Source organism: Micrococcus sp. CH7 (assembly GCF_001595485.1).
Lineage (GTDB): Bacteria > Actinomycetota > Actinomycetes > Actinomycetales > Micrococcaceae > Micrococcus > Micrococcus luteus.
In genome coordinates, this window is record NZ_LOSQ01000006.1 from 1 (window position 1) to 42700 (window position 42700).

Below are 42700 nucleotides of genomic sequence, written 5' to 3' on the forward strand. Positions count from 1 at the left end.
ACCATCGGCCTCATACCTCCTGCGGAGACGCTCCTCCGGCCTCACTGGCACCGACCCGAGTCAACAACGTCATGCCCTCCTACATCTAGGCGGCCAGGCGCGCCTCGAGCCCGGCGCGCACCGCGGGCCATTCCTCGCGCACCACGCTGAAGTAGTCGACGTCGGCGATCGTCCCGTCTGCCGCCGGGCGGAAGCGGCGCAGAGTGCCCTCGAACGTCGCCCCCAGGCGGGCGATGGCGGCGTGTGAACGGGCGTTGCGGTGGTCGCAGCGCAGGGCCACCCGCTCCAGTGCCCATTCCTCGAACGCGTGCCCGAACAGCAGCAGCTTGCAGCCGGGGTTCACGGAGGTGCCCCACACCCGACGGGCGTAGACCGTGTGCCCCACCTCCACCCGCAGCCCGGGCACCAGGTCATAGAGGCTCGTGCGCCCCACCAGCTCCCCGCCCTGCTCGACGGCGAAGGCGAAGGTGCCCTCCCGCTCGATCAGCTCGGCGAGGTGCGCGGACATGGCCGCGCCGTCCACCGGCAGGGGCGCGCTGTTCCCCGCCCACATAGCCGCGTCGACGAGCTCGCGCAGGGCGGGGCCGTCGTCGGGGGCAAGGGGGCGCAGGGTGAGGTCCCCGCGGGTGAGGACGATCTCGTGCTTCATGCACCCATCCTGTCAGCGGACTCGGGGTGATCTCCCGGCGCGACGAGACCGAGCGCCACGGACGAGGGCGTCGCCTCCGGCGCCCGGCCGGCTCAGAGCGTGGCGGAACGGCGGGCGGAGGCCCTCATGGCCGCGACCCGCTGCGCCACGGGGGCCGCCAGGGCGCCCGGCTGCAGGGCCGGGGCGAGATCGGCGGCCACCTCTCGGGCGACCCCCTCGAGGGCGGAGGCGTCCTGGGCGACCCAGGCGCGCAGCGTCAGGTGCTCCCGCATCCACGCCGTGAGCGTCTCCTCGGACTCCGGAGTCAGGGCGAAACCCTCCCCCGCCGCACCCGGGCTGGTGCGCTCCACGTCCAGGGCGAGCACGTCCCTGAGCAGCGCGGCCAGGCCCTGGCGCAGCGGGGAGGCGCCGGTGCGGCCGGACTGGAAGGCGACGCGGACGTCGCGGTCGCGCAGGCCGTGCGGCGCCGCCGTCACGGCGAGCAGGCCGGTGTGCTGCGCGGGCAGGCCGAGGGCGGCACGGGCCGCGTCGTCGGCGACGACGGCGACCACACCCGGCAGGCTTGGGGCCTCGGCGAGGAACGTCTCGTAGGACACACCGGGCATCGCGGCCAGCACAGCGGCGGCCTCGGCGGTCAGGGACTGGGTGTCGACGGTGGTGACGGTCATGGATCCAGGGTGAATCGCGATTCACTGAGATGGGGAGCCGCGTCCACATTATGAGATGTGTAGCCACATGGTGAGACTCACGCCTGCCCCGACGTGCAGTACGCTGGCCCCATGCAGATGCACGCGCAGCAGTGGTGGACCGCCTGAGGGCGGCCCCGGTCATGCGCATCTGACACGACGAGCCGCTCGCCTGCCGGGCGGCTCCGTCATGAGCGGCTCCGGCGGGCCCCATCCCAGGAGGACCCCCGATGACCCACCGCAACCCCGAGGACAACGCCCTGAGAGGCGCCCCCGAGCCCCGCACCCTCGCCGAGGCCTGCGACCTCGTCACCACCCCGGACCTGGACGTCTCCGCGGACGGCATGTTCGGCCAGTATGGCGGCGCCCACCTGCCCCCGCAGCTGGCCGGCCCCATGGCCGAGGTCGCCCGCGCGTACGCCGAGGCGCGCCAGGACCCCGAGTTCTACGCCGAATACCGACGCCTGCTGCGCGACGCCGTCGGGCGCCCCTCCCCCCTGACCCCGCTGGACCGCCTCTCCGACGAGCTCGGCGGCGCACGGATCGTGCTCAAGCGCGAGGACCTGAACCACACGGGCGCCCACAAGATCAACCACACGATCGGCGAGGCGCTGCTCGCCAAGCGCATGGGCAAGCGCAGCCTGATCGCGGAGACCGGCGCCGGCCAGCACGGCGTGGCCCTGGCGACGGCGGCCGCGATGGTCGGCCTCGACTGCGAGATCCACATGGGTGCGATCGACGTGGCCAAGCAGCACCCCAACGTGGTGCGCATGCGCCTGCTCGGCACGAAGGTGGTCTCGGTGGAGCGCGAGGGCCGCTCCCTGAAGGAGGCCGTGGACTCGGCGTTCGAGGTGTACGCGGCGGACCCGGAGAAGTACCTGTTCGCGATCGGCTCCGTGGTGGGACCGCACCCGTTCCCCACGATGATCCGCGACTTCCAGTCCGTGGTCGGCCGCGAGGCCCGCGCCCAGTTCCAGGAGCGGTTCGGGGCGCTGCCGAGCGCCGTCGTCGCCGCGGTGGGCGGCGGCTCCAACGCGATCGGCGCGTTCACCGCGTTCCTCGACGACGCCGACGTCGCGCTCGTGGGCGTCGAGCCCGGCGGCCGCTCCGCGACCAAGGGCGAGCACGCGATGACCATGACCCAGGGCCGCGACGGCGTCCTCCACGGCATGGCCACCCTCGTCCTCGCCGACGACGACGGCACCCCGGATCCCGTGCACTCGATCGCCTCGGGCCTGGACTACCCGGGCGTCGGTCCACAGCACGCCCACTTCGCGAGCGTCGGCCGCGTCCGGTACGTGGCCGAGGACGACGCGGCCGTGCTCGACGCGTTCCAGCGGCTCACGCGGCTCGAGGGCGTCATCCCCGCGCTCGAGTCCGCGCACGCCGTGGCGCACGCGATCCGCCTCGCCCCGCAGATGGGCCGGGACGCGCGGATCCTGGTCAACCTCTCCGGCCGCGGAGACAAGGACGTGGACTACGTGGCCGAGAAGCTCGGGCTCACGGGCGAGGCGGACGAGGTCGTGCGGTGAGCTGAGGCGGCGGCCCGGCGTCGCCCCCGGTCAGCGCGTAGCCTGGCTGCCGTGATGACCCTGATGTGGGGCGCGGTCGCCGCGTCCTCCCTGCTCGTGGGCGCCGTCCTGGCGACCCTGCGCCGCTGGCACATGGGCACGATCGGACTCGTGCTCGCCTTCGGCGCCGGCGCCCTGATCGCGTCCGTGTCCTTCGAGCTCGCGGAGGCGGGCGTGCAGGCGGCCGGACCTGCCGCCGTCGGCATCGGGTTGACGCTCGGCGCGGCCGCCTACTTCCTCGGCGACCGTGCGGTGGAGCGCTCCGCCGCGAGGTCCGGGGGCTCGTCCTCGGGTGCGGCGCTGACCGTGGGCGCGCTGCTGGACGGCATCCCGGAACAGCTCGTGCTGGGCATCGGGCTGGTCGCGGGCGAGGGCGTGTCCCTCGCGCTGCTCGTGGCGATCTTCATGTCCAACCTGCCCGAGTCCATCGCCGCCACGGCCGACTCCCTCGACGGCGGCAAGACGCGCCGCCACCTGCTGATCCAGTGGTCGCTCGTGGCGGTGGTCTGCGCCCTGGCGACGTGGGGCGGCGGGCTGATCGCCGACGTCGCCTCCCCTGCCCTGACCGGCGGCATCCAGGGCTTCGCGGCCGGCGCCCTGCTGGTCATGCTGATCGACACGATGATCCCCGAGGCTCGCGAGAAGGGCGGGGAGAAGGCCGGGCTGCTCACCGTGGTCGGCTTCGCGCTCGGCGCGTTCCTGTCCCTGGTGGTGTGACCGCCCAGGGACAGGAACGCCCGGCTCCGGTCACGGGGTGGGCATGCCGCCGGTCACCGGGATGGTCGCGCCCACCACATAGGAGGACTCCGGCGAGGCCAGGAACACGTACGCCGGGGCCAGCTCGGTGGGCTGCCCGGCGCGGCCCAGCGGAGTGGACTGGCCGAACTCCGGCAGGTCCTCCGACTTCTGGCCGCCGGAGGGCTGCAGCGGGGTCCAGATCGGCCCGGGCGCCACGGCGTTCACGCGGATGCCCTTCGGGGCCAGCTGCTGGCCCAGGGCCTTCGTGAAGGTGTTGATGGCGGCCTTGGTGGAGGCGTAGTCCACGAGCTGCGGCGGGGCCATGTAGGTCACCACGGACGTGGTGTTGATGATCGTGGAACCCGGCTTCAGGTGCGGCAGGGCGGCCTTGACCAGGCGGAACTGGGCCAGGATGTTGACGTCGAAGGTGGCCTCGAGCTGCTCGTCGTCGATGTCCTCGATCGAGTCCTGCGCCACCTGCTTGCCGGCGTTGTTCACCAGCACGTCCAGCCCGCCGAGCTTCTCGACCGCCTGGGCCACGAGGTCGGCGCAGAACGTCTTGTCGCGGAGGTCGCCGGGGATCCCGGCGGCGGTGCGCCCCTCCGCCTGCAGGACCCCGAGGACGTGCTGGGCGTCCTTCTCCTCCTCGGGCAGGTAGGTGATCACGACGTCGGCGCCCTCGCGCGCGAACGCGATCGCGGTGGCCGCGCCGATGCCGGAGTCGCCGCCGGTGATGAGTGCCTTGCGGCCCTCGAGACGGCCGGTGCCGCGGTAGGACTTCTCACCCAGGTCGGCCTTCGGCGTCATCTCCGCGTCCAGGCCGGTGCCGGGCAGCGTCTCCTCCGGCGGGCTGATCACGGGGTAGCGCTTCGTGGGGTCCTGCAGGGTGAGCTGGTCGGTGGTGGTGGTGTTCGCGTCGTCGTGCGCCACGGGGTGCTCCTCACGGTCTCGGGGCGACGCGCGGTCTGCGCGCCGTCCTCCGAGCGTAGGGAGCAGCCCCCCGGCGGCGCCACGGCTGATCCCCGGGTCACCGGACGCGCCCCGCCCGCTCCCCCGGACGATGAGCCCTGCGATTTGGCCCCTAACCGGCGGGTTCAGGGGCCAAATCGCAGGGCTCGTCGCGGGGTGCCGGGTGTCGCGGGGTGCCGGTGCCGGGGCCGGGCGTCACAGCCCGCCGTGCACGAACTCCCCGCCCACGGCGGTGGCGACGACGTCGATCGCCGCGATCTGATCGCTCGGCACCGCGCGCGGGTCCTCGCTGAGCACCGTGAAGTCCGCGAGCTGGCCCGCGACGAGCCGTCCCTTGCGGCCGCCCCAGCCGGTCGCCTCCGCGGAGCCGACCGTATAGGCGTGCAGGGCTTCGGCCACCGTGAGCCGCTCCGCGTCCGGGCCGTACTGCTCGCCGGTCTCGGTGCGGCGCAGCACGAAGTCCTGGATGACCTCCAGCGGGCGGCCGCCGGCCACGGGCCGGTCCGAGCTGCCGGGCAGCACCAGGCCCGCGCGCAGCAGCCGCCCGGCCGGGTACGAGAGCGCGGCTCGCTCCGGCCCGATCCGCTCCCGCACCGACCCGCCGAACGCGCTGATGAAGTTCGGCTGGGTGGCCATCACGACCTCCAGCTCGGCCATGCGGGCCACCTGATCGTCGCGGACCACCCCGCCGTGCTCCACGCGGTGCGGCATCACGGGCCGCCCGAACCGGCCCCGCGCCTCGGCGATCACGTCGAGGGCGAAGTCGAGGGCGGCGTCGCCGATCGCGTGCAGGGCCAGGGCCCAGCCGGCGGCCGCCGCACCGAGGCACGCTCGGCGCATCTCCCCCGCGTCCTGCTGTAGGTAGCCGCGGCCGTGGCCGTGGCCGCAGTAGTCCTCGGTCATCGCGGCGGTCTGTCCGAGCATCGACCCGTCCGTGAACACCTTCGCCGGCCCGATCTGCAGCCACTCGTCGCCCACGCCCGTGCGCACGCCGGCGTCGAGGGTGAGGTGCGTGCCGTCGTCGGGATGGCCGTCCACCGGGTGCAGCGCGTCCAGGGTGACCATCGTCTGGAAGCGGGTGCGCAGCAGCCCCGCGTCCCGGGCGCGCTGATACGCGCCGAACTCGAGCGTGCTGTGCCCGATCCACCCGCCGGCCACCCCCGCATCCGTCACCGAGGTGATGCCCTCGGCCGCGTACTCCTGCGAGGCCCGCGCCAGGCACGCGCCGATGTGCTCGTGGGACTCCGGCTGCAGCAGCCGGGTCACCAGGCTCATGGCGGTCTCCTCCAACAGGCCGGTGGGCCGGCCGGCGGCATCCGTGAGGATCCGCCCGCCCTCGGGCTGCTGCAGCACCTGCTCCCCCACGCCGGCCAGGACCAGCACCGCCCCGGACACCGTGACGGCGTGGCCCGTGTTGTGGCGGATGAGCACGGGGCGCCCGGAGGCGGCGGCATCGAGGCTGTCGCGGTCCGGCTGGGGTCCGGTGAGGTGGCCGGGGTCGAAGCCGGTGCACGTCACCCAGGCGCCGGGGTCGAGCTCGGCGGCGCGGGCGCGGACCCGGCGGTGGACCTCCTCCGCGGTGCGCGCGCCCTCGAGGTCCACGTCCAGTCGGGACTGGCCGAACCAGACGCTGTGCGCGTGGGCGTCGTTGAACCCGGCGAGGACGGTGCGCCCCCGCGCGTCGAGGCGTTCGCGCGCTGCGAGGCCGTCCAGCTCCTCGTCCACCCCGACGACGACGCCCCGCCACACCCCCAGCCGCGAGGCCGACGGGCGGGCGGGGTCGCCGGTGATGAGGCGGGCGTTCTCCACGATCAGGTCGAGCTGCATGGGGCGGGGCCTCCTGGGACGGGGCGGCGGGGACTGATTCGCGAGCGTAGCCGGGCCGGGCTCAGGCGGGCAGGGCCGGGCTCAGGCGGGCCCGGCCGCCGCGTCCAGCGCCCGGGTGAGATCGGCGAGCAGCTCCGCCGTCGGCTCGACGCCCACGGACAGACGCACGAAGCCGGCCGGGACGTCGTCGCCCCAGCGGGCGCGGCGCTCCGCCGCGGTGTGGGTGCCGCCGAAGCTCGTCTGCGCCACCACGTACGCGGCCGCCCCGATGAACCGCTCCGCCGCGGCCGCGTCCGCGAACTCCAGCCCGACGACGCCGCCGGCTGCCGTCATCTGGCGCGCGACGATCGCCGCGTCCGGGTGGTCCGGCAGCCCCGGGTAGGCCACCGCGCGCACGGCCGGGTGCCCGGCCGCGAGCTCGGCGACCGCGAGCGCCGACGCGCACATGCGGGCGAAGCGGACCTCGAGGGTCTCCAGGCCGCGGTGGATCAGCCAGGCCTCATGGGTGCCGAGGATCCCGCCGGCCAGGGTGCGCCAGCCGCGCACGCGCGCCATCAGCTCGGGGTCGCGGGACGCGACGTGCCCGCCGAGGGCGTCGGTGTGCCCGTTGAGGGCCTTCGTGTCCGAGGCGACGACGACGTCCGCCCCCAGGCCCAGCGGCCGCTGCCCCAGCGGGGTCAGGGAGGTGTTGTCCACGACGACGAGCGCCCCCTTCCCGTCCCGCCGCCCGTTCGCGTGGGCGCGGGCGGCGACGTCGGCCAGATCCGCGACGCGCAGCCCGGGGTTGGAGGGGGTCTCGACGAACACGAGGTCGTGGGCGGAGAGGTCGGCGTCCGCGAGGCCCGGCGTGGACACGAAGTCCACGTGGACGCCGGCGGGCACGAGGTGCTCGGCGGCGAGGGCGCGGGTGGCGCCATAGCCGTCCGAGGGCAGCAGGGCGCGGTCCCCCGGGTGCAGCAGGGGCAGCAGGACGGCGGCGATCGCGGCCATGCCGGAGGGGACCACGGCGACGTCGGCGTCCTCCAGCGCGCCCAGGGCGGCCTCGAGCGCGGACCAGGTGGGCGTGGCCCAGCGCGCGTACTGGAAAGGCACGTCCGCGCCGGGGGCGGTGGGGGCGCCGTCCGGGTCCGCGCCGGGCAGGTGGAACGCGCTCGCGTGGACCAGCGGCGGGGAGATGGACTCCCCCGGGGCCATCCCGTGGGCGCGGTGGTGCAGGACGGTGCCGAAGGCGGGCGGCGGCGGGGCGGCGGACATGGCCCCGAGCGTAGTCCCGACCCCGGACGCGGCAGCGCGCCCCCTCCCTAGACTGGCGGACATGACCTCCGGCCCTCCCTCCCCCGCCCTGCCCGCCGGGCCCGCCGCCCACCTGCGCGGCGAGCACCTGACCGTCTCGCTCGGCGGGCACCGCGTGCTCACGGACGCCACGGTGCGGATCAACGCCGGCTCGCGGCTCGGGATCGTGGGTGAGAACGGGCGCGGCAAGACCACGCTGCTCCACGTGCTCACGGGCCGGATCACGCCCGACGTCGGCCGCGTGACGCGGGCGGGCACGCTCGCGTTCGTCCCGCAGGCGCTGCGGGCGCGGGCCGACGGGCGCTCCCGCACGGTGGGCGACCTGGTCCGCGACGCCCTCACGGGCCCGCACGCCGCACTCGAGGCCCTGGACGCCGCCGCGGCCGCCCTGGCCGAGGCCCCCGACGACGCCGGCGCCGGACACCGGTACTCCACCGCGCTGGAGCGGGCCCACCTCTACGACGCCTGGGACGCCGGCCGGCGCGTGGACATGGACCTCGAGGGGCTGCACGCGTGCACGGACCGCGAGCGCCCCCTCACATCGCTCTCGGTCGGCCAGCGCCACCGGGTGCGCCTGGCCGTCACCCTCGGCTCCCGGCCGGACCTGCTGCTGCTGGACGAGCCGACCAACCACCTGGACGACGTCGCCCTGGACTTCCTCACCCGCCGGCTGGTGGAGCACCCGGGCGGGGTCGCCGTCGTCAGCCACGACCGCGCCCTGCTGCGCGCCGTGTGCACCGACATCGTGGACCTGGATCCCAGCCAGGACGGGCGGCCGCGGCGGTACTCCGGCGGGTACGCCGGCTGGGCGAAGGGGCGCCGCCGCGCCCGGGCCCCCTGGGAGCAGGAGTACGCCGAGCAGAACGCCGAGCGCGAGCGGCTGGAGCTGGCCGTGGAGGACGCGCGGGAGCAGATGCAGGGCTCGTGGCGGCCCCCGAAGGGCACCGGCAAGCACCAGCGCTCGAGCCGGTCGGCGGGGATCGTGCAGATGTTCAACCGGCGCTTCGACGAGCTGGAGGCGCACCGGATCACCGTGCCCGAGCCGCCCCTGCGCCTGGACTGGCCGTTCGCGGACATGCCCGACGGCGACCCGCGGGACGGCGCGGACGCGGCGGCGGGCACGGCGGGCGGGCCGGGCACGGCGGGCGACGACGTCCTGCTCACCGCGGACGCCGTGCGCGTGGCCGGGCGGCTCGAGCAGCCGATGGGCGCGGCCCTCGTGCCGGGCGGCCGCGTGCTGGTGACGGGCCCGAACGGGGCCGGGAAGTCCACGCTGCTGCGCGTGCTCGCCGGGGACCTGGAGCCCACGAGCGGCTTGGTGACCGTGGGCGCCGACGTGCGCGTGCGCCTCGTGGCGCAGGAGACCCCCGCGTGGGACGAGGAGCGCACCGCCGCCGCCGTGTTCGAGGAGCACGTGCGCCGCGTCGGCGCGGACGAGGCCGGCGTCGACGACCTGGGCCGTCCCCTGCCGGCCCCCACGCTGCCCTCGCTCGGGCTGCTCACCGCCGAGGCCGCGGACACCCCGGTCGGACGCCTGTCCCAGGGGCAGCAGGCCCGTCTGCACCTGGCGATGGTGCTCATCGAGCGCCCCCACGTGCTGCTGCTGGACGAGCCGACGAACCACCTCTCCCCCGCGCTCGTGGACGAGATGACCGAGGCCCTGCAGGTCACGGAGCAGGCCGTCGTCGTGGTGACCCACGACCGGCAGATGCTCGCCGACCTCGCCGACTGGCCGCGCGTCGAGCTGCGGACCGACGCCGCGGCGGTGTGAGGCGGGCGGGGCCCCTGGCCACAGGCCCGGCCCGGCGGTCCGCCCTCAGAGGTGCGCCCGGCACAGCCGCCGCAGCGCCACGCGGGCCGGCAGTCGGTAGGCCAGGGCGACGACGGCGGGCCCGTGGACCGTCAGCCCCGCCCGGGTGCCGCGGGGGGTGGCGGTGAGGTCGTGCGTCATGGAGACCGCCGTCCCGGCCACCCGCACCGTCCACCGCCAGGTGCGGGCGTCGTCGTCGACCTCCTCGACCACGAACGGGACGCGCAGCCCCAGGGGCGCGTGGACCACGCCGCGAAGCCCGGCCCGCAGCCGGCGCCGTGGCGCCTCCACGGCGCGGATCTGCGGAGCCCACCGCGGCCACAGGCGCAGGTCGGCGTAGCGGGCCCAGGCCACGTCCACGGCGGCGGGCCCGGTCGTCGTCACGCGGCGGAACTGTCGGGGGCGGCGCGCGCGCCTCGCGCCGGCGGGGGTGCGGGTCCAGGGGGTCCGGATCATGGTGCCGAGCGTAGGGTCCGGACCGCCGGCCGGGACACGCCCGCCGGCCCGAGCGGCTCGGCCCGTGCACCGGGGGCGGCGTCGCGCTCCGGCAGGATGGGCGCATGACCCTCCCCACCCCCTCCGGCCGCTGGACGACGACGGCGCGGCCTGCCTTCGCCGTCGCCGCGGCCCTGTCCCTGGGCGGCAACCTGCTCTCACTGTGGATCGGCTCGTGGAAGTCCTCGGACCTGCCGGCCGACGCGGGCTACGCGGGCGTGCTCGAGGGCGGCTGGGAGCACATGCTCAACCAGCCCACGTACTTCACGTTCCTCTCGAACTTCCTGGTGGGGCTGACGTCCCTGCTGCTGGCGCTGCGCCTGCACCGGCCGGGCACGCTGTTCCGGGTGCTGCGGGTGACGGGGGTGGTGTGCATCGTGATCACGGGCGTGGTGTTCAACGTGCTGCTGCGGGACGCCGACCCGATGACCGCCGTCGAGCGGTTCAACGACACCCTGCAGCACATCGTCACGCCGATCCTCACCCCGGTGCTGTGGGCGGTCTTCGGGCCGCGGCGGCAGATCACGTGGCGGGTGGTGTGGTTGTCCACGCTCATCCCGCTCGCCTGGCTGGCGTTCACGCTGCTGCGCGGGCCGTGGCTGGACTGGTACCCGTACACGATCCTGGACGTCCCGCGGCTGGGCTACGACGGCGTCGCCGTCTACGTGGTGGCGATCCTCGTGTTCTTCGTGGCGGTCGCCGCCCTGCTGCGGGTGGCCGACGGCCTGCTGGCGCGGGCCAGCGTCGGGGTGGGGGCGGGCGCCGAGGCGGAGGCCCGGGTGGAGGCCCGTCCCTCCCCCTGACCCCGCCTCAGTCCGACGCCGCGCGGCCCACCTGCACCGCCCACGCGCGGACGAGCGCCTCGGCGACCTCCGGCTGGTCCAGGTGCACGTTGTGGCCGGCGGCGTCGAGCGCCGCGTAGGTGGCGCGCGGGTAATGCTCCAGGAGCGCGGCCTGGTCCCGGTAGCCGACGAGGTGGTCCTCCCGGCCGGTGAGGATCAGGGCGGGCCCCTCGAACGGCGGCGCGGCCTCCTCCGGCACGGCGTCCAGGACGTAGCGCGCGGACAGGCGCTTCAGCGCCTCCTCGTCCACGGCGCGGACGCCCGGCAGCGCGTGCTCGCGGAACCGCTCCCACGTGTCCCGCGTCAGCCGCGGGGACATCTCGAGGAACGGGGCGGCGTCGTCGGGGTCGAGGGTAGACATGAAGGCGTCGTCGCGCTCGCGCACCACCAGGTCGGTGCGGGTGCGCCGGTCCTCGTCCGGGTCGACGACGGGCGCGAGCAGCCCCAGCCCCAACACCTGCGCGCCGAACTCGGCCGCCACGTGCCGGGCGAGCAGGCCGCCGAGGGAGTTGCCGAGCACCGCGAACGGCCGCTCGCCGACCTCCGCGCGGATCCAGTCCACGAGCCAGGCGGCGAGCTCGGGGAGGCCGCCGTCGTCCTGGAGGGCCGAGGTCCGGCCGAAGCCCGGCAGGTCCACGTAGATCCGCTCGACCTCCCCGGCCTCGGCGAGGGCGTCGTCGAGCGGCAGCAGCAGCCGGTGGTCCACGCTGTTGCCGTGCACCGCGATCAGCGGGACGCCGGAGCCGCGGCGGACGACGTGGGGGTTCTCGGGGGTGTGCTCGGATGTGTGCTCGGTCATGGGTCCGAGCGTAGGGCTGAGCGCGCGGTGCCGCCCTCTCCCCGCCGCCCTCTCCTCGCCACCCTCTCCCCGCTGCCCCCTCCCCACCGCTTTGCGGGCCGAATGCGACGCTCCCGTGCCCGATTCAGGGGCTCATCCGTCGGATTCGGCCCACAAAGTGCTCGGCCGGGCCGCCCGGTGCCGGCCGGTCACCAGAGCAGCTGGTCCCCGCGGATCTGCGTCTGGAGTCCGTCGATGCGCCCGAGCACGGAGACCTGCAGCAGGGCTGGCCAGGCGTGCACCACGAGCCCCAGGGCCACCGCGACCACGCCCCAGACCGGATGCCCGACGGCCGCCAGCGCCACGCCCGCCACCGCGTGCAGACCCGCGGAGGCGGCGTGGCTGACGAGGGAGCCCACGGCGGCGGTGCGGATGCGCCGCAGGTCGGCCCGGCCGGTGATGCGGCGGCTGATGGCCGCGTTCCAGCCGACGGCGCCCAGCTGCCGGGAGAGCCAGTCGGTGCGGACCCGGCGGGCGAGATCGCGCCAGCGCGTGTCCCGCCTCCACGGCCGGTCCACGAGCTGCCGCGAGGGCTCCCCGTAGAACGGGCCGAACCCGAAGGTCCCCACCGTGAGCACGCCGACGAACAGCCCCGGCGCCGTCGGCGCCATCAGCACGAAGGCGGACATCAGGGCGGCGACGGTGAGGGCCAGACCGGCGAGCGAGCGGGGAGTCATCACCGCGGACGCTAGCGCACCGGGCCCGCACCCCGGGCGATCCCCTCGAGCCGCCGCACGTGCGCGGCCCACCGCTCGGCGTCCCAGCCGGGCAGGTTGTCCCCGGGGCCGCGCAGGCCGGCCTGCCCGTCGATCCCCTCGCGCAGGATGTCGGCGTGGCCGGCATGGCGGGCCGCGTCGAGGGCCACGTGGGAGAGGATCTGCGCCAGAGTCACCTCGGCCAGGTGCGCGGGCCACCAGGGGACCCGCCCCCGCGCGTCGAGGACGAGGGCCTCGATGGTCGCGTCCGCGTGCGCGAAGCATCGCCGCGCGTAGTCGAGGACGTCCTCGAGGGTCTCGTCCTCGGCGGCGAACAGGTCCGCGCCGTTCTCCTCGCCCACCCCCGGCGCGTCCCAGGGCAGGGGGATGCCGGCGGGGCGGCCGAAGACCTCGCCGAAGTACTCGAGCTCGCACGTGGCCGCGTGCTTGAGCAGGCCCAGCAGGTTGGTGCCGGTGGGGGTGCGGGGCAGGCGGACCTCCCGCTCGGGCAGGCCGTCCAGCTTCGCGAAGAGGGCGTCGCGCTGCCGGCGCAGCCCCTGATGGAGGATCTCCTTGTGGTCCATGGGGTGAGCCTGCCGGGATTCAGGCCGCGCGGACGGCCCTGGCCCGTGGCCCGACGTCGTCGCGGACGTCCGGCGCCCCGGGCCGCCGTCGTCGGTCCTCAGCCCTCCCGGCGCGGGACCACGGTGATGGCCCGGGTGTCCGGGGCGGTGTCCGCGACGTGGTCCATGGCCTCGTCCACGTCCCCGGTGCGCTCGTAGGCGGCGTGGATCTGCTCCCACAGGCGGGCGTTCCGGACGCCGATCGCCGCCGGATCCAGCACGGGGTCCTGGCCGGCACGGCGCTGGCGGTCGTAGTCCTTGAACAGCCGGATGGCCACGGGGCTCAGCAGGATGAGTGCCACGATGTTCACCCACGTGTAGAGGCCGACGCCGAAGTCGGCGAACGCCCACACGAGGGCCGAGCTCTGCACGGACCCGAACACCATGGAGCCGGCCAGCATCAGCCGGGCGATCGCGATGACCGCGCGCTGCGCCGTCTTGTTCGGGATGAGGTAGGCGACATTCGTCTCCGCGTAGAACGCGAAGGAGAGCAGGGTGGTGAAGGAGAAGAGGAAGACGGCAATCGCCACGAAGGACGGGCCGAAGGCGGGCAGTGCCTCGTCGATGGCGATCTGGACCCACGCCGGGCCCTCCTCGACGCCGGGCACGTGCTCCGCGAGCAGACTCTCCCCGTCCGGGCCCAGCACGTTGAAGCTGTTCGTGGCGAGGATCATCAGGCCGGTCATGGTGCAGACGAACAGGGTGTCCACGTAGGCGGAGAACGCCTGGGCCAGGCCCTGCTTCACAGGGTGGGAGACGTGGGCGGCCGCCGAGGCCTGGGCGCCCGAACCGGTGCCGATCTCGGTGGAGTACACGGCACGGCGCACGCCCCACGCGACGGCGGCGCCGAGGATGCCGCCGTAGACCGAGTCCAGGCCCAGCGCGCTGGAGAAGATCAGCCCGAACATCGCGGGGACCTGCTGCCACATGAGTCCGACGACGAGCAGCCCCACCAGGATGTACGCGCCGGCCATGAACGGGACCACGAGGCCCACCGTGCGGCCGAGGCGGTGCATGCCGCCGAACACGATCACGCAGAACAGCACGGCCATCCCGAGACCCACCCACAGCGGGTCCCAGCCCCACGCCTCGGTCGTGGCGGCGGTGACGGCGTTGGCCTGGATCTGCGGGCCGGTGAAGACCGTGGCGAACACGGTGGCCGCGGCGTAGGCGACCGCCAGCCACCGCCAGTTCCGGCCGAGCCCCTCGAGGATGTAGTACGCGGGCCCGCCGCGGTACTCGCCGCGGACCTTGTGCTTGTAGAGCTGTGCGAGCGAGCTCTCCACGAGCGCCACGGGGGCGCCGAGGATCGCCGTCACCCACATCCAGAACAGCGCGCCCGGGCCGCCCAGGTAGATCGCGGCCGCGACGCCCGCGATGTTGCCGACGCCGATGCGCCCACCCAGGGCCATGGCGAACGCCTGGAACGAGCTGATCCCCGCCGACGACGATCCTCCCCTGACCAGCTGGCCCACCATGTCCTTGAGCAGCCGCACCTGGGGAGCCGCCATGCGGATCGTGAAGTACAGGCCCAGGGCGAGGAGCCCGACGACCATGGGCAGGCTCCACATGATCGAGTTGGCGGCGGTGACGAACTGCTCCATGGTCACTTCCCAGGTCGTGGACAGGATCCGTGCACTCCATCACATTCGGGCCACCTCGGGCACCCCTGAGCCCCCGGGGGGTCTGCGCGGGACCGGCAGGGTCGGCCGGCCAGACACGCCGTGCCGTCCCCGCGCCGGCTCACCCCTGCCCCGCTCCCGCCTCCTCCCGCACCGTCATCGCCAGCTCGACGTGGCCGGCGTCCGGGTCCGCGAGGATCTGGCGGATCTCCGGCGCGGCGCCGGCATCCTCCACGTCGAACGCGTCCATCAGTCCCAGCAGGTCCGGATGGGGCAGCGCGCCGCCGGGGGCGTCGTCGAGCAGGTCGACCTCGCCCGCATCGGCCCGCACGTCCACGTACCGCTCCACGCGGCGCGGCAGCGCCCCGGTCACCACCTCGTGCCCGCCGACCCTGAGGCCCGTGGGAGCCGGGCCGCTCAGCGGGACGGCCAGGACGGTCTCCACGACGTCGGCGGTGCCCGGCACCGGACGCAGTGCCGTCCACGGCGGCCCGGCCGGTGCCGACCCCGCCTCCGCGAGCGCCTGGAACAGCGTCGCGAAGGCGTCGTTCGCGCGCTCGGTGGTCGCCTCCTCACCGGCCTCGTCCAGGGCCACCCGCTGCACGACGCCGGCCCACGGCGTCGGCCCGACCGTGCGCTCCGCCACGGGGCCGGGACGGGCGGGGGCGCCGTCGTCGTCAGGATCCGGGGCCGCGTAGACACCGGCGACCGCGAGCGCGAGCGCGCGGTCCTCGAGGTCGCGGCGGCGTCGCAGCTCGGCCGCGTGCGCCTTCGCGCTCAGTCCGGTGGCGAGGGCGAACTCGCCGACGGTCATCGGGGGGCTCATGGGGCGACCTTTCTCTCAGGTGATCCCAGCGTGGGCGTTCCCCCAAGGGGAGGGTCAAGCGTCGCCCACGGCGCCCCCGCGCGTCGTCTCCGGCACAGCCCTGCGACTGTTACCCCGCACGTCCTGCCCGGCGCGCGGGACCGGCCGCACCCTGTCTCATGGCAGGCATGATCATCACCGGACTCCTCCTCGGCCTCGTCCTGGGCTTCGTGTTCCAGCGCGGACGCTTCTGCGTCACGGGCGCTTTCCGCGACCTGTTCACTATCCGGTCCACCCGATGGCTCACCGCGTTCATGGTGATCGTGGCCGTCCAGTCGGTGGGCGTGTTCGCCCTCGACGCCCTGGGCGTGATCACCCTGGAGGCGGAGACGTTCCCGTGGCTGGGCACGATCATCGGCGGCCTGATCTTCGGCTTCTCGATCGTGCTCGCGGGCGGCTGCGCCACCGGCACGTACTACCGCGCGGGCGAGGGCCTCGTGGGCTCGTGGTTCGCACTGATCTTCTACATCGTGGGCGCCACCGCGTTCCGCAAGGGACCGCTGGCCGGCACCACCGAGGCCGTCCGCTCCGTGGAGACGCAGACGGGCTCGTTCCAGCAGCTCACGGGACTGTCCCCGTGGGTGTTCGTGGCGCTGCTCGTGGCCGGCGTCGGCCTGGCCGTGCGTCATCACCTGCGTCGCGAGGCGGCCATGACCCGCTTCCGCCTGCCCGCTGCCAAGACCGGCCTCGCGCACGTGCTCACCGAGAAGGCGTGGCACCCGTTCGTCACCGCCGCGATCATCGGCGTGCTGGCGATCCTCGCGTGGCCGCTCTCCTGGGCGACCGGCCGTGAGTCCGGCCTGGGCATTACCGGCCCGTCCGCGAACATCGGCGCGTTCCTCGGCACGGGCGAACTCGAGCTCGTGGACTGGGGCGTGCTGATGGTGACGGGCCTGCTGATCGGCTCGTTCATCGCCGCGAAGGCCTCCGGCGAGTTCCGCGTCCGCGTACCCGACGCGCAGACCACCGTCCGCTCGATCATCGGCGGCCTCGGCATGGGCTGGGGCGCGGCGTGGGCCGGCGGCTGCACCATCGGCAACGCGATGGTGAACACCGCGACCTTCAGCTTCCAGGGCTGGACCGCGCTCGTGTTCATGGTGCTCGGCACCGGCCTGGCGGCCAAGCTCTTCATCCTCAACCACCGCGGCAAGGGCACGACGCCGGTCCCCGCCTCCGGCTCCGGCCTCGCCTCGGCCGAGGGCGCGGCGGCGAACGCCGGGACGGCCCGCCCCGTGAAGCTCACGCCGATCGGCTGAGCCGGCCCGCCCGCGCACGACCTCTGACCACCGACACCAAGGAGAGAACATCATGGCGAAGCACCTGCTCGAGACCGACGGCCAGGTCTGCCCCTTCCCGCTCGTGGAGGCCAACCAGGCGATGCAGCAGATCCCCTCCGGGGACGAGCTCGTGATCGACTTCGACTGCACCCAGGCCACCGACTCCCTGCCCCGCTGGGCCGCGGAGAACGGCCACGAGGTCACCGACTTCGTGAAGCGCGGCGCCGCGGAGTGGACGATCACCGTGAAGAAGGGCTGAGGGGCAGAGGAGCCTCTCGGCACCTCCGCACGCCGCAGGGGCCTCAGACCTCCAGCAGCACCTTGATCTCGCGGCGCTCGTCCATGGCCCGATACGCCTCGGCGGCGTCGTCGAGCGGCATGCGCGCGGTGAACACGCGGCCGGGCTGGATCTCCCCGGACTGGATGCGCTCGATCAGCTCGGGCAGGAAGCGGCGGACGGGGGCGGGGCCGCCCTCGAGGTGGATCTGCCGGCCGAAGAGGTCGGAGCCGTCGAGGGTCTGGTCGTGGGAGACGCCCACGAACCCGAGGTACCCGCCGGGGCGCACCGAGGCTAGGGCCTGGTCCATCGAGCCCTGCGTGCCGACGGCCTCGCACACCCCGTGCGCGCCGTAGCCGCCGGTGAGCTCGCGCACCTGGGCGGCGCCCTCCTCGCCGCGCTCGGCGATCACGACGTCCGCGCCGAACTCCCGGGCGAGCGCGGCCCGATCCTCATGGCGGGAGAACACGATGACCTGCTCCGCGCCGAGGGTCTTGGCGGCCAGGACGGCACACAGGCCGACGGCGCCGTCGCCGACCACGGCGATGGTCTTGCCGGGGCCGGCCTGCGCGGCGACGGCGGCGTACCAGCCGGTGCCGAGCACATCCGAGGCGGCAAGGTAGTCGGCCAGGCGGTCCGGGTCCGAGGGCTCGCCCCCGGGCACCTTCACGAGGGAGCCGTCGGCGAGCTCGACGCGCATGTACTGCGCCTGGCTGCCCGTGTACTCGCCGGCGTTGACGCATCGGGACTGGTAGCCGGCCTGGCAGATCTCGCACGTGTTGTCCGAGAGCATGAAGGAGCCGATCACGAAGTCGCCGACCTCGAGGGTGGCGACGTCCTCGCCCTTCTCCACGATCGTGCCGACGTACTCGTGGCCCATGCGCCGGTGGTCGACGTCGTTGTGACCGCGGTAGGGCCACAGGTCCGAGCCGCACACGCACGCGGCGGCCAGCTTCAGGACGACGTCCGTGGGCTGAGCGACGCGCGGGGTGTCCACCTCCTCCACGACGACGTCGCCCGGCGCGCGCATGACGACGGCCTTCATCGTCTCGGGGATGGCAGGGGTGGCGGGGGTCTGTGCGGTCATGGTCTGTCCTCCGGTCTGGCCCGGCGGTCCGGGCGGCGGTGTGCGGGGACCAGTCTTGCGCCCCTGAGCCGTGGAGACGACACATCGACGTCGCAGGCGGGGCCGGTGGATGACCGCGCGCCAGCGACATCACCGCCGGGCAGAACCGCGGTGATGTCGCTGGCGTGAGGTCCGCCGACACACCCCGCTCGGCTCACAGCGAACGAGCACCGCCGGGCGTTACGCTGTGGTTCCCATCACATCCGACTCCCCTCGGAGGCCCGTCGTGACCCTCACCCTGCCCACCCGCCTCGAGCGCACCGCCGCCGAGCATCCGAACTCCACCGCCCTGATCCTCGGCGAGAACCGCATGACATACGCGGAGCTGCAGGACCAGTCCCAGCGCCTGGCCGGGCTCATGCGGCAGGAGGGCATCGGCCCCGGGGACCGCGTGGCGCTCATGGTGCCGAACATCCCGGCGTTCCCGGTGGTGTTCTTCGCGGCCCTGCAGCTGGGCGCCGTCGTCGTCCCGATGAACCCGCTGTTCAAGCGCCGCGAGATCGAGTACTACCTGGAGGACTCGGGCGCGTCGATGCTGTGGTCGGTGCCGTCCGAGGAAGCCGTGGAGGGCGCCCGCGAGCGCGGTGTGCCGCTGCGCACCCTCGGCGAAGACGGCCTCGCCCCGCACCTCGCGGAGAGCCCCGGCCCGGTGACCGAGACCGTCGAGCGGGACCTCGAGGACGACGCCGTCATCCTCTACACCTCCGGCACCACCGGCCGCCCCAAGGGCGCCCAGCTGACCCACCGGAACATGGGCACCAACGCGGACACCGCGGCGGAGACGCTGATCCAGCTCCAGCACGGGGAGACCGTGCTCGGCTGCCTGCCGCTGTTCCACGTGTTCGGCCTCACGTGCGCGCTCATGGCGCCCGTGACCATGGGCGCCAGCCTGGCGTTGATCCCCCGCTTCGATCCCGCCGTGGCCGCGCAGACCGTCCGCGAGCACGCGGTGGACGTGTTCATCGGCGTGCCCACCATGTACGGGGCCGTGCTGGCCGCGGCCAAGGACCGTCCGGAGGACCTGGCCAGCCTGCGCCTGGGCGTCTCCGGCGGATCCGCCCTGCCCGTGGAGCTGCTGCGCCGCTTCGAGGCCACCTTCGACTGCGAGATCCTGGAGGGCTACGGCCTGTCCGAGACCTCCCCGGTGGCGTGCTTCAACCACCCGGGCGAGGAGCACCATCCGGGCTCGATCGGACGCGCCGTCCGAGGGTGCGAGATGCAGCTGGTGACGCCGGACGGGGCCGTCGTGCCCGAGGGCGACGAGGAGACCCTGGGCGAGGTGTGGATCCGCGGCGAGAACGTGATGAAGGGCTACTGGGGCAAGCCGGAAGCCACTGCCCAGGCCATCACCGAGGACGGCTGGTTCCGCTCCGGCGACCTCGCCCGGCGCGATGCGGCGGGCAACTACTACATCGTGGACCGCACGAAGGACATGATCCTGCGCGGCGGGCTCAACGTGTACCCGCGCGAGATCGAGGAGGTGCTCTACGAGCACCCGGCCGTCGCGGAGGCCGCCGTGGTGGGGGTGCCCCACCCGGAGCTCGGCCAGGAGGTCGCCGCGCACGTGGTGCTCGCCCCCGGCGCGCACGCCACGGAGGAGGAGCTGATCCAGCACGTGAAGTCCCAGGTGGCGCCGTACAAGTACCCGCGCACCGTGAACGTGCGGGACGGGCTGCCCAAGACCGCCACCGGCAAGATCCTCAAGCGGGAACTGACGCCGACGGAGTGAGCTCGGGATGACCGCCCGGGCCCGCGTGTGGGCCGAGGTGCTCGCGGAGGCGGGCGCCGCGGTCGCCCCGGACCCGGTGCGTGGCATCCCACTCGACGAGGCCGGGCGCGCCGACCTGGCGGTCCCCGTGGGCCGGGCGCTGCGGGTGGCGCCGCCGGCCGACGTCGACGGCGCCTCCCCCTGGCGGCTGCTGGAGACGGACGTGCCCCAGGACGACGACGGCGGTGTCCTTCCGGTGCTCCGGGTGGCGGTCGGCGCCCCGGGGCAGGTGCACGCGCTGCTCCCGGACTGCGGATGCGACGCATGCGACCCCGGGTCGGATGAGCTGCTCGAGGCCGTCGACCAGGCGGTCGTGCGCACGGTCGGGACAGGGGTGAGCCTGCGGGGCCGTCATGGGCTGCGGCGCCGGGACTGGCACGTGCACTGGCGCGCGGACGGCACGGCCGAGGGGCTGGGCCGGGTCCCGGGATGGCCGTTCGAGGCGCTCACGGACGCGTGCCGGGACCTGGCCGCCGGCGGCCGTCCGAGGCTGCCGCGCGGGACCGAGGCGACCGTGCGGGCGGGGTGGTTCCCGGAGGCGTGAGGAGACAGCGGCCGGGTGCCGCCGCTCAGAACAGTGCCGCCACCCCCCGAGCGGCGAGCGGGACGAGCCGCACGGCCCGCACCACGGTGAACGCGGTGACCACCGAGACGAGCGCCCACTCCCGCCAGGACCCGGTCCGGCCGAGCAGGGGAAGCCGGAACCGTCCGGAGGACTGCCACCACCACAGGCGTGTGGGGGGCTCCGGGCTGAGCGGCCAGAGCAGGGCCACCCCGTTGTTGGTGAGGGCGTCGCCGAGGATGTGCACGCTCACGCCGACGGCCACGGAGGCGGGGATCCACCACAGCCCGTCGCTGAGGACGGTCGCCGACACCGCGACCAGGATGCCGAGCGCCCACGCGGCCCTCCATCCCCGGTTCGGGAGCAGTCGGAGGGCCTTGGCAGCCACGGCCGCCAGGAACGCGGCGATGACCCCCTGCCCCGGCGTGTAGACGTGCCCCGCGATCGGCACCTGGATGGAGGCGGCCGCCGTCGCGATGGCGGTGAACGCCGCGACCCCCACCAGCGAGTGTGTGCCGCGCCGATGCCCGCCGGCCACGTGGCGGATGCCGCGGCTCATCCACTCGGTCAGGGGCGGCAGGGCGTGGACGACGGTGGCGCGGGGGTGGTCCCAGTCGCTGATCATGGCCGCGCCGGCGGTGGTCACGGCGCCGAGCAGCTGGAGTTCGGCGGGCAGGTGCAGCACGGCGATCGGCGACTGCCAGTGCGTGAGCGCCAGCCAGGCCGCGGCGCCGGTGGCCGCGTGGGACGGGCCCATCATGGGTGAGGTCCTCTCGTTCGCAGGACCGGGCCGCGTCACCGCGCCAGCGAGGGCCGGCGGGCGGCCCGCGGGGAAGGAAGAGGACCAGGGTGGCAGGCGGGGCGGACACGGTAAGGAGGCCGCCGCGGCTGGAGCGGGTCGAGGCGGCTGCCCGGCCGGGGGCGGCCGCCCGGCCCCTCACCCCGTCATCGCCAGCACCAGCGGGGCCAGCAGGGCGGTGAGCACACCGGAGCAGGCCATGGCGAGGGCGGAGAACGCACCGGTCTTCGGGCCTTCGGCGAGGGCGCGGGCGGTGCCGATGCCGTGGGAGCTCACGCCGATGGCCAGGCCGCGCACGCGGGGGTCGCGCACGCGCAGCCGGTCGAGCACCCAGGGGGCCAGCACGGCGCCGAGCACGCCGGTGAGCACGGGGAGCACGGCGGCGAGGGAGACGATCCCGCCGCCGGCGTCGGCCACCGCCATGGCGATCGGCGTCGTCGCGGACTTGGGGGCGAACGTGGCGGCCAGCGCGGCGTCCCCGCCCATTGCCCGCACGATCAGCACGGCGCTCACCATGGCGGTCAGCGAGCCGACGGTGACCCCGACGGCGACCGGCAGCAGCAGCTTCCGGATGTCAGGGCCGGCCCGGTACAGGGGGACGGCGAGGGCCACGGTGGCGGGACCGAGCAGGAAGGTGAGGTAGCTGCCGCCGATCATGTAGGTCTCGTAGTCGATGCCGGTCAGGGCCAGGAACGCGGCCACCAGCACGATCGTCACGAGCACGGGCGTGAGCAGGGCGGTCTGCCGGGCGGCGAGCCACAGGCGGCGGGAGAGCACGGCGACGGCGAGGGTCAGCGCGATGCCGAACAGCGGTGTGTGCAGGAGCGCGTCCCAGGCCTCCGCGAGGGAGTCGGTGAGTTCGGCGGCGTTCACTGTGCGTCCTCCTTGTCCGTGAGGCGGCGGGCGAGCGGGGCGGCGACGCCGGCGGTGACCAGCAGCCCCAGCAGCCAGGGCACCACGAAGCCGACCAGCATCAGCGCCCGGTGTTCCCCGATGAGGCCCAGCACCGCGACGACGCCGACGCCCGCCGGGACGAACAGCAGCGGCAGGTGCTGGAGCAGGTGATGGCTCGCCGTCATCACCGGTGCGTCCTCGGCCGGCCGGCGCCACGCGAGCAGGCCGAGCAGCAGGAGCATGCCCAGCACGGCCCCGGGGATCGGCAGGTGCAGCGTGTCGGCCACGAGCGTGCCCGCCAGCTGGCAGAGCAGCAGGATCAGCAGGCCCTCGATCATCGGGGTTCACCTGCCTCGGACAGACCCACGGGCGGCGGGCCGGGGACGACGCCGGTCCCCGCGGTGTCGAGGTGCGCCTGCAGGGCGCGCTGGGCGTCTGCGGCGCGCCCGGCGGCCAGCTGAGCGCAGATCTCGGCGTGCCCATCGAGGAGGCGGCGGGCGGCGTCGACGGATCCGCCGGTGGCGGCGTGGATGAGGCGGGCCAGGCGGGGGGCGAAGGTGCGCACGACCTCGTCGAAGGCGGCGTTGCCGCACGTGGCGATCACGTCCCGGTGGAAGCGCACGTCCAGCGCGGAGAAGGCAGCGAGGTCGCCGGCGTCCAGGGCGGCGCGCTGCTGCTCCAGGTTGGCGGTGAGCGTGGCGACGAGGGGCCCGACGGCGTCGGGCCGCGCGGCGACCGTGGCGAGGGCGGTGGACTCGAGGAGGCCACGCAGGGCCGTGAGGTCGGCCACGCTCTGCGGCGTGAGAGCCTGCACGGCCGCGCCCTTCTTGGGGAGGAGCCGCACCAGGCCCCAGCGCTCGAGCTGGAGGAGGGCCTCCCGGGCCGGCGTCCGGGAGATGCCGGCCTCCGTGGAGAGCTGGACCTCGGTGAGCATCTCCCCCGCGGCGATCTCACCGCGGACGATGCGCCAGGCGACGTCGTGGGCCAGGCGGCCGGCAGCCGTGGCACGACTGCCCCATAAGGGGTCGGAGAGTGGAGTCATGCGGGCCAGAATAATCGGATGCATGCATGGATGTATGCATTGTGTCGGACTCGGAAGGGGCCGGGTGGGGAGGGGCATAAGATGCCGGCGCCCACCCTCGCCCCATGACCGTCGCCATCACCCGTCTCGACCCCGCCGGCGCGGACCGCGCGGAGCTCATTGCGCTGCTCACCGGCAACGCGTGGCCCTTCCCTGTGCGCCCCACGTCACCCGGCCGGTGGCGAAGGAGGCCATCGAGGACGGCGGCAGGCACCACACACTGTCGGGTCACCAGCTCCCGATGTAGTCCTCCGGGCCGAGGAGACCCCGGGTGTCCGCCCAGGCTCCCCAGCGGTCGAGGAGGAGGGGGATGGCCTGGTCCTCCCACCAGGGCAGATGGACGAGGCCCTGACTCATGCCTCCGCGGTTGAACCGCTCCACATTGACCTTGTCCTCGTCGTAAGGCTCGGCCCCCTCAAGGGAGCGATCGAGCGCATCGCGCAGGAGCCGGCCGAGTTCATACTCACTGGTGGGCATGGGGGTGTCGTCGAGCCGTTCAGCGAGCTCCTCCCAGAGACCGACGCTTCCCCGCAGCCCGTACTGGCTGGGGCGGCGGCGGAACAAGTCGCCGACGGCCGCGCGCGCCGACGAATGGACTTCCACCACGTCCACACCGCGCTTCGCCTGCTCCGCCAGGGCCGTGCGGGCCTTCCGGATGCGCTGGCGGAGCAGCTGTGCTTCGGGGCTGGTACCGCCGTAGATGAGGTTCAACGGCGGGGTGTGCGTGTCGATCACAGGCTTCTCGATGCCCCCGAGCGGTGTCACTTCCGCGAACCCGGCGGGCGCCTGCCACACACGGACGGCGAGGTGACGGCGCATCCAGGTGGTCAGCTGCTCGCCGCTCTCCGGGGTGAGGGAGAATCGACCCGCGGAGGCGACGGCGACTGGCTCCAGGTCCAGCCGATCCACCAGGAGTGCGGCCAGAGTGCGGCGCAGAGTGGAGTGCGCGGTGCCGCCGCCCGCGAAATGCTTGCGTTCCAGGCGGGCCCGCAGGCTGCCCTCGGCCTTGCCGATGTAAAGCACATCGCTTCGACTGACAGACGTGTCCAATCGCAGCTCGGCTCGCGCCGCGTCAGGATCCTGCGCGACAACCGCGTACAGCCCGGTCGAATCCGGCATGACCTCGCCGCCACGCCCACCAATGACCACACCGCCGTCCTCGACGCGTGCGAACAGCTGGGGACTGTTCTGCAGAGCATGGGAAGCGGCCACGATGAGCCCCGCCTTGGTGGTCATGCCAATGTCCTCTCTTCGTCCGGGACATCTACCCCGGCTACGCCTCGAGCCTACGGAGGGCCCTGGACACGGTAGGCGCCCTTGCGATGGATCGCTGAGCCCTCACCGCGCCAAGATCCACCGGTCCTCTGGGCCGAAATTGTGGAGGTCGTCGCAGACGAAGCCGCGTAGCCACGGGACGTGGTCCACGACGCGCCGGTACAGGCCGCGGTGCACGCCGGACTCGTCGCCGATCAGCTGCACAGCGGACACGTTCATCTCGACTCCAACCGCGCGCAGGCGGGCGGACCTCACTCCTCGTCGGGCGCCCGGTCCTCCGCGTCGGCGATGACGTCCTCCAGAGCCCGCAGGTGGGGCTCGGCGTCGTCCCCGGCGCCCAGGTCGGCCAGCGCGAGGCGGAGGGCCTCGAGCAGCTCGCCGGCCTCCGGGTCCGCGGCGGCGGAACTCCAGCTCTCCCGCCAGGGCTCCTGGGTGGCGCCCTGCTGCTCCAGGAAGATGAGCCGCTCGACGTCGTCGGCCGGGATCTCGAGTTCCTCACCCCACGCCTGCATGGTCTCCACGTACGTGGCGTACTTGCGGGGGTAGGTCCAACCGCCGCCGATCCGGACGTCGACGTCCTTCGCATGCTCGGCGAACCAGGCGCGCACCACGGAGTCGAGGACGGGGGCGATGTCGGACTCCCGGTGGGCCTTGGTGAGGAAGTAGAGGTACTTGGTGCCGAAGGCCGCGCCGAGGTGCTTGATGCAGCCGACCCCGCTCTTGCGCTGCTGCCGGATGTGCTCGAAGGCCGCGGGCCCGCCCTGCTCGAGGGTGATGCGGGTGACGTCGGCGAGCTGCTCCTCGAACCCGGGCTGCGTCATGATGCGCTCCACCCGGGAGGGGCCGTAGCCGACCCGTCCGTATCCCCACACCATCGCGGCGATGAAGGCGTCCCGCTGCACGGCGCGGTCCTCGGCGGTCACCTTCGCGGCGTAGCCGGTGACGACGGCGCGGGTCAGCGGCTCGCGCTCGAGGCAGGCGGGCAGGTCGGGCACGGGAGGCATGTGCCTTCAGTTCCGGCCCGGCCCGCCGCTCCCCTCCGCGATGGCGGTCAGACGGTCCACGTGGGCGGCCCAGCGGTCGGCGTCCCACGGGGGCAGGTTGTTCCCCGAGGCGCGCAGGCCGGCCTGCCCGTCGATCTGCTCCCGCAGGATGTCCGCGTGGCCGGCGTGCCGGGCCTCGTCCAGGGCGACGTGCGCGATGATCTGCGCGAGCGTGACCTCCGCCTTGTCGTCGGGCCACCACGCCACCCGCCCGGGGGCGTCGGCGCCGAGGGCCGTGATGGTCGCGTCCGCGTGTGCGAAGCAACGGCGGGCGAACTCGAGGACGTCCTCGAGGGACTCACCCTCGGCGGCGAACATGTCCACGTTGTCCTCCTCCGGCCGCCCCGCCGCCGCCCAGGGCAGCTGCACCTCGGCGGGGCGGCCGAACGTCTCGCCGAAGTACTCCAGCTCGACGACGGCGGCGTGCTTGACCAGTCCCAGCAGGTTGGTGCCGGTGGGAGTGCGCGGCAGGCGGGCGTCGCGCTCGCTGAGGCCCTCGAGCTTCTGGACGAGGGCCGCACGCTGGCGGCGCAGCCCGTCGTGGAGGATCTGCTTGTGGTCCATGAGGTGATCCTGCCCCAGAGCAATCAGGCCGCGAACCCCCGCACGAGCTCAGCCACCCGCTCCGGCGCGTCCAGGTGCACGTCGTGCCCCGCGCCGGGCACCTGCACGTGCCGCACCTCCGGGCGCCGCAGCCGCATCTCGTCCAGCTCTCCGGCGGGCACGTACCCGTTTTCCCCGGTGATCAGCAGGGTTGGCGCGGCGATCTGCCCCCATTCCTCCCACCGGGGCCGCTCGTGGACGGGCCGCAGGGCGGCCTCCAGCACGTCGACGTCGAAGCGTGGCACCCAGCCGGCATCGACGTCCCGGGTGGTGCGCGGGGAGTACGCGGTTGCGGGCGACCTCGCCCCTGGCTGGCCGTTGCACACCGCGCGGCTGACGCTGCGCCCGTACCGGGAGGACGGCCTCGCCGGCCCTGCCGGATCGGTGTCCCAGCTGGACCTGGGGTTCGAGACGTACGGCCTGCACCGGGTGGTGGCGCAGATGGACGCCCGCAACCCGACGCCCGCCCGGATGGCCGGGGCACTACATACGGCACTGAGGCTGGTCAACCCTGTAGACCGCCCCCGGTCAACCCCGCCGGCCCGCACGCGCGGCGAACTCGTCCAGACAGGTGAGCACCTCGGTGGCCAGCCACACCCGGTTCCGACGCTGAGCGGACGCGGCCTGCAGAGCGCCGGCCTCGACAAGCTGGTCCACGGCCCGCTGGGCGGCCGGGCGCGAGACACCCAGCGCCTGGGCCAGGTGGTCCACGGTCACGGCGGGTTGCGCGATGATCACCGCGAGCGCCCGCCAGACCGCCGCGTCCCGCCGGGCGGTGAGCCGCTCGCGCCAGCCGGTCAGGGCCTCGTCCAGGTCCGCGACGAGCTCTCGGCCGTTGCCGACGGCGGCCAGGGCGGCCTGCGCGAAGCGGCGCACGATGGGCGCGGGGTCGCCGTCGCGGTAGGCGGTGAGGGCGTCGAAGTATCCGGCCGTGTCCGTGAGGAGTCCCGCTGAGAGGGGCACCCCCATACGGGTGATCGCGCCGGCCCGGCGCAACACGGCGTGCACGAGGACGCGCCCGGTGCGGCCGTTGCCGTCCGCGAACGGGTGGATGGTCTCGAACTGGGCGTGCGCGATGGCGGCCTGCACGAGGGCGGGCACGTCCGTGCGTCGCAGGTAGGCGAAGAGATCGTCCATCCCGGCACGCAGGCGCTCCGGGTGGGGCGGGACGAACTGCGCCGTGTGCGGCGTGGGCGCCCCGCCCCCGATCCACCCCTGCGCATCGCGGTAGGCGCCCGGCCGGGCATGCTCCTGACCGTCCATGAGGGCACGATGGGCGGCCAGCAGGGCGGGCTCGTCCAGGTCGGCAGCCAGCCGGGAAGCAGCGCCCATGGCCCTCACGTTCGCCGCCACGAGCGCTGCGTTCGGGCGGGTGCGTTCGCCGAGAGTCGCCAGGGCGAGGGCTCGCGCGCCCGCCGTGATGTGCTCGATCTGCGAGGAGGACGCGGACTCAGTGCGCAGGAGCACCGCGTCGATCGGGGCGATCTCGCCGGTGAGCCCCGGGAGGGCGTGGCTGATCTCGGCGTCGAAGCGCACGACGGCGGCCGTCGCCTCCTCGACCTCGGTCGCCAGATCAGAGGGCAGGTCGAGCCCGAGGCGGGCGATACGGGCGGGGAGCGCGGCTCGATATGGGCCTGCTGCACGCACGCGAGCGCGGCGGGTGAGGACGCCGGCGTCGTCGGGGTCCGCGGTCCAGGGGCGCTGTTCCCAGCCGACGGCCCACGGGGTCGGGCGCGGATCGTTGCTCATGCCACAACCTTACGCAACGTTATGTCTAGAGCGTTGCGTACTTCTGGGCGTCTGAGGTGGAAAGCCGTCAGCCCCGGGCCCGATGCTCCGAGGCGAGCATCGCGTAAGTGACGCCGTCCACCCAGCCGCGGGTGCGGTGCAGTGACTCCTCCTTGAAGATGCCCTCGTGGCGCAGGCCGACCTTCTCCATCACGCGCGGGATGGGCGCGTTGTCCGCGAAGGCGTGAGCCTCCACGGGTCGGACGCCGAGGCCCGCGAAGGCGAGGTCCAGCAGGGCACAGGCCAGCTCGGTGGCGTGGCCCCGGCCGGCGTGGGCCGGGGCTATGGTCCAGCCGATCTCGGCCTGCGCGTCCCGGGCTTCCTCGCGCGGCGCGCCGCGAGGTCGAGGAGGGGCGTGGCCATGGGGTCACGGCAACGGGCGGCGGTGACGTCCCCTCCCCTACTCTCGGCCCCATGGACGTCACCTTCACTCCACTCGACCCGGCAGGCGCCGACCGGGACGCGCTCGTCGCCCTGCTCACCGAGAACGCGTGGCCGTTCCACACGCGCCCGCGCGTCACCCGGCCGGAGGCGGAGAAGGCCGTCGATGGCGGCGCCTGGGAGGATGAGGACCACCGCACCTTCTGGATCGACCACGCCGAGCACGGCCGCGTCGGCGTGGTGCGCCTGGAGGACCTCACGGACCCCACCCCCTTGTTCGACCTGCGCGTGGCGGAGCGGTTCCGCGGGCGCGGGCTCGGCGCGCAGATCCTCACCGCGCTCACCCGGCTCGTGTTCGAGTCGATGCCCGCGGTGGACCGTTTCGAGGGCCAGACCCGCGAGGACAACGTGCCCATGCTGCGCACCTTCCGCCGGGCCGGCTGGGTGAAAGAGGCGCACTACCGGCGCGGCTGGCCGGTGGAGGGCGGGGAGCCGCTGGCGTCGGTGGCCTACGCAATGTTGCGCCAGGACTGGGCGTCCGGCACGACGACGCCGGCCCCCACCGACGTCGACGCCCCGCCTCCGGCGGGGCGCAAGGAGGGCGCGGCTGCGGGCGGCCGCGCCCCTGACTGGCCGTTGCCCACCGCGCGGCTGACGCTGCGACCGCACCGGGAGGACGACTTCGGCTGGTTGCAGGAGATGTACACGCAGCCCGAGGTGGTGCGCCACCTGCTGGACGAGCCCTGGGACGAGGCGACCGCGCGAGCGAAGCTGGCCAAGCGGATCACGTGGGACGACCTCGGCGGCCCGTCCGGGGCGGTGTCCCTGGTGGTGGAGCACGCGGGCGTCCCCGTGGGTGACGTGATCCTGTGGCTGACGGACCGCGAGCGCGGTGTCGCGGAGATCGGCTGGGCACTGGATCCGCGGCATGCCGGTCAAGGCTTCGCCCGGGAGGCCGCGGCTGCGCTGCTGGACCTGGGGTTCGAGACGTCTGGCCTGCACCGGGTGGTGGCACAGATGGATGCCCGCAACACGGCGTCCGCCCGACTGGCCGAGACGCTCGGGATGCGTCGAGAGGCACACCACCGGCAGGACCTGTGGAGTAAGGGCGAGTGGACGGACACCCTCGTCTACGCGATGCTCGCGAGCGACCGGGGAGGTGGGGGGGCCATCTATGACGGCGAAGGCAACGTCAGCTCCGGAAGAACCGCCTAGGACCCCGTGGCGAAAGAGAAATCCCCCACGTGCGCATCGTGGAGAGGCGTGGGGGATGCGGTGATGTGAACGTTCGCATCCATGCGCACCGAGGTCGGCGTGTCGGGGGCAATCCGTGCCGCCGAACGGACTTCTACGCTCACCCCATGTAGCTCGAGACCGTGAGGGGATGGACTCGCGAGGCTCACCAGGTGTGCGGACCGAGGTCCTCGAGGATCTCCAGGTCGAGAAGCCACTCGTCAGGGCGGGGAGTCTCGGGGAGCACCGGCTCGTAGGCGCCGACATAGACGACCTCCCCCAAGCCGAGGCCGGTGGCCTCCTCCGGCTCAAGGACCGTCAGGTCAGCGTGGCCGGGGACGCGGTCGATCTCGGCGAGCCGCCCCGAGGGCCACACCTCGTGTGCCGCCCTCACCACGGCCCGCACACGACGCAACGGGATCGACCCGGCGGGGCTGCCGTCGTCGTGATGGGTGACGACCCAGCCTGCAGAGACCAGGGGCCCAGCCTGACTCACTCCCCGGGAGGGCAGCAGGATCAGCTCGTGGACTTCCCCCACGGCGATCGGGTCACCGCAGCATTCCTGCTCCCAGTCCGAGAGCGAGGCGCGGCCGACGGCGCCGACGGTGATGTCCATGGTCGGAGTGTAGGGGCGGGGCCTCACCCGTGGGTACGCGTCACCCGGGGCGCTCCGCCCTCGTTCCAGCGGAACAGGGTGAGGTGCCACAGTCCGGGGACCGTGCGAGACGGGCCACCTCCACGCGCACCGACGTGGCCCTGTGCGAGCGGCTCGGGTTCCGCGAGACCGTACCCGGCGCGTGGGCACCCGCGACCCGGGAGTGACATCATGGACCTCGGCTCGCGCTGATACCGGATCTCGTGATATGACACCAGGTATCGTGAGCCACGCCACTACACTGTGCCTCCACCGATAAAGGAGCAATCCCTCCATGCCGACCCTGCGAACCGTCTCCCTCTCCGCCGCCACGCGGGAGGATCACCTCGCCCGCCTCCGGGCGACCAGCCCGGAGGCCCCCCTCGACATCCTGGTCGTGGGCGGCGGCTCCACCGGCGTGGGCGCCGCGTTCGACGCGGCCACCCGCGGCCTCGACGTGGGCATCGTCGAGGCCCGCGACTGGGCCTCCGGGACCTCGTCCCGCTCCTCCCGCCTCATGCACGGTGGCCTGCGCTACCTCGAGATGCTGGACGTCAAGCTGGTGTACGAGGCGCTGCGGGAGCGCGACCTGCTGCTCACCCAGACCGCGCCCCACCTGGTGCGTCCCCTGCGCTTCGTCTTCCCGTTCTTCCACAAGGTGATCGACCGCGGCTTCATCGGCGCCGGCGTCACCATGTACGACGCCATGCAGTCGCTCGGCCGCCGCCGCGCGATGGGCGCGCACCGCCATCTCAGCCGCCGCTCCATGGCCGCGACCTTCCCCTCCCTCGACGACGAGAAGATCGTCGGCGCGGTCGAGTACGCCGACGCCCAGTTCGACGACGCCCGCCTGGCCATGATGCTCGTGCGCTCCGCCGTGGACCACGGCGCCGTGGCCGCCAACTACACCGCCGTCACCGACTACCTGCGCGGCGACGACGGCCGTGTGCAGGGCGTGCGTGTCCGCGAGGAGACCTCCGGCGAGGAGTTCGACGTGCACGCGCGCGCCGTGATCCTGGCCGGGGGCGTGTGGACCCAGGAGCAGCAGGAGCTGGCCGGGGCCGACGGCGGCCTCGAGGTGCTCGCCTCCAAGGGCGCCCACATCACCGTCCCGCGCGACCGCATCCGCGCCGACGCCGCCACCGGCGTGATCACCAAGACGGAGAAGTCCGTGCTGTTCCTCATCCCGTGGGACGAGTACTGGGTGATCGGCACCACGGACACCCCGTGGGCGGAGGACGTGGCCCATCCGGCCACCACCGCGGACGACATCGACTACATCCTCGAGCACGCCAACGCGGTGCTGAAGGAGGACCTCACGCGTGACGACGTGATCGCCACGTACGCCGGCCTGCGCCCGCTCCTGCAGCCGGTCACCGGATCCGACGGCGGCTCCACCAAGATCTCCCGTGAGCACACCGTCACCGAGGTGGCCCCCGGCCTCACCGCCGTGGCCGGCGGCAAGTGGACCACGTACCGGGCCATGGCCGAGGACGTCGTGGACTTCGTGGTGCGCGAGACCCACCCGACCCGTCCCAGCCTCACCGAGCACATCCCCGTGCTCGGCGGCCTCGGCTACTCGGAGATCGAGGCGGAGGCGGACCGCATCGCCGCCGACTACGGCCTGGACGAGGCCCGCGTGGACCGGCTCCTGTTCCGCTACGGCACCGTGCTGCGCCACGTGCTCGACCTGATCGACGCCGACCCGTCCCTGAGCGTCCCTCTCGCCGAGGCGCCGCGCTACCTGCGCGCCGAGATCGTCCACGCCGCCCGGGCCGAGGGCGTCGTCCACCTGGACGACGTCATCGAGCGCCGCACGCGCCTGTCCACCGAGGTCCGTGACCGCGGCGTCGCGGCGGCCGCGGAGATCGCGTCCCTCGTGGCCCCCGAGCTGGGCTGGGATGAAGAGCGCATCGCCGGTGAGATCCGGGCGTACAAGGACCTCGTCGCCGCCCGCCTCCGCGGCGAGACCGCCCACGACGACGTCACCGCCGCCGCCGCGCTCGCAGCTGCCGACGCCGCCCCCGTCCACGGAAAGGAGCCCGTCCATGGGCACGATCTTCCTGCATGAGATCGCCGGCACGGCCATCCTCCTCCTGCTCGGCGTCGGCGTCGTCGCCAACGTCGTCCTGACGAAGACCAAGGGCAACGGCGGAGGCTGGCTGCTCATCAGCTTCGGCTGGGGGCTGGGCGTCTTCGCGGGCGTCTACGTCGCTGCCGCGACCGGTGCGCACCTGAACCCCGCCGTGACCGTCGGCCTGCTCGTCAGCGGCGCCGAGGAGTACGCCCCCGGCATCGCCGTGACCCTCGGCACCACGCTCGCGTACTTCGCGGCGCAGCTGATCGGCGCCTTCCTCGGCGCGGCCCTGGCCTGGCTGGCCTACCGCGACCACTACCAGGCGGAGACGGACCAGGGCGCGATCCTGGGCACGTTCGCCACAGGTCCCGAGATCCGCAACCCGCTGTGGAACATGGTCACCGAGGTGATCGCCACGTTCGTCCTGGTGTTCGTGGTCCTGCTCTTCGGCTCCACCCCCTCCGGGCTCGGCCCGCTCGCGGTGGCCCTGCTCGTCGTCGCGATCGGCGCGAGCCTGGGCGGCCCCACGGGGTACGCCATCAACCCGGCGCGCGACCTGGGCCCCCGCCTGTTCCACGCTGTCGCGCCGATCCGGCACAAGGGCGGCTCGGACTGGGGCTACGCCTGGGTGCCGATCGTCGGCCCGCTCGTCGGCGCCGTCCTGGCCGGCCTCGCCGCGCCTCTGTTCGTCTGAGCGGTCTGCCCGTCCAACCCCGGCGGGCACGTTCCCCGTCGGGAACGTGCCCGCCACCCCCACACCCCCGTGACCACCTCCGAAGGAGTAGGACATGACCACCCCCCGCTACGTGATGGCCATCGACCAGGGCACCACGTCCACGCGCGCGATCCTCTTCGACCACAGTGGGGCCATCGTGTCCACTGGTCAGCGCGAACACGAGCAGATCTTCCCGCGCGCCGGCTGGGTGGAGCACGACCCGGTGGAGATCTGGACGAACACCCGCGAGGTCATCGGGGAGGCCCTGGCCCGCGCCGAGGTGACCCGACACGACGTCGCCGCCGTGGGCATCACGAACCAGCGTGAGACCACCGTGGTGTGGGACCGCAACACCGGCAAGCCGGTGTACAACGCCATCGTGTGGCAGGACACCCGCACCGACCACCTCTGCGAGCGCCTGGCCGGCGACGTCGGCGCGGACCGCTACAAGGAGCGCGTCGGGCTGCCCCTGGCCACGTACTTCTCCGGCCCCAAGGTGGCCTGGATTCTGGAGAACGTGGACGGTGCCCGGGAGGCCGCCGAGAACGGCGACCTCATCTTCGGCACCACGGACTCGTGGCTCGTGTGGAATCTCACCGGCGGCGGCGAGGGTGGCCGGCACGTCACCGACGTCACCAACGCCTCCCGCACCATGCTGATGAACCTGGACACCCTCGACTGGAACGAGGAGATCTGCGCGGACATGGGCATCCCGATGTCCATGCTTCCGGAGATCGTCAGCTCCTCCGCCGAGGTGGGCACCGTATCCGGCCAGCAGCTGCTGCGCGAGACGCCGATCACCGGCATCCTGGGCGACCAGCACGCGGCGACCTTCGGCCAGGCGTGCTTCGAGGTCGGCCAGGCCAAGAACACGTACGGCACCGGCAACTTCATGCTGATCAACACCGGCGAGGAGCCGGTGCACTCGGACAACGGCCTGCTCACCACGGTGGCGTACCGCATTGGCGACCAGAAGCCGGTGTACGCGCTGGAGGGCTCGATCGCCGTCACCGGCTCGCTGATCCAGTGGCTGCGGGACAACCTCGGGATGATCGGCAGCGCCCCGGAGGTCGAGACCCTGGCCGCCGGCGTGGAGGACAACGGCGGCGTCTACTTCGTCCCCGCGTTCTCCGGCCTCTTCGCCCCGCACTGGGACGCCGCGGCCCGCGGCGCCATGGTGGGCATGACCCGTTACGTCAACAAGGGGCACATCGCCCGCGCGGCGCTCGAGGCCACCGCCTTCCAGAGCCGCGAGGTCCTGGACGCCATGAACGCGGACTCCGGCGTGGACCTCACCGAACTGAAGGTCGACGGTGGCATGGTCGCCAACGAGCTGCTCATGCAGTTCCAGGCGGACCTGCTGCGCGTGCCCGTCGTGCGCCCCAAGGTCATCGAGACCACCGCTCTCGGCGCCGCCTACGCCGCAGGCCTGGCGGTGGGGTTCTGGGCGTCCCAGGACGAGCTCGTGGCCAACTGGGAAGAGGACAAGCGCTGGGAGCCCACCATGGACGAGGAGGAGGCTGAGCGCGCCCTGCGGCTGTGGAAGAAGGCCGTGGAACGCTCCCGCGACTGGGTCGACGAGGACGTCGAGTCGGCCCAGAGCTGAGCCGTCCGATCCGTAGGCCGGTCCGGCCGGCCCCGTGCGCCCCGTGCGCCCCGGGCCGGTCCGGGCCGACCCGGCCCCTCCGGAAGGACCCCGAGCAGCACTACCCCCTCGTCGGCCGCCTGCGCGCGGAGCGGGGCGGAGTCGGTGCCGTTGCCATCGGCGCAGTGGCCAGGCCCGAGGCGCCCGGCTGCTCCGACGTCAAGCTGTCCTCACCCAGGGCGTCCTCTTCCCCCGCCGCTTCCGCCCAAGGCGGCGGTGGCCAGGCAGGCGAAGTAGTCCGCATCCACGTGTCGGCCGTCCTTGATGGCGCTCCGATGTGGAATCTCCTCGGAGATGTTCTCCTCGTCCGCGTTGTTCGCCGAGGCCACCACCCTTTCGAGGCCAGCCACCTCGGGCCGGAGTTCGCGCGCCCGTCGTCGCATCCTGCCCTCGCCGGTCCACTCATGGGTGCGTTCGGTGAGGGCGTCGAATGGGTTCTCACACGCCGACAATCGGCGTGCTCGTTCGACGACGTTGGACGCCAGGATGCCCCGGAGCATCGTCGTCTTGCCGGTTCCGGGGAGGCCGTTCACGCCCATCAGACCTGACCCGCCCGCCTCGACGACCTCGGCCCGCGCGACGACATCAATGCGGGCGGCTTGCTGGTGCCCCGTGTGCTCGTGGGCGGTCACATTCGAGGAACTCAGCGGTGGCTGCAGTGCCGGGATGGCGCGCTTGTCCTCCTCCCCGAGGCTCGGCGCGGGCATTCCATCCCCCCCGTCTGCCCTTCGCTCTCTCCCCCAGGACAACGACGTCCGTTCAGTTCCGGTTCAGCCCGAACCGGCGCGTCATCAGAGCGTCCTTGTAGTGCTTCTCCGCGGCGTCGATCTGGGCCTGCGGGGTATTGGAGCCGAACACGCGCAACAGGCTGAACGTGTACCGCTCCGGTTGGGCGGGGTCGAGCTCCAGGGCATCCCGGAGGGCGACGTTCCCGCCATGCCCGTCACGGGCGTAGGCCTCCCACCGCCCGAGCACACCACGCTCGCCGTCGGCCTTGCCGACGTAGCACTGGCCCGCGGTCTCGTCGGCGATCAGGTAGATCCCGCGTACGGCCTGCAGGGCGGTGCGCCAGCCTGCGTAGCGGGTCTCGGTCACCATTGACTGCAGGTCCCCGTAGCTGAGCAGCACGTGGTCGAAGCCGGGGAACGCCTCGGTGGTGGGGTCGGCGATCTCCAGGACGGGGAACCGCGACGCCAGGGGGCCGCGCTTGGCCCAGTTCACGGGGTCTGCGGACCACTCCACCACCAGGCGCTCCTCGAGGGAGGCCAACAGCGGCACCGGCGCAACGTCGTAGTACCGGTGCCGCTCCGTGCGCTCAGCCACGGCCTCCCCGCGGTTCTCGTACACGGCGGTGAGGCGAGAACGACGCCCGCCCTCCCCCATGAAGATCAGCCAGTGGCGGGCGGGCTCCTTCGGGAACTTCCCCACGTGGTGCTGCTCCCGCGTGTAGGCGAGCACCCGCTCCGGCGTGGCTGCCGCCCGCGATGGCAGCCCCGACTCCTTGTAGGTGTGGCGGATGGCCAGGATGGTGGATGAACTCATTGACCGGGCCAACGAAAAAAAGACCTCGAGAACCAACGTTTCCTCGCCGGTCTGGCCCACGAGCAAATGCGTGCGGTCCTGAGCACCACGGGCCTAGCCCATTGGCACAGCAGGCATCATCGCAGTCGCCGCCATCACTGGTCCGGATGGGCTCAGACAGATTGGTCAGATGTTGCCCCAGGTCGCTCAGCGCGCCGTCCGCAAGTAGTCCGTCCTCAGGCCACCTTCCCCGCTTCCACCTCGGCCCGCGCCCGCACCTCGGCCAGTACGGCCACCACGGCGTCCGCAGCATCCTGCGGATACACGGCATCGACGCCACCCAGTGCGAGATACGGGTCCTCGTAGAGCCGACCCGGGTCCACCACGCCGTTGCGCACCAGGTCGTCCACGAGCATGCGGGTGAAGCGGATCTGGCGCGTGGTCCACCTGCCCTCGTCCAGGAACGCGGCCAGCGCCTCTTCCGCGGCCCGCCGCTCCAACCCCACAAGACTGCGCACGAAGACGCCCAGCTCGGCGCCGGCGTGCTCACGCACCCAATCCAGCTCCGGCCGGTCAGATCCGCCCGCCGCCACCAGCATGCGACCGAGCTCCTCGAGATCCGTGGCCGTCAGCGGCTGGTTGCCGCGGAGCTTCCGCAACGCCAGGGTGTCCTCCTCGGCGCGCAGGAAGGCCATGGCCTTCTCGCGGTAGCGCTCCCAATTCATGCCCGGCCGTGCCGGCACCACGACCACCTCGTCGATCTCCCCCAGGGTGTCCACGAAGTCCGTGTACACCGGTGAGGAGCTCAGCCTCGGCAGGAACACCACCAGTCCGCGCAGGCTCTCCCGCAGCGCCTCCACGTCAACGACGCCAGCGCCTTCCCACCACAGGTCTTCCGCAACGGAGCGCAGCAGGGACTCTTCCACCTTGACGGCTGGGATAGCCAGCTGACTCAGCAACGCACCCGCGACCTCCTGGACGGATCTGCGGCAACGCTCCGCCAGGGCGGCATCACCGTCCAGGGTGGCCAACTGCCAGCGCAGGGTCACGAGGTCGAAGCGCTTCGCTGCTTCGTCCGGGTCACGCAGCGTGGAGGGCAGTCCGGCCACATGGTCGGCGAGTTCGTCGACATCCTCGGCGGTCACCGCGGCCCACGCATCGGGCTCGGACCAGCGCTCCACGTGGCGCCGGTGCTTGCGCACCAGCAGGTTCTGCATCGGCATGCCCTCCACGTAGGAGTGCAGCCAGGTGGCGTGGGCCTGGCGTACGACGCTGGCCGAGCCCGCCTCCCCATCGCCCTCGCGCGCATCCAGGGCCGCCACAATCCCGGCCCGTGCCTCGAACAACCGCTGGGTAAGGGACTTCTGCACGGAGGACCCCGGCTCGGGGAGATCCTGGTTGAAGTAAGGCAGGTTCTCTCCGAAGTCGAAGACGGTGAAGTTCTTCTTGTCCTGCCCGGGCCCGAACAGATCGGGACACAGGCGGGTGCCGCGGCCGATCATCTGCCAGAACTTGGTCTTGGAGTGGACCACCTTGAACAGCACCAGGTTCACCACCTCAGGGATGTCCACCCCGGTGTCCAGCATATCCACGCTGATGGCGATATGTGGGGCCTTGTCCGAGTCGGAGAAGTCATCCAGCAGTGCGTCGTTGAACGCGGTCTTGCTGGTGATCACCCGTGCGAACGTCCCGCCCAGCTCGGGGAACCGCGCGTTGAATCGACGCTCGATGAAGTCGGCATGATTCTGGTTCTTCGCGAACACGATGGTCTTGCCGAGCCGGTCACCGCCGGCCACCTTCTGACCGCGCTCCATGAGCAGCTCCAGGACCTTGTCCACGGTGTCTTCGTTGAAGAGGAACCTGTTGACCTGCTCGGAGTCCACGCTGTCCGGGGGGCCGTCCTCGCCCCAATCCAGCGCGTCCCACTCGGCCTTCTCCTCGTCGGAGAGGTCGGCGTAACGGATCCCCTGGCGCAGGAACTCCGTCCCCGCGGACACCCCCAGCGGCGGCACCAGGTACCCCTGCTCCACGGCCTCCTCAAGGTCGAAGGCGAAGGTGGGCACCCCGTCCTCGAGGTGGAACAGCCGGTAGGTGTTGTGGTCCACCTCGTCCTTGGGTGTAGCGGTGAGGCCCACCAGCAGGGAGTCGAACCAGTCGAAGATCGCGCCGTACTTCTGATAGACGGAGCGGTGGGCCTCGTCGATGATCACGAGGTCGAAGTACCCGGCGCCGAACCTCCGCGTCCCACCGTCCTGCCCGTCGTGCTCCAGCAGATTGAGCATGGTCGGGTAGGTCGCGGTGTAGACCCGCCCCTCCCCGCGCTTCTCGTCCTGCAGGTTCACGACGGCGGTGTCCGGCAGGTTCGCGGCAAACGCCCGTTTGGCCTGCCGTACCAGGGCCGTCCGGTCCGCGAGGAACAGGACCCGCTTGACCCAGTTCCCCCGAATCAGCTGGTCCACGAGGGCGATGGCGGTCCGGGTCTTGCCGGTGCCGGTGGCCATGACCAGCAGGGCATCGCGCTGGCGGGCGGCGAGGGCCTGCCCGACGGCGGAGATCGCCTCCAGCTGGTATGGCCGTCCCGCGATGTCCACGTTGACCGGCACGTCCGTAAGGTCCTGGCGGACGGTACGCCGCTGGATGAGGCGCTCGAGCTCGTCGGCGGTGAAGAACCCTTCAATCTCACGGGGCGGGTAGCCGCCGGCCTCGCCGAAGGCCGCATCGTCCCAGAACCAGTGGTCATAGCCGTTGGTGTAGAAGATCAGCGGGCGGCGAGCGAACTGCGCTTCAAGGGCGTCAGCGTATCGGCGGGCCTGTTCCTGGCCTTCGAGCGCGCTCTTGGTGGTGCGCTTGGCCTCCACCACGGCCAGGGGCAGACCATCGGCTCCCCAGAGAACGTAGTCCACACGCCCGGTGCCGCCGGGGGTGGGCAACCCGGTGACGGGGTACTCGCGGTCGCGAGCCTGGTCGAGGGGCCACCCGGACTCGGCGAGGAGGAGGTCGATGAAGAGAGAGCGGGTCTCCGCCTCTGCGTAGTCGTAGTCGTGAAGGTCGGGGAGTTCGCTGGTGGTGGCGGCGGCCTGGGCGGCGGCGATCTGCTCCCGCAGGGCCTGGATCTCGGCCTCGTACGCGGCGGCCTGCTGCTCGTTCTGCTCGCGGAGACGGGCGTTGTCCTCGTCCTGCTTCTTGAGCCGGGCAATCACGGCGTCGAGCTGCTCCACGCTCATGGCGGCCTTCTGCGGGGCAAGTGCGTGGTCGAACTGCGCACCGGTGGGCACGGCCTCCGGGTGCGGGCCGTGGTGGAACGCGGCCCAGACGAGCACGTGGAACAGCTCGCGCAGGATGGTGAGGGCGGCGCGGGCATCCAGCACGGAATCCTTGTGAACGGCGTTGTTGCCGGCCTTACGGAGGAAGTTGAGCTTGTCCACCACCGGGCGTCCGGCCAGGCCGGTGAAGGCTACCCCGTTGATGAGGCCGGAGAGGTCGGTCTTGTACGGGTCCTCGAGGCGATGGGTGGCGTAGACGAACTCGACGACCCGTTCGACGCAGCGCCGGGCATAGAACGCGGCCGCGCGCGGGTCGGTGCTCATGTAGCCCTCGGCCTGCGCAGCGTCCTCGTGAGCAACGGGGAGCGCCCGCTCCACCCAGTCCATGTTGCCTGCCATCAACACCCTCTCCGGCAGCTCACCACCGAGCCGCCCACTGTCATCCTGCCGGATTCACAGCTCCCCGCGGAATGCCCTGTGTTGGAGCGACGCGAACAGCTCGTCCTCCAACGCCAGTGCCCGCTCGACACGCGCTCGCTGCACGTCGATCTTCTCGACGACGGCGGCGAATTCTCTCTGCATATCGAAAGACACGTCCGGGATACGCAACTGCAACGTCCGTTTGATGTTGAGGTTGCTGATATTCGTCGTCTTATTGCCAAAGCTTCGCACGGTCGCTTGGACTCTGTCACTGTTGAACCAGGCGTAGAGGAAAGTCGGGTCGACGTCGGGGCCGGGACGAAGCGCTGAAACGAATCCGCCGATAGCCGACGGCTCCGGCAGGGAGTCAACGAAACAGCATTTTCCTACGAGGTTGTAGCTGTTCGCACTGGACACTAAGGTGTCCCCCTCTTGCAGATACTTTGCCTCGTTCTTGATGAGCTCTGCCGGGATGCGAATAAGATCCGAACTGTCCAGGCGCTTCTGCACATTCTTCGTACGCATCACGGGGACACCTGACTCAGCCACATCTTCGGGCTTGAAGGTGACGCCTCGTACGAAAGACGCAAGCTCCGATAGGGGCTGCCCGGGACCGGCCTCCCGGACGCGATCAGCGAACGCCACCTGGACAAGAGCAGCCAGTCGCTCGAGTTGCGCCCGCCGGCGCGACCGCTGCTCGTCAGCCTGGTCCAGAATCGCCGAAATGCGCCTTTGCTCCTTGAGATCAGGAAGCCTAATCGAGAGACGATACACATCATCCCGATTCAATCCTGGCACTGCCGCTGATTTATTCATTCCCTTGAGACCGAGAGCGCTAAGGATCCAATACAGCCACCGAAGATCGACGCCCTCCCCGAGAGGCACCGCCTCGTAGGCAGTATCTATAGGCCAAACATCACCGGGCACCCAGGTGACCGACCCGATTGACCCCTTCCTTCCTACGACAATCGCGGGGCCCGAACTGAGGGCTTGATCATGGAACCCCACGACGCCACTGGAGCCCACGACGGCAACAGGCCCCCCTCGGCGATCACCCTGTTTCAGCGCTTTCCCGTACTTAAGGGAAACAATGTCACCCAGCTTCACCGTCTTCACCGCAGCATCCCCTTGAGCTCCGCAGTCCCAGCGGCAATCTCGGCGTCGAGCTGTTCGAGGTCGACGAGGATCTCCAGCGGGTCCCGGTGCTCGACCTCCTCGATCTCCAACTCCTTGTACCGGTTCAGGGAGAGGTCGTACCCCTGCTCCACGATGTCCGCCTTGGGCACCAGGAAGGACTGCGCGGTCCGCGGCCGGTCCTTCTCTCCTGCCGGGTTCTGCCACCGCTGAACGAGGTCCGGCAGGTCGTTGGCCTCCACCGGCGTGCGCTTGTCGTCCAGCGAGAACCCATCGGCGCGGACGTCGTAGAACCAGACGTCGTCCGTGCTGCCGGGACCGTCGTTGCGGAAGAAGAGGATCGCCGTCGAGACCCCTGCGTAGGGCTTGAACACACCCGCAGGCAACTTCACCACCGCCTGCAGGTGATGGTCCTCCACCAGCATCCGGCGCAAGTCCTTGTGGGCCTTAGACGAGCCGAACAGCACCCCCTCCGGTACGATCACCGCCGCACGACCGCCCGGCTGCAACAGCCGCAGGAACAGGGCCAGGAAGAGCAACTCCGTCTTCTTCGTCTTCACCACGCGCTGCAGGTCAGAGCTGACGCCCTCGGCGTCGAGGGACCCGGCGAACGGCGGATTGGCGAGGATCAAGCTGTATTTGCCAGCGTCGCCGTCGCTAGCACCCTGGGCCAGGGAGTCCCGGTACGCGATGTCCGGGGACTCCACCCCGTGCATGAGCATGTTCATGCTGGCGATGCGCAGCATGGTGCTGTCGAAGTCATATCCGTGGAACATGCGCCGGTTGAAGTGCAGCCGCTGGTTCATGTCAAAGAAAAGTTCCGGGTGTTCCTCCCGCAGATACTCCGACGCGCCGACGAGGAACCCTGCCGTGCCACATGCCGGGTCCACGATCACGTCCTCCGGGGTGGGCGCCGTCATCCGCACCATGAGGTCGATGATGTGCCGCGGCGTGCGGAACTGGCCGTTCCGTCCCGCGGTGGAGAGCTTGGAGAGGAGGTATTCGTACAGGTCACCGGTGGTGTCCCGGTTTGTGAGGGGAAGCTTGTCGATCAGATCCACGGCGGTGGCGAGCATGCGCGCGTTGGGGATGGTGAAGCGGGCGTCTCGCATGTGGTGCGCGTAAGTGGAGTCCTCCCCTCCAATCTGCTGGCCGAGACGGCGCAGGAACGGGAAGACCTCGCGGTCCATGCGGGCGAAGAGTTCGTCCGAGGCGACGTTCTTCAGCTGGTGCCAGCGGAGGTGCTGGTGGTCGGCGTCGAAGATCGTCGTCTCCACCGGTTGGTTCGTGCGGCGCGCCTTGGCCTCGGCTTGCGTCTGTGCCTCATCCAGGCGACGCAGGAACAGCAGGTAGGTGATCTGCTCGATCACCTCAAGAGGGTTGCTGATGCCACCCGTGGCGAAGGCGTCCCAGACGCGGTCAACCTGGTTTTTGAGAGTTCCGGTGATCACGACGCGAGTGTACGGGGTGGGGCTTACAGCGTCCCAGGCGATGACTAGGCTGAACTCAGGGCGACACAAAGCCGCCCCGGCGCAGGAAGGAGGCGGTCGATGTCCACGGTGCGCGTCGACGGGGCGTGTCAACTTGTCTGTGTAAGCGGGGTGGTCACAGGTAGGGGTTGATCCGGTCGGGGTAGGCCGCGGCGAGCTGGGCGAGGGCCT

The 42700-nt window shown here is 72.4% G+C and carries 40 protein-coding genes and 1 pseudogene; 12 read left to right on the plus strand and 29 right to left on the minus strand.

Annotation, left to right across the window (positions count from 1 at the left end; all coding sequences use genetic code 11):
* Positions 1-85: 85 nt before the first annotated feature.
* Together AUV08_RS02640 and AUV08_RS02645 are read right to left on the minus strand one after the other, a co-directional pair.
* Positions 86-649 (minus strand): GNAT family N-acetyltransferase, encoded by a 564-nt coding sequence (locus AUV08_RS02640; protein ID WP_036315598.1) that lies wholly within the window; start codon positions 647-649, stop codon positions 86-88.
* A 92-nt stretch (positions 650-741) separates the two neighbouring features.
* Entirely contained in the window at positions 742-1317 is a 576-nt protein-coding gene (locus AUV08_RS02645) for a hypothetical protein (RefSeq protein ID WP_061867713.1), read from the minus strand.
* A 248-nt stretch (positions 1318-1565) separates the two neighbouring features.
* On the opposite strand from AUV08_RS02645, the gene trpB reads away from it, so the two are divergent.
* Positions 1566-2867: a tryptophan synthase subunit beta gene (gene trpB / locus AUV08_RS02650; protein WP_197458574.1), complete on the plus strand. Its 1302-nt coding sequence runs from the start codon at positions 1566-1568 to the stop codon at positions 2865-2867.
* A gap of 54 nt (positions 2868-2921) precedes the next feature.
* Positions 2922-3623: a ZIP family metal transporter gene (locus tag AUV08_RS02655; protein ID WP_036337122.1), complete on the plus strand. Its 702-nt coding sequence runs from the start codon at positions 2922-2924 to the stop codon at positions 3621-3623.
* A gap of 30 nt (positions 3624-3653) precedes the next feature.
* Here AUV08_RS02655 and AUV08_RS02660 read toward each other — a convergent pair whose 3' ends face one another.
* The 3 genes from AUV08_RS02660 to AUV08_RS02670 all read right to left on the minus strand — a co-directional run bounded on the left by AUV08_RS02660 (position 3654) and on the right by AUV08_RS02670 (position 7694).
* Entirely contained in the window at positions 3654-4574 is a 921-nt protein-coding gene (locus tag AUV08_RS02660; RefSeq protein WP_036382428.1) for an SDR family oxidoreductase, read from the minus strand.
* 234 nt (positions 4575-4808) lie between these two features.
* Entirely contained in the window at positions 4809-6440 is a 1632-nt protein-coding gene (locus tag AUV08_RS02665) for an amidohydrolase (protein ID WP_061873085.1), read from the minus strand.
* Positions 6441-6521: 81 nt separating this feature from the next.
* Positions 6522-7694 (minus strand): cystathionine gamma-lyase, encoded by a 1173-nt coding sequence (locus AUV08_RS02670; RefSeq protein ID WP_061867711.1) that lies wholly within the window; start codon positions 7692-7694, stop codon positions 6522-6524.
* 61 nt (positions 7695-7755) lie between these two features.
* Here AUV08_RS02670 and AUV08_RS02675 point away from each other — a divergent pair, with 61 nt between their 5' ends.
* Positions 7756-9504 (plus strand): ABC-F family ATP-binding cassette domain-containing protein, encoded by a 1749-nt coding sequence (locus tag AUV08_RS02675; protein WP_061867710.1) that lies wholly within the window; start codon positions 7756-7758, stop codon positions 9502-9504.
* Between the two features lie 45 nt (positions 9505-9549).
* On the opposite strand, the gene AUV08_RS02680 is transcribed toward AUV08_RS02675, so the two are convergent.
* Entirely contained in the window at positions 9550-9999 is a 450-nt protein-coding gene (locus AUV08_RS02680; protein ID WP_020627043.1) for an SRPBCC family protein, read from the minus strand.
* Positions 10000-10103: 104 nt separating this feature from the next.
* On the opposite strand from AUV08_RS02680, the gene AUV08_RS02685 reads away from it, so the two are divergent.
* Positions 10104-10841: a Pr6Pr family membrane protein gene (locus tag AUV08_RS02685; RefSeq protein ID WP_061867709.1), complete on the plus strand. Its 738-nt coding sequence runs from the start codon at positions 10104-10106 to the stop codon at positions 10839-10841.
* Between the two features lie 7 nt (positions 10842-10848).
* Here the strand turns inward: AUV08_RS02685 and AUV08_RS02690 are convergent, their stop codons facing one another.
* The 5 genes from AUV08_RS02690 to AUV08_RS02710 form a co-directional block, all read right to left on the minus strand.
* Positions 10849-11679, minus strand: a complete 831-nt coding sequence (locus AUV08_RS02690) for an alpha/beta fold hydrolase (protein WP_020627045.1) — start codon at positions 11677-11679, stop codon at positions 10849-10851.
* Positions 11680-11867: 188 nt separating this feature from the next.
* Positions 11868-12395, minus strand: coding sequence for a hypothetical protein (locus AUV08_RS02695; RefSeq protein ID WP_036315583.1), 528 nt, complete (start codon positions 12393-12395; stop codon positions 11868-11870).
* Positions 12396-12406: 11 nt separating this feature from the next.
* Entirely contained in the window at positions 12407-12997 is a 591-nt protein-coding gene (locus AUV08_RS02700) for a DinB family protein (RefSeq protein WP_044659356.1), read from the minus strand.
* Between the two features lie 98 nt (positions 12998-13095).
* Positions 13096-14640 (minus strand): sodium:alanine symporter family protein, encoded by a 1545-nt coding sequence (locus tag AUV08_RS02705; RefSeq protein WP_061867716.1) that lies wholly within the window; start codon positions 14638-14640, stop codon positions 13096-13098.
* Positions 14641-14779: 139 nt separating this feature from the next.
* Positions 14780-15484, minus strand: a complete 705-nt coding sequence (locus tag AUV08_RS02710; protein ID WP_043281415.1) for a hypothetical protein — start codon at positions 15482-15484, stop codon at positions 14780-14782.
* 167 nt (positions 15485-15651) lie between these two features.
* Between AUV08_RS02710 and AUV08_RS02715 the strand changes: the two genes are divergently transcribed.
* Positions 15652-16779, plus strand: a complete 1128-nt coding sequence (locus AUV08_RS02715; RefSeq protein ID WP_061867708.1) for a YeeE/YedE family protein — start codon at positions 15652-15654, stop codon at positions 16777-16779.
* Between the two features lie 52 nt (positions 16780-16831).
* Positions 16832-17059, plus strand: a complete 228-nt coding sequence (locus AUV08_RS02720) for a sulfurtransferase TusA family protein (RefSeq protein WP_002855519.1) — start codon at positions 16832-16834, stop codon at positions 17057-17059.
* Positions 17060-17102: 43 nt separating this feature from the next.
* Here AUV08_RS02720 and AUV08_RS02725 read toward each other — a convergent pair whose 3' ends face one another.
* Positions 17103-18164 (minus strand): zinc-binding dehydrogenase, encoded by a 1062-nt coding sequence (locus AUV08_RS02725; RefSeq protein WP_061867707.1) that lies wholly within the window; start codon positions 18162-18164, stop codon positions 17103-17105.
* 265 nt (positions 18165-18429) lie between these two features.
* Here AUV08_RS02725 and AUV08_RS02730 point away from each other — a divergent pair, with 265 nt between their 5' ends.
* Together AUV08_RS02730 and AUV08_RS02735 are read left to right on the plus strand one after the other, a co-directional pair.
* The gene (locus AUV08_RS02730) at positions 18430-19932 is read left to right on the plus strand and encodes a long-chain fatty acid--CoA ligase (RefSeq protein ID WP_061873086.1); all 1503 of its coding nucleotides are present in this window, start codon (positions 18430-18432) and stop codon (positions 19930-19932) included.
* Positions 19933-19939: 7 nt separating this feature from the next.
* Positions 19940-20515: a DUF6226 family protein gene (locus AUV08_RS02735; RefSeq protein ID WP_061867705.1), complete on the plus strand. Its 576-nt coding sequence runs from the start codon at positions 19940-19942 to the stop codon at positions 20513-20515.
* Between the two features lie 25 nt (positions 20516-20540).
* Here the strand turns inward: AUV08_RS02735 and AUV08_RS02740 are convergent, their stop codons facing one another.
* From AUV08_RS02740 to AUV08_RS11700, 11 genes and pseudogenes are all read right to left on the minus strand, one after another.
* On the minus strand, positions 20541-21293 hold the full coding sequence (locus tag AUV08_RS02740; RefSeq protein WP_061867704.1) for a metal-dependent hydrolase: 753 nt from the start codon (positions 21291-21293) through the stop codon (positions 20541-20543).
* Positions 21294-21470: 177 nt separating this feature from the next.
* Positions 21471-22205, minus strand: a complete 735-nt coding sequence (locus AUV08_RS02745; protein WP_036315548.1) for an LrgB family protein — start codon at positions 22203-22205, stop codon at positions 21471-21473.
* Positions 22202-22564 carry a CidA/LrgA family protein gene (locus AUV08_RS02750; protein ID WP_061873087.1) on the minus strand — a complete coding sequence of 121 codons (363 nt, stop codon included), beginning with the start codon at positions 22562-22564 and terminating at the stop codon, positions 22202-22204. The genes AUV08_RS02745 and AUV08_RS02750 overlap by 4 nt, the downstream gene beginning before the upstream one ends.
* Complete coding sequence (locus AUV08_RS02755; RefSeq protein WP_061873088.1) at positions 22561-23268, minus strand: GntR family transcriptional regulator; 708 nt, start codon at positions 23266-23268, stop codon at positions 22561-22563. The genes AUV08_RS02750 and AUV08_RS02755 overlap by 4 nt, the downstream gene beginning before the upstream one ends.
* Before the next feature lie 267 nt (positions 23269-23535).
* Positions 23536-24543, minus strand: coding sequence for a GIY-YIG nuclease family protein (locus tag AUV08_RS02760; RefSeq protein WP_061867701.1), 1008 nt, complete (start codon positions 24541-24543; stop codon positions 23536-23538).
* Between the two features lie 102 nt (positions 24544-24645).
* Positions 24646-24801, minus strand: a complete 156-nt coding sequence (locus tag AUV08_RS02765; RefSeq protein WP_157554162.1) for a hypothetical protein — start codon at positions 24799-24801, stop codon at positions 24646-24648.
* Between the two features lie 32 nt (positions 24802-24833).
* Complete coding sequence (locus AUV08_RS02770; protein WP_061873090.1) at positions 24834-25586, minus strand: hypothetical protein; 753 nt, start codon at positions 25584-25586, stop codon at positions 24834-24836.
* 6 nt (positions 25587-25592) lie between these two features.
* Positions 25593-26189, minus strand: coding sequence for a DinB family protein (locus tag AUV08_RS02775; protein WP_061867699.1), 597 nt, complete (start codon positions 26187-26189; stop codon positions 25593-25595).
* Between the two features lie 23 nt (positions 26190-26212).
* The gene (locus AUV08_RS12370) at positions 26213-26776 is read right to left on the minus strand and encodes an alpha/beta hydrolase (protein ID WP_333558930.1); all 564 of its coding nucleotides are present in this window, start codon (positions 26774-26776) and stop codon (positions 26213-26215) included.
* Complete coding sequence (locus tag AUV08_RS02785; protein ID WP_061873091.1) at positions 26757-27977, minus strand: Fic family protein; 1221 nt, start codon at positions 27975-27977, stop codon at positions 26757-26759. Before AUV08_RS02785 ends, AUV08_RS12370 begins: the two co-directional genes overlap by 20 nt.
* A 67-nt stretch (positions 27978-28044) precedes the next feature.
* A pseudogene (locus AUV08_RS11700) lies at positions 28045-28320 on the minus strand (GNAT family N-acetyltransferase); the annotation flags it as partial.
* Between the two features lie 110 nt (positions 28321-28430).
* Between AUV08_RS11700 and AUV08_RS12375 the strand changes: the two are divergent.
* Positions 28431-29612 (plus strand): GNAT family N-acetyltransferase, encoded by a 1182-nt coding sequence (locus AUV08_RS12375; protein WP_061873092.1) that lies wholly within the window; start codon positions 28431-28433, stop codon positions 29610-29612.
* A gap of 184 nt (positions 29613-29796) precedes the next feature.
* Here AUV08_RS12375 and AUV08_RS02795 read toward each other — a convergent pair whose 3' ends face one another.
* Positions 29797-30246 (minus strand): hypothetical protein, encoded by a 450-nt coding sequence (locus AUV08_RS02795; RefSeq protein ID WP_061867715.1) that lies wholly within the window; start codon positions 30244-30246, stop codon positions 29797-29799.
* A 313-nt stretch (positions 30247-30559) separates the two neighbouring features.
* Between AUV08_RS02795 and AUV08_RS02800 the strand changes: the two genes are divergently transcribed.
* From AUV08_RS02800 to glpK, 3 genes are all read left to right on the plus strand, one after another.
* A complete protein-coding gene (locus AUV08_RS02800; protein ID WP_061867695.1) occupies positions 30560-32335 on the plus strand; it encodes a glycerol-3-phosphate dehydrogenase/oxidase in 1776 nt (591 codons plus the stop codon).
* Complete coding sequence (locus AUV08_RS02805) at positions 32313-33035, plus strand: MIP/aquaporin family protein (protein WP_061867694.1); 723 nt, start codon at positions 32313-32315, stop codon at positions 33033-33035. The genes AUV08_RS02800 and AUV08_RS02805 overlap by 23 nt, the downstream gene beginning before the upstream one ends.
* Before the next feature lie 94 nt (positions 33036-33129).
* Positions 33130-34662: a glycerol kinase GlpK gene (gene glpK / locus AUV08_RS02810; RefSeq protein WP_061867693.1), complete on the plus strand. Its 1533-nt coding sequence runs from the start codon at positions 33130-33132 to the stop codon at positions 34660-34662.
* 209 nt (positions 34663-34871) lie between these two features.
* Here glpK and AUV08_RS02815 read toward each other — a convergent pair whose 3' ends face one another.
* The 5 genes from AUV08_RS02815 to AUV08_RS02835 all read right to left on the minus strand — a co-directional run bounded on the left by AUV08_RS02815 (position 34872) and on the right by AUV08_RS02835 (position 42490).
* Positions 34872-35408 carry a hypothetical protein gene (locus AUV08_RS02815; protein ID WP_061873093.1) on the minus strand — a complete coding sequence of 179 codons (537 nt, stop codon included), beginning with the start codon at positions 35406-35408 and terminating at the stop codon, positions 34872-34874.
* Positions 35409-35460: 52 nt separating this feature from the next.
* A complete protein-coding gene (locus AUV08_RS02820) occupies positions 35461-36243 on the minus strand; it encodes a GIY-YIG nuclease family protein (RefSeq protein WP_061867691.1) in 783 nt (260 codons plus the stop codon).
* A gap of 215 nt (positions 36244-36458) precedes the next feature.
* The gene (locus tag AUV08_RS02825; protein WP_228070676.1) at positions 36459-39884 is read right to left on the minus strand and encodes a DEAD/DEAH box helicase family protein; all 3426 of its coding nucleotides are present in this window, start codon (positions 39882-39884) and stop codon (positions 36459-36461) included.
* Positions 39885-39938: 54 nt separating this feature from the next.
* On the minus strand, positions 39939-41021 hold the full coding sequence (locus AUV08_RS02830) for a restriction endonuclease subunit S (RefSeq protein WP_084776584.1): 1083 nt from the start codon (positions 41019-41021) through the stop codon (positions 39939-39941).
* A complete protein-coding gene (locus AUV08_RS02835) occupies positions 41018-42490 on the minus strand; it encodes a class I SAM-dependent DNA methyltransferase (protein ID WP_002857768.1) in 1473 nt (490 codons plus the stop codon). The genes AUV08_RS02830 and AUV08_RS02835 overlap by 4 nt, the downstream gene beginning before the upstream one ends.
* Between the last annotated feature and the right edge of the window lie 210 nt (positions 42491-42700).

Bases quoted from the DNA above. Each gene is read 5' to 3' on its own strand.
- AUV08_RS02760 (WP_061867701.1), bottom strand. From the start codon at position 24,543: ATGACCACCAAGGCGGGGCTCATCGTGGCCGCTTCCCATGCTCTGCAG.
- AUV08_RS02800 (WP_061867695.1), top strand. From the start codon at position 30,560: ATGCCGACCCTGCGAACCGTCTCCCTCTCCGCCGCCACGCGGGAGGAT.
- AUV08_RS02825 (WP_228070676.1), bottom strand. From the start codon at position 39,884: ATGGCAGGCAACATGGACTGGGTGGAGCGGGCGCTCCCCGTTGCTCAC.
- AUV08_RS02815 (WP_061873093.1), bottom strand. From the start codon at position 35,408: ATGCCCGCGCCGAGCCTCGGGGAGGAGGACAAGCGCGCCATCCCGGCA.
- AUV08_RS02785 (WP_061873091.1), bottom strand. From the start codon at position 27,977: ATGAGCAACGATCCGCGCCCGACCCCGTGGGCCGTCGGCTGGGAACAG.
- AUV08_RS02715 (WP_061867708.1), top strand. From the start codon at position 15,652: ATGATCATCACCGGACTCCTCCTCGGCCTCGTCCTGGGCTTCGTGTTC.
- AUV08_RS02820 (WP_061867691.1), bottom strand. From the start codon at position 36,243: ATGAGTTCATCCACCATCCTGGCCATCCGCCACACCTACAAGGAGTCG.
- AUV08_RS02695 (WP_036315583.1), bottom strand. From the start codon at position 12,395: ATGACTCCCCGCTCGCTCGCCGGTCTGGCCCTCACCGTCGCCGCCCTG.
- AUV08_RS02765 (WP_157554162.1), bottom strand. From the start codon at position 24,801: ATGAACGTGTCCGCTGTGCAGCTGATCGGCGACGAGTCCGGCGTGCAC.
- AUV08_RS02670 (WP_061867711.1), bottom strand. From the start codon at position 7,694: ATGTCCGCCGCCCCGCCGCCGCCCGCCTTCGGCACCGTCCTGCACCAC.
- AUV08_RS02700 (WP_044659356.1), bottom strand. From the start codon at position 12,997: ATGGACCACAAGGAGATCCTCCATCAGGGGCTGCGCCGGCAGCGCGAC.
- AUV08_RS02725 (WP_061867707.1), bottom strand. From the start codon at position 18,164: ATGACCGCACAGACCCCCGCCACCCCTGCCATCCCCGAGACGATGAAG.
- AUV08_RS02720 (WP_002855519.1), top strand. From the start codon at position 16,832: ATGGCGAAGCACCTGCTCGAGACCGACGGCCAGGTCTGCCCCTTCCCG.
- AUV08_RS02665 (WP_061873085.1), bottom strand. From the start codon at position 6,440: ATGCAGCTCGACCTGATCGTGGAGAACGCCCGCCTCATCACCGGCGAC.
- AUV08_RS02675 (WP_061867710.1), top strand. From the start codon at position 7,756: ATGACCTCCGGCCCTCCCTCCCCCGCCCTGCCCGCCGGGCCCGCCGCC.
- AUV08_RS02655 (WP_036337122.1), top strand. From the start codon at position 2,922: ATGACCCTGATGTGGGGCGCGGTCGCCGCGTCCTCCCTGCTCGTGGGC.
- AUV08_RS02685 (WP_061867709.1), top strand. From the start codon at position 10,104: ATGACCCTCCCCACCCCCTCCGGCCGCTGGACGACGACGGCGCGGCCT.
- AUV08_RS02705 (WP_061867716.1), bottom strand. From the start codon at position 14,640: ATGGAGCAGTTCGTCACCGCCGCCAACTCGATCATGTGGAGCCTGCCC.
- AUV08_RS02740 (WP_061867704.1), bottom strand. From the start codon at position 21,293: ATGATGGGCCCGTCCCACGCGGCCACCGGCGCCGCGGCCTGGCTGGCG.
- AUV08_RS12375 (WP_061873092.1), top strand. From the start codon at position 28,431: ATGGACGTCACCTTCACTCCACTCGACCCGGCAGGCGCCGACCGGGAC.
- AUV08_RS02775 (WP_061867699.1), bottom strand. From the start codon at position 26,189: ATGGACCACAAGCAGATCCTCCACGACGGGCTGCGCCGCCAGCGTGCG.
- glpK (WP_061867693.1), top strand. From the start codon at position 33,130: ATGACCACCCCCCGCTACGTGATGGCCATCGACCAGGGCACCACGTCC.
- trpB (WP_197458574.1), top strand. From the start codon at position 1,566: ATGACCCACCGCAACCCCGAGGACAACGCCCTGAGAGGCGCCCCCGAG.
- AUV08_RS02805 (WP_061867694.1), top strand. From the start codon at position 32,313: ATGGGCACGATCTTCCTGCATGAGATCGCCGGCACGGCCATCCTCCTC.
- AUV08_RS02755 (WP_061873088.1), bottom strand. From the start codon at position 23,268: ATGACTCCACTCTCCGACCCCTTATGGGGCAGTCGTGCCACGGCTGCC.
- AUV08_RS02770 (WP_061873090.1), bottom strand. From the start codon at position 25,586: ATGCCTCCCGTGCCCGACCTGCCCGCCTGCCTCGAGCGCGAGCCGCTG.
- AUV08_RS02690 (WP_020627045.1), bottom strand. From the start codon at position 11,679: ATGACCGAGCACACATCCGAGCACACCCCCGAGAACCCCCACGTCGTC.
- AUV08_RS02640 (WP_036315598.1), bottom strand. From the start codon at position 649: ATGAAGCACGAGATCGTCCTCACCCGCGGGGACCTCACCCTGCGCCCC.
- AUV08_RS02795 (WP_061867715.1), bottom strand. From the start codon at position 30,246: ATGGACATCACCGTCGGCGCCGTCGGCCGCGCCTCGCTCTCGGACTGG.
- AUV08_RS02680 (WP_020627043.1), bottom strand. From the start codon at position 9,999: ATGATCCGGACCCCCTGGACCCGCACCCCCGCCGGCGCGAGGCGCGCG.
- AUV08_RS02735 (WP_061867705.1), top strand. From the start codon at position 19,940: ATGACCGCCCGGGCCCGCGTGTGGGCCGAGGTGCTCGCGGAGGCGGGC.
- AUV08_RS02645 (WP_061867713.1), bottom strand. From the start codon at position 1,317: ATGACCGTCACCACCGTCGACACCCAGTCCCTGACCGCCGAGGCCGCC.
- AUV08_RS02750 (WP_061873087.1), bottom strand. From the start codon at position 22,564: ATGATCGAGGGCCTGCTGATCCTGCTGCTCTGCCAGCTGGCGGGCACG.
- AUV08_RS02710 (WP_043281415.1), bottom strand. From the start codon at position 15,484: ATGAGCCCCCCGATGACCGTCGGCGAGTTCGCCCTCGCCACCGGACTG.